52 protein-coding genes and 1 riboswitch (1 of these 53 only partly in view) are annotated in these 52,064 nt (G+C 71.0%); of the genes, 34 read left to right on the top strand and 18 right to left on the bottom strand.

The window, feature by feature from the left end; genetic code table 11:
* The first annotated feature begins 121 nt into the window (after positions 1 to 121).
* The 4 genes from ACGF2Y_RS28100 (at position 122) to ACGF2Y_RS28085 (ending at position 2,713) form a co-directional block, all read left to right on the top strand.
* The gene (locus ACGF2Y_RS28100; protein ID WP_392952962.1) at positions 122 to 829 is read left to right on the top strand and encodes an alpha/beta fold hydrolase; all 708 of its coding nucleotides are present in this window, start codon (positions 122 to 124) and stop codon (positions 827 to 829) included.
* A gap of 210 nt (positions 830 to 1,039) precedes the next feature.
* Positions 1,040 to 1,435, top strand: a complete 396-nt coding sequence (locus ACGF2Y_RS28095) for a nuclear transport factor 2 family protein (RefSeq protein WP_392952960.1) — start codon at positions 1,040 to 1,042, stop codon at positions 1,433 to 1,435.
* Positions 1,436 to 1,455: 20 nt separating this feature from the next.
* Complete coding sequence (locus ACGF2Y_RS28090; protein WP_392952957.1) at positions 1,456 to 1,911, top strand: MarR family winged helix-turn-helix transcriptional regulator; 456 nt, start codon at positions 1,456 to 1,458, stop codon at positions 1,909 to 1,911.
* Positions 1,912 to 2,356: 445 nt separating this feature from the next.
* Entirely contained in the window at positions 2,357 to 2,713 is a 357-nt protein-coding gene (locus ACGF2Y_RS28085; protein ID WP_003969624.1) for an iron-sulfur cluster assembly accessory protein, read from the top strand.
* A 117-nt stretch (positions 2,714 to 2,830) separates the two neighbouring features.
* Here ACGF2Y_RS28085 and ACGF2Y_RS28080 read toward each other — a convergent pair whose 3' ends face one another.
* The gene (locus ACGF2Y_RS28080; RefSeq protein ID WP_392952954.1) at positions 2,831 to 4,279 is read right to left on the bottom strand and encodes a hypothetical protein; all 1,449 of its coding nucleotides are present in this window, start codon (positions 4,277 to 4,279) and stop codon (positions 2,831 to 2,833) included.
* A gap of 197 nt (positions 4,280 to 4,476) precedes the next feature.
* Positions 4,477 to 4,674 (bottom strand): hypothetical protein, encoded by a 198-nt coding sequence (locus tag ACGF2Y_RS28075; RefSeq protein ID WP_392952952.1) that lies wholly within the window; start codon positions 4,672 to 4,674, stop codon positions 4,477 to 4,479.
* Between the two features lie 156 nt (positions 4,675 to 4,830).
* On the opposite strand from ACGF2Y_RS28075, the gene ACGF2Y_RS28070 reads away from it, so the two are divergent.
* Positions 4,831 to 5,805 (top strand): carbohydrate kinase family protein, encoded by a 975-nt coding sequence (locus ACGF2Y_RS28070; protein WP_392952950.1) that lies wholly within the window; start codon positions 4,831 to 4,833, stop codon positions 5,803 to 5,805.
* Here the strand turns inward: ACGF2Y_RS28070 and ACGF2Y_RS28065 are convergent, their stop codons facing one another.
* Positions 5,806 to 7,188: a cysteine desulfurase/sulfurtransferase TusA family protein gene (locus tag ACGF2Y_RS28065; protein ID WP_392952948.1), complete on the bottom strand. Its 1,383-nt coding sequence runs from the start codon at positions 7,186 to 7,188 to the stop codon at positions 5,806 to 5,808.
* 273 nt (positions 7,189 to 7,461) lie between these two features.
* Between ACGF2Y_RS28065 and coxB the strand changes: the two genes are divergently transcribed.
* From coxB to ACGF2Y_RS28045, 4 genes are all read left to right on the top strand, one after another.
* Complete coding sequence (gene coxB, locus ACGF2Y_RS28060) at positions 7,462 to 8,430, top strand: cytochrome c oxidase subunit II (protein ID WP_007451221.1); 969 nt, start codon at positions 7,462 to 7,464, stop codon at positions 8,428 to 8,430.
* A complete protein-coding gene (ctaD, locus tag ACGF2Y_RS28055; protein ID WP_392952945.1) occupies positions 8,427 to 10,163 on the top strand; it encodes a cytochrome c oxidase subunit I in 1,737 nt (578 codons plus the stop codon). Before coxB ends, ctaD begins: the two co-directional genes overlap by 4 nt.
* On the top strand, positions 10,160 to 10,558 hold the full coding sequence (locus ACGF2Y_RS28050) for a cytochrome c oxidase subunit 4 (protein WP_392952943.1): 399 nt from the start codon (positions 10,160 to 10,162) through the stop codon (positions 10,556 to 10,558). The genes ctaD and ACGF2Y_RS28050 overlap by 4 nt, the downstream gene beginning before the upstream one ends.
* 141 nt (positions 10,559 to 10,699) lie before the next feature.
* Positions 10,700 to 11,953, top strand: coding sequence for an Ig-like domain-containing protein (locus ACGF2Y_RS28045; RefSeq protein ID WP_392952940.1), 1,254 nt, complete (start codon positions 10,700 to 10,702; stop codon positions 11,951 to 11,953).
* Positions 11,954 to 12,010: 57 nt separating this feature from the next.
* Here the strand turns inward: ACGF2Y_RS28045 and ACGF2Y_RS28040 are convergent, their stop codons facing one another.
* The gene (locus ACGF2Y_RS28040; protein WP_392952938.1) at positions 12,011 to 12,412 is read right to left on the bottom strand and encodes a hypothetical protein; all 402 of its coding nucleotides are present in this window, start codon (positions 12,410 to 12,412) and stop codon (positions 12,011 to 12,013) included.
* 199 nt (positions 12,413 to 12,611) lie between these two features.
* Between ACGF2Y_RS28040 and ACGF2Y_RS28035 the strand changes: the two genes are divergently transcribed.
* From ACGF2Y_RS28035 to ACGF2Y_RS28010, 6 genes are all read left to right on the top strand, one after another.
* Complete coding sequence (locus ACGF2Y_RS28035) at positions 12,612 to 13,232, top strand: heme-copper oxidase subunit III (RefSeq protein ID WP_392952935.1); 621 nt, start codon at positions 12,612 to 12,614, stop codon at positions 13,230 to 13,232.
* A gap of 56 nt (positions 13,233 to 13,288) precedes the next feature.
* Positions 13,289 to 14,098, top strand: coding sequence for a c-type cytochrome (locus ACGF2Y_RS28030; protein ID WP_392952932.1), 810 nt, complete (start codon positions 13,289 to 13,291; stop codon positions 14,096 to 14,098).
* Positions 14,095 to 15,147, top strand: coding sequence for a Rieske 2Fe-2S domain-containing protein (locus ACGF2Y_RS28025; protein WP_392952929.1), 1,053 nt, complete (start codon positions 14,095 to 14,097; stop codon positions 15,145 to 15,147). Before ACGF2Y_RS28030 ends, ACGF2Y_RS28025 begins: the two co-directional genes overlap by 4 nt.
* Positions 15,144 to 16,793, top strand: coding sequence for a cytochrome bc complex cytochrome b subunit (locus ACGF2Y_RS28020; RefSeq protein WP_392952927.1), 1,650 nt, complete (start codon positions 15,144 to 15,146; stop codon positions 16,791 to 16,793). The genes ACGF2Y_RS28025 and ACGF2Y_RS28020 overlap by 4 nt, the downstream gene beginning before the upstream one ends.
* 122 nt (positions 16,794 to 16,915) lie before the next feature.
* Positions 16,916 to 17,980 (top strand): anthranilate phosphoribosyltransferase, encoded by a 1,065-nt coding sequence (gene trpD, locus ACGF2Y_RS28015; protein ID WP_392952924.1) that lies wholly within the window; start codon positions 16,916 to 16,918, stop codon positions 17,978 to 17,980.
* Positions 17,981 to 18,086: 106 nt separating this feature from the next.
* A riboswitch (SAM riboswitch) is annotated at positions 18,087 to 18,204 on the top strand.
* Positions 18,205 to 18,411: 207 nt separating this feature from the next.
* Positions 18,412 to 19,803, top strand: a complete 1,392-nt coding sequence (locus tag ACGF2Y_RS28010) for an aminotransferase class V-fold PLP-dependent enzyme (protein WP_392952922.1) — start codon at positions 18,412 to 18,414, stop codon at positions 19,801 to 19,803.
* Positions 19,804 to 19,867: 64 nt separating this feature from the next.
* On the opposite strand, the gene ACGF2Y_RS28005 is transcribed toward ACGF2Y_RS28010, so the two are convergent.
* Positions 19,868 to 20,149, bottom strand: coding sequence for an Lrp/AsnC family transcriptional regulator (locus ACGF2Y_RS28005; RefSeq protein WP_003969641.1), 282 nt, complete (start codon positions 20,147 to 20,149; stop codon positions 19,868 to 19,870).
* A complete protein-coding gene (locus ACGF2Y_RS28000) occupies positions 20,146 to 20,895 on the bottom strand; it encodes a rhomboid family intramembrane serine protease (RefSeq protein ID WP_392952919.1) in 750 nt (249 codons plus the stop codon). Before ACGF2Y_RS28000 ends, ACGF2Y_RS28005 begins: the two co-directional genes overlap by 4 nt.
* A 193-nt stretch (positions 20,896 to 21,088) precedes the next feature.
* Here ACGF2Y_RS28000 and ACGF2Y_RS27995 point away from each other — a divergent pair, with 193 nt between their 5' ends.
* The 5 genes from ACGF2Y_RS27995 to ACGF2Y_RS27975 all read left to right on the top strand — a co-directional run bounded on the left by ACGF2Y_RS27995 (position 21,089) and on the right by ACGF2Y_RS27975 (position 26,620).
* Positions 21,089 to 21,331, top strand: a complete 243-nt coding sequence (locus ACGF2Y_RS27995; RefSeq protein ID WP_015608051.1) for a hypothetical protein — start codon at positions 21,089 to 21,091, stop codon at positions 21,329 to 21,331.
* A 38-nt stretch (positions 21,332 to 21,369) separates the two neighbouring features.
* Complete coding sequence (locus ACGF2Y_RS27990; RefSeq protein ID WP_392952916.1) at positions 21,370 to 22,731, top strand: NYN domain-containing protein; 1,362 nt, start codon at positions 21,370 to 21,372, stop codon at positions 22,729 to 22,731.
* 291 nt (positions 22,732 to 23,022) lie between these two features.
* Positions 23,023 to 24,048 carry an NlpC/P60 family protein gene (locus ACGF2Y_RS27985; protein ID WP_392952913.1) on the top strand — a complete coding sequence of 342 codons (1,026 nt, stop codon included), beginning with the start codon at positions 23,023 to 23,025 and terminating at the stop codon, positions 24,046 to 24,048.
* Between the two features lie 270 nt (positions 24,049 to 24,318).
* Entirely contained in the window at positions 24,319 to 25,347 is a 1,029-nt protein-coding gene (locus ACGF2Y_RS27980; protein WP_392952910.1) for an NlpC/P60 family protein, read from the top strand.
* A 16-nt stretch (positions 25,348 to 25,363) separates the two neighbouring features.
* Positions 25,364 to 26,620 (top strand): hypothetical protein, encoded by a 1,257-nt coding sequence (locus ACGF2Y_RS27975; RefSeq protein ID WP_392952907.1) that lies wholly within the window; start codon positions 25,364 to 25,366, stop codon positions 26,618 to 26,620.
* Here ACGF2Y_RS27975 and ACGF2Y_RS27970 read toward each other — a convergent pair.
* Positions 26,596 to 27,846 (bottom strand): glycosyltransferase 87 family protein, encoded by a 1,251-nt coding sequence (locus tag ACGF2Y_RS27970; RefSeq protein WP_392952904.1) that lies wholly within the window; start codon positions 27,844 to 27,846, stop codon positions 26,596 to 26,598. The two genes, ACGF2Y_RS27975 and ACGF2Y_RS27970, sit on opposite strands and share 25 nt — an antisense overlap.
* Before the next feature lie 124 nt (positions 27,847 to 27,970).
* On the opposite strand from ACGF2Y_RS27970, the gene ACGF2Y_RS27965 reads away from it, so the two are divergent.
* Positions 27,971 to 29,113 carry a glycosyltransferase family 4 protein gene (locus tag ACGF2Y_RS27965; protein WP_392952902.1) on the top strand — a complete coding sequence of 381 codons (1,143 nt, stop codon included), beginning with the start codon at positions 27,971 to 27,973 and terminating at the stop codon, positions 29,111 to 29,113.
* Between the two features lie 69 nt (positions 29,114 to 29,182).
* Here ACGF2Y_RS27965 and ACGF2Y_RS27960 read toward each other — a convergent pair whose 3' ends face one another.
* A complete protein-coding gene (locus tag ACGF2Y_RS27960; RefSeq protein WP_392952899.1) occupies positions 29,183 to 30,979 on the bottom strand; it encodes an AMP-dependent synthetase/ligase in 1,797 nt (598 codons plus the stop codon).
* Positions 30,980 to 31,418: 439 nt separating this feature from the next.
* Here ACGF2Y_RS27960 and ACGF2Y_RS27955 point away from each other — a divergent pair, with 439 nt between their 5' ends.
* From ACGF2Y_RS27955 to ACGF2Y_RS27930, 6 genes are all read left to right on the top strand, one after another.
* Positions 31,419 to 32,225 (top strand): metallophosphoesterase, encoded by an 807-nt coding sequence (locus tag ACGF2Y_RS27955; RefSeq protein WP_392952896.1) that lies wholly within the window; start codon positions 31,419 to 31,421, stop codon positions 32,223 to 32,225.
* A gap of 109 nt (positions 32,226 to 32,334) precedes the next feature.
* Positions 32,335 to 32,784, top strand: a complete 450-nt coding sequence (locus tag ACGF2Y_RS27950; protein WP_392952893.1) for an SRPBCC family protein — start codon at positions 32,335 to 32,337, stop codon at positions 32,782 to 32,784.
* A 5-nt stretch (positions 32,785 to 32,789) separates the two neighbouring features.
* Positions 32,790 to 34,001 (top strand): ArsA family ATPase, encoded by a 1,212-nt coding sequence (locus ACGF2Y_RS27945; protein WP_392952892.1) that lies wholly within the window; start codon positions 32,790 to 32,792, stop codon positions 33,999 to 34,001.
* Between the two features lie 81 nt (positions 34,002 to 34,082).
* Positions 34,083 to 34,565 carry a DUF5304 domain-containing protein gene (locus tag ACGF2Y_RS27940; protein WP_392952889.1) on the top strand — a complete coding sequence of 161 codons (483 nt, stop codon included), beginning with the start codon at positions 34,083 to 34,085 and terminating at the stop codon, positions 34,563 to 34,565.
* Positions 34,566 to 34,685: 120 nt separating this feature from the next.
* On the top strand, positions 34,686 to 35,627 hold the full coding sequence (locus tag ACGF2Y_RS27935) for an ROK family glucokinase (RefSeq protein WP_392952887.1): 942 nt from the start codon (positions 34,686 to 34,688) through the stop codon (positions 35,625 to 35,627).
* Positions 35,628 to 35,904: 277 nt separating this feature from the next.
* On the top strand, positions 35,905 to 36,708 hold the full coding sequence (locus ACGF2Y_RS27930) for an endonuclease/exonuclease/phosphatase family protein (RefSeq protein ID WP_392952885.1): 804 nt from the start codon (positions 35,905 to 35,907) through the stop codon (positions 36,706 to 36,708).
* On the opposite strand, the gene ACGF2Y_RS27925 is transcribed toward ACGF2Y_RS27930, so the two are convergent.
* Positions 36,675 to 37,370, bottom strand: a complete 696-nt coding sequence (locus ACGF2Y_RS27925) for a hypothetical protein (RefSeq protein WP_392952882.1) — start codon at positions 37,368 to 37,370, stop codon at positions 36,675 to 36,677. The two genes, ACGF2Y_RS27930 and ACGF2Y_RS27925, sit on opposite strands and share 34 nt — an antisense overlap.
* A complete protein-coding gene (locus ACGF2Y_RS27920) occupies positions 37,363 to 38,142 on the bottom strand; it encodes an alpha/beta hydrolase (RefSeq protein ID WP_392952881.1) in 780 nt (259 codons plus the stop codon). Before ACGF2Y_RS27920 ends, ACGF2Y_RS27925 begins: the two co-directional genes overlap by 8 nt.
* A gap of 227 nt (positions 38,143 to 38,369) precedes the next feature.
* Here ACGF2Y_RS27920 and ACGF2Y_RS27915 point away from each other — a divergent pair, with 227 nt between their 5' ends.
* The 4 genes from ACGF2Y_RS27915 to ACGF2Y_RS27900 all read left to right on the top strand — a co-directional run bounded on the left by ACGF2Y_RS27915 (position 38,370) and on the right by ACGF2Y_RS27900 (position 42,201).
* A complete protein-coding gene (locus ACGF2Y_RS27915; protein WP_392952879.1) occupies positions 38,370 to 39,140 on the top strand; it encodes a lysophospholipid acyltransferase family protein in 771 nt (256 codons plus the stop codon).
* Positions 39,141 to 39,170: 30 nt separating this feature from the next.
* Positions 39,171 to 40,421: a MacS family sensor histidine kinase gene (macS, locus tag ACGF2Y_RS27910; protein WP_392952876.1), complete on the top strand. Its 1,251-nt coding sequence runs from the start codon at positions 39,171 to 39,173 to the stop codon at positions 40,419 to 40,421.
* On the top strand, positions 40,418 to 41,122 hold the full coding sequence (locus ACGF2Y_RS27905) for a response regulator (RefSeq protein ID WP_392952873.1): 705 nt from the start codon (positions 40,418 to 40,420) through the stop codon (positions 41,120 to 41,122). Before macS ends, ACGF2Y_RS27905 begins: the two co-directional genes overlap by 4 nt.
* A gap of 83 nt (positions 41,123 to 41,205) precedes the next feature.
* A complete protein-coding gene (locus ACGF2Y_RS27900) occupies positions 41,206 to 42,201 on the top strand; it encodes a 2-hydroxyacid dehydrogenase (RefSeq protein ID WP_392952871.1) in 996 nt (331 codons plus the stop codon).
* Positions 42,202 to 42,232: 31 nt separating this feature from the next.
* On the opposite strand, the gene ACGF2Y_RS27895 is transcribed toward ACGF2Y_RS27900, so the two are convergent.
* A complete protein-coding gene (locus ACGF2Y_RS27895; protein ID WP_392952869.1) occupies positions 42,233 to 44,185 on the bottom strand; it encodes an anthranilate synthase family protein in 1,953 nt (650 codons plus the stop codon).
* 126 nt (positions 44,186 to 44,311) lie between these two features.
* Entirely contained in the window at positions 44,312 to 44,380 is a 69-nt protein-coding gene (locus ACGF2Y_RS27890) for a trp operon leader peptide (RefSeq protein ID WP_106972956.1), read from the bottom strand.
* Positions 44,381 to 44,482: 102 nt separating this feature from the next.
* Between ACGF2Y_RS27890 and ACGF2Y_RS27885 the strand changes: the two genes are divergently transcribed.
* Positions 44,483 to 45,829, top strand: a complete 1,347-nt coding sequence (locus ACGF2Y_RS27885) for a class II 3-deoxy-7-phosphoheptulonate synthase (RefSeq protein WP_392952968.1) — start codon at positions 44,483 to 44,485, stop codon at positions 45,827 to 45,829.
* A gap of 174 nt (positions 45,830 to 46,003) precedes the next feature.
* Positions 46,004 to 46,285 (top strand): bacterioferritin-associated ferredoxin, encoded by a 282-nt coding sequence (locus ACGF2Y_RS27880; protein ID WP_392952867.1) that lies wholly within the window; start codon positions 46,004 to 46,006, stop codon positions 46,283 to 46,285.
* 50 nt (positions 46,286 to 46,335) lie between these two features.
* Here ACGF2Y_RS27880 and bfr read toward each other — a convergent pair whose 3' ends face one another.
* Positions 46,336 to 46,815: a bacterioferritin gene (gene bfr / locus ACGF2Y_RS27875; RefSeq protein WP_007451289.1), complete on the bottom strand. Its 480-nt coding sequence runs from the start codon at positions 46,813 to 46,815 to the stop codon at positions 46,336 to 46,338.
* Positions 46,816 to 46,973: 158 nt separating this feature from the next.
* Here bfr and ACGF2Y_RS27870 point away from each other — a divergent pair, with 158 nt between their 5' ends.
* Positions 46,974 to 47,606 carry a sulfite oxidase-like oxidoreductase gene (locus ACGF2Y_RS27870; RefSeq protein WP_392952865.1) on the top strand — a complete coding sequence of 211 codons (633 nt, stop codon included), beginning with the start codon at positions 46,974 to 46,976 and terminating at the stop codon, positions 47,604 to 47,606.
* 48 nt (positions 47,607 to 47,654) lie between these two features.
* Here ACGF2Y_RS27870 and ACGF2Y_RS27865 read toward each other — a convergent pair whose 3' ends face one another.
* The 5 genes from ACGF2Y_RS27865 to thiO form a co-directional block, all read right to left on the bottom strand.
* The gene (locus ACGF2Y_RS27865; RefSeq protein WP_392952863.1) at positions 47,655 to 48,521 is read right to left on the bottom strand and encodes a deoxyribonuclease IV; all 867 of its coding nucleotides are present in this window, start codon (positions 48,519 to 48,521) and stop codon (positions 47,655 to 47,657) included.
* Between the two features lie 6 nt (positions 48,522 to 48,527).
* A complete protein-coding gene (pknB, locus tag ACGF2Y_RS27860) occupies positions 48,528 to 50,465 on the bottom strand; it encodes a Stk1 family PASTA domain-containing Ser/Thr kinase (RefSeq protein ID WP_392952860.1) in 1,938 nt (645 codons plus the stop codon).
* Between the two features lie 219 nt (positions 50,466 to 50,684).
* The gene (locus ACGF2Y_RS27855; RefSeq protein ID WP_392952858.1) at positions 50,685 to 51,479 is read right to left on the bottom strand and encodes a thiazole synthase; all 795 of its coding nucleotides are present in this window, start codon (positions 51,477 to 51,479) and stop codon (positions 50,685 to 50,687) included.
* 2 nt (positions 51,480 to 51,481) lie between these two features.
* Positions 51,482 to 51,754, bottom strand: a complete 273-nt coding sequence (gene thiS / locus ACGF2Y_RS27850) for a sulfur carrier protein ThiS (protein WP_392952855.1) — start codon at positions 51,752 to 51,754, stop codon at positions 51,482 to 51,484.
* Positions 51,751 to 52,064, bottom strand: the end of a protein-coding gene (gene thiO, locus ACGF2Y_RS27845; RefSeq protein ID WP_392952853.1) for a glycine oxidase ThiO. It continues 877 nt past the right edge of the window; 314 of the gene's 1,191 nt are visible here — the last part of the coding sequence; its start codon lies beyond the right edge, outside the window; it ends in the stop codon at positions 51,751 to 51,753. Before thiO ends, thiS begins: the two co-directional genes overlap by 4 nt.

The raw sequence follows: 52,064 nt of genomic DNA, 5'->3' as shown, positions 1-52,064 counted from the left end.
GACGGCAGCCGCCTGATAGCCACACCCAGCACCCCTGGGCGACCCAACCCTACGAATGGCTCGATCAACCCGCTCAAGAAGGTAGAGCCGCCTGATCGGTTCCGGCGACCACAGAGTTCTGGTGCTCCACGACTGGTTCGGCACCAGCGCCGGCTGGGGGCCCTTCCTGGACTACCTGGACGGTGGCACCTTCACCTACGCCTTCCTCGACTACCGCGGCTACGGCGATCGCAAAGCCGTGCGCGGTGCGTACACGCTCGCCGAGATCGCCGAGGACGCCCTCGCCCTGGCCGACGAGCTCGGCTGGGAGAGCTTCTCTCTCATCGGCCACTCGATGGGTGGCAAGGCGGCCCAGCAGGTGCTGGCCCAGGCCCCGCACCGAGTACGCAAGCTGGTCGGCCTGGCGCCCGTTCCCGCCGGTGCCTATCCGCTGGACGCCGGGGGAGAAGCGCTGTTCTACGGTGCCGCGCAGGACCGCGACAAGAGACGGTCCATCGTGGACCTGGTCACCGGCCGACGCGCCCCCCGGGTGTGGGTCGACCTGATGGTGGACCGCTCGCTGGAGTCGTCGACCCGAGAGGCGTTCGGCGGCTACGTGAAGGACTGGGTCACCGCCGACCTCACGGAACGGATCACCGGCAACCCCATCCCGGTCAAGGTCATCGTCGGCGAGCACGATCTCGCCCTGACGGCCGACGCGATGCGCGCCACGTGGCTCAGCCACTATCCGAACGCCGAACTGGAGGAGATCGCCAACAGCGGCCACTACCCCATGTACGAGACACCTGTGGCCCTGACCGCCAGCCTTGAGGCATTCCTGAACGCCTGAGCCGGCAGCGGCGACTCCCGAACCGTCTTGATCCGTCCGGGGCGGGAGCGCCGACGGGTCCAGCCTCCTTCCGGCTGCGTGTCCCTGCCGAAAGTGCACGTACACGGAAGTTGCTTCCATGGAATGTATATGGTTCTCTGAGGGTGCGCCAGTCAAGGTCCGCCCGTTATGACCGTTCGGGTGGCACGCGCCCTACAGAGGAGCATCACCATGACCGAGACGAACCTCGACATCGCCCGCTCGTACTTCCGGGCCATCCGGAGCGGCGACCTGGAGACGGTGGGCAAGCTCCTCCACGACGACGTCGTCTGGCACCAGCCGGGTGCCAACCAGTTCTCCGGCGTCCGTGAGGGGCGTGACGCCGTGTTCCAGATGCTCGGCGGGATGATGGAGGCCAGCCAGGGTTCGTTCGCCATCGACGAGGTCCGTACGCTGATGGGCAACGGCGACCTGGTCGCCGCCACCATCCACTTCGCCGGCCGCCACGACCAGGGGTCGATGGCGATGGACGGTGTCGACCTGCTGCGCATCAAGGACGGCAGCATCGTCGAGGTGTGGCTGTTCTCCGGCGACCCGGCCGCCGAGGACGCCTTCTGGGGCAACTGACATGCGGCGGGGGACAGATCGTGGCTGACCTGAAGATGGTGTTCGACGGCGTGATCCGTCTGGAGACCGAGCTGTGGAACGGGGTCGATGCGGCCCTGCGCGCCGCTTGCGATCTCCCGATGACCTGGTTCGACATCCTCCGGCTGCTCGACCGCAGCGGAGGGTGCAGGGTGCAGGACATGGCCGGGGAGTTCGCCATCACCGTCGGCGGCGCCAGCAAGGTCGTCGACCGCGTCGAGAAGTCGGGATACTGCACCCGCCGTGCCAACCCGGACGACCGGCGCTCCTCGATCGTTGAGCTGACTCCGGCCGGGCGGCAGATCCTGGAGACGGCGCTGGCGGTCTTCGACGAGGAACTGCGGCTGCGCCTCGGCCCGGCACTCGACGAACGTGAGGCAGAGGAACTTGTCGCGGCCCTCGCCAGGCTGCGCAGAGCCAACCGTGCTGTAGGCGCGAGCTGCGAGGAGGGGCGGTAGCGGTGTGGGCAACTGCACCGCAGCACCGAAAGCCGTCCGGGGACGCGGGAACTTCCGCAGGAACGCCTCATTCGCCGAGGTGAGCGTCGGTCACGCGGAGAACGCCCGCGTCGTCATCCTCCCGCCCTCTCGCCGCCGGATTCACGAGCAGTGGGTGGAGGCCGGCAGCGACTGTACGCTGACCACACTGTCCGCGCCCGGTTGCAGAGAGTCGTGATGTCCGGTCGGGTGCGTCGGGACTGCTCACCGGGCCGCGCGAGCAGCGCTGCTCGCGAAGCCCGGACTACCGCGCTTCCGTAGTACCTGCTGTTCACGGGCAGGCGGATCCCGGAAGCCCGGTGTGCGAGCATGAAAAGGAACAGACAAGCGCTTGGCCCGGAATGAATCCGCGGCTGAGACGGTTGAACCGTCGGCAAGCAGTCCGTACAACCCGGGAGAGAAGCAGATGTCCGTATCGGACGAGACCACCACCGTGAGCGACGGCATCCTCCTGTCCGACGCCGCCGCCGCCAAGGTCAAGGGCCTGCTGGAGCAGGAGGGCCGCGAGGATCTGGCGCTGCGCGTCGCCGTTCAGCCCGGCGGTTGCTCGGGCCTGCGCTACCAGCTCTTCTTCGACGAGCGTTCGCTCGACGGTGACGTCGTGAAGGACTTCGACGGTGTGAAGGTCGTCACCGACCGGATGAGCGCCCCGTACCTGGGCGGCGCCTCCATCGACTTCGTCGACACCATCGAGAAGCAGGGCTTCACGATCGACAACCCGAACGCCACCGGCTCCTGCGCCTGCGGCGACTCCTTCAGCTGAGCGCTGGAGCGGGAACACACGGCATACGGCGGCGGCCCCGGGATCCACTCCCGGGGCCGCCGCCGTATGTCCGTCCCCGTGCACGTCGTCGGTGCAGGTCCGTCCCCGCGCACGCCGTCAGCCGCGCGGCACCGCCCCGCCCGACGCCGCGTCGATCACCGTGCGGTCGCCCAGCGGCTTCTCCAGCGTCACCGTCCGGGTCAGCTCCTTGGCGATCATGATGCAGACCTTCTTGCTCTCCTGCGGCTTCTCCGTGATGGAGATCCGCACCTGGCCCGCGCTCTCCTCCGCGCTCGCCGTGTACGTACTGCACACGCCGCCCCAGAACGTCACCTCAAGAGTCTGCCCGTCCGCGCTGTACGAGGTCACCTTCCGGTCCCCGGAGGGCGTCGTCGGCGCATCCGGCTTCTCGATGTACTCCGGGGCCACGGCGACCTGCGTGACGATGTGCTCCGGGCCGCCCGGGGCCTGGCGGACCGTGAACAGCCAGGACGGCACCAGCGTCTGCCGGCCGTCCACGTAGTTCAGCGCGAGACCGAACACCGCGTCCTGGACCGTCTTCGTCACCGGGGCCCGCTTGCCGTTCGACGGCACGCACTGGAGATCCGACGGCTTCGGCTCACCCTCCAGCGGTACGGGAGTGGCGCAGCCGCCGATGTCCCGGCCCCCGTCCCCCTTGCCCCTGCTCGCCGCGTTCAGCTGCTTCAGCGCCTCGTCCGCGCCGACCGCCGGGTAGGTGGCGCCCTTCTCCAGCGCCTTCAGGTGCCCGCTGCCGCCGGTCACCTCGCCGTCCGGGCCCACCTGGACACCGGTCGACCAGCCGTACGTCGGGAGCCCGTCGATCTTCGGATCGGCGTTCACCACGCGGACGTCGCCCATCAGCTGGCCCGCGTCGAGCGCCGCGTCGTCCTGGCCGGCCGCCTTCAGCACCGGGACCGCGGCCGCCTTCGCCGCCTTCTCGCTCACCGGGGAGCCGCCCGGCTCCGAGGACCTGTTCGCGCACATCTGCCCCGGCTCGCACGGCTCGGACGGGGTGGTGCGGGCGAACGTCCAGGTGCCGGGGGCCTGCTTCGTCACCTTCAGGAGCGCGCCGGGACCGTCGTCGTCGCCGACCACCCAGGAGGTGCCCTCGGTGCGCGGCGTGCCCGGGATGCCCAGCGCACCCGCCAGCCGGGCGACGTCGGCCGACGCCACCGTGCCCCTCGCGTGGTGGACCGCCGCCTCGTCCGGGCCGTCCGGGAGTTCGCCCGCCGCCCGGTAGATCACGGGCGGGCCGCCCGGATCCGGCTCGCCGGGTGCGATGCCCGGGGGAGGGGCGTCCGGGGACGTGGAGTCCCGGGACGTGCCGGCCGGGCCGTCCGCCGCGCTGTCCAGGGCCAGCAGGGGGGCCGACTCCTTCGCCGCCGTACCGCTGTCCGCCGCGCCGTCGCCGCCCGAAGCGGTCGAGGCCCAGTACGCCCCGCCACCCCCGGCCAGCAGCACGGCCGCGGCCACCGAGGCCACCGCGAGCGGCGGACGCCGCCGCCGGGGGCCGGTCACGTCGTTGTCGGGTCGCTCGGTGCTCACCGGATCGCTCCTTCGACTGTGTCGCCGTCGCGGCGCCTACCGCGTGTCCCCGGACGGGGACACCGGTGGGACGGAACGCAGGAGCGTACGGTTCCCGCATCCGGCGGCGGTCCGGACGCGGGAACCGTACGGTTCCCGCCGGAACCTGCAAGGAAAGGGCCGAAACACGGTGTCGTCCGGCCCGGCCGGGCCGGTCCTCAGTCGCCGTACTCGGACATCGCGTCGATCAGCCGCGCCGACGAGGGCGGGACCGTCACCCCGTTGATCAGGGACGGCTCCACCGGGACCGGTGCGCTCTTCGCGGGCGCCGACCAGTGCGGCGCCATCCGCGCGCAGTCACCGCGCAGTGCGGCCAGGCTCAATTCCGACTCGGGCAATGCGGTGTGCTTCGACATATCCGCACCGTAACCACGGTCCAGCTCAGGTAGAAAGACCTACTATCGGGTAGTTTTCCCCTTTCCTGCCCGTCGGCTCACCCGGTAGCGTGAACTGTCACGTCGTCCCGGAGGGCGCACTCACTGCCCTTCGCCTTCCGCAGGAGTAGCCTCCCCGTGCGTATTGCAGTCACCGGCTCGATCGCCACCGACCACCTCATGACCTTCCCCGGCCGCTTCGCCGACCAGCTGGTCGCGGATCAGCTGCACACGGTCTCCCTCTCCTTCCTGGTCGACAACCTCGATGTGCGCCGGGGCGGTGTCGCCGCCAACATCTGCTTCGGGATGGGCCTGCTCGGCACCCGCCCGATCCTGGTCGGCGCCGCCGGGTCGGACTTCGACGCGTACCGCGCCTGGCTCGACCGGCACGGCGTGGAGACCGGTTCGGTCCGTATCTCCGAGGTACTGCACACCGCCCGTTTCGTCTGCACCACCGACGCCGACCACAACCAGATCGGCTCCTTCTACACGGGCGCGATGAGCGAGGCCCGCCTCATCGAGCTGAAGAGCGTCGCCGACCGCGTGGGCGGCCTCGACCTCGTCTCCATCGGCGCCGACGACCCCGAGGCGATGCTCCGCCACACCGAGGAGTGCCGCTCCCGGAACATCCCCTTCGCCGCGGACTTCTCGCAGCAGATCGCGCGGATGGACGGCGAAGAGATCCGCATCCTCCTCGACGGCGCCACCTACCTCTTCTCCAACGAGTACGAGAAGGGGCTCATCGAGTCCAAGACCGGCTGGAGCGACGAGGAGATCCTCGCCAAGGTCGGCCACCGTGTCACCACCCTCGGCGCCCGCGGTGTCCGGATCGAGCGGGTCGGCGAGCCGGTCATCGAGGTCGGCTGCCCCGAGGAGGAGACCAAGGCCGACCCCACCGGCGTCGGCGACGCCTTCCGGGCCGGTTTCCTCTCCGGCCTCGCCTGGGGCGTCGGCCTGGAGCGCGCCGCCCAGGTCGGCTGCATGCTGGCCACCCTGGTCATCGAGACGGTCGGCACCCAGGAGTACACCCTGCGCCGCACCCACTTCATGGACCGCTTCACCAAGGCGTACGGCCACGAGGCCGCCGCCGACGTCCAACAGCATCTGGCCTGATCAGCTCAGCCGGCGGACCACATAGGCCGAACCGCGGTCCGCCGGCTCCTCGCCCACGTACTCCTGGCCCCGCATCTCGCACCAGGCCGGGATGTCCAGGCGCGCCGCCTCGTCGTCGGCGAGCACCGTCACCGTGGCGCCCACCGCTACCTCCCCGATCACCTTTGCGAGTTCGATCACCGGGATCGGGCAGCGACGGCCCAGCGCGTCGACCACCAGGGACGCGGTGGGGGCGGGGGAGGGGGCTGCGGACACCGGGGCGCCGAGCCGCCTCCGTACGTCGGCGACCAGGCCCGGGAGGATCTCCAGGAAGCGGTCCACGTCCGCCCCGGCCGTGCCCGGCGGCAGCGACACCCGGACGTTCCCCTCCGAGAGCACCCCCATCGCCTTGAGCACATGGCTCGGAATCAGGGTGCTGCTCGTGCAGGACGAACCGGACGATACGGAGAATTCCCTCCGGTCCAGCTCATGCAACAGGGTCTCTCCGTCGACATAGAGACAGGAGAAGGTGACCAGATGCGGCAGCCGCCGCTCCGGATCGCCCACCACCTCGACATCGGGCACCCGCTCGGCCACGACCGCCCGGATCCGGTCCACCAGGGCCCGCAGCCGCACCGACTCCGCCGCAGCCCCGTCCCGTACCGCGCGCAGCGAGGCAGCCGCCGCCACGATCGCCGGCAGGTTCTCGAACCCCGCCGCCCGCCCCGACTCCCGCTCCCCGGCCGGGCCTTGGGGTGCGAACCGCACCCCCTTGCGGACCGCGAGCAGCCCGACTCCGGCCGGACCGCCCCACTTGTGCGCGCTCGCCGTCAGCAGCGACCAGCCGGCCGGGACCGGGCCCCAGCCGAGCGACTGGGCCGCGTCCACCAGCAGCGGCACCCCGGCGTCCGCGCAGAGCGCGGCGACCTCGGCCACCGGCTGCTCGGTGCCCACCTCGTGGTTGGCCGACTGGAGGCAGGCCAGCGCGGTGTCCGCCCGCAGCGCTCCGGCGTACGCCGTCGGATCCACCGCCCCGAAGCGGTCCACCGGGACCTCGGTGATCGAGCCGCCCGCCGCCTCGTGGGCCGCCGCCGAATGGAGCACCGACGAATGTTCGACCGCCGAGAGGGCCAGATGGCGGCCGACACGCCGACGCCCCGAAAGAGCCCCGGCAATTCCCGTGTGCACCGCCGTCGTCCCGGACGAGGTGAAGACCAGCTCGTCGGGGCGGCATCCGACAGCCTCCGCGGCGGCCTCCCGGGCCGCGTCCAGGAGCAGCCGGGCCCGCCGTCCCTCCCGGTACAGGCGGGCGGGATCGGCCCAGCCCTCGTCGAGCGCGGCAAGCAGCGCCTGGCGTGCGACGGGGTGCAGGGGGGCGGCGGAGGCGGCATCGAAGTAGGGCACCGGGCCACGCTAGCCCGCACCCGGCCCCGCCTCGCCGGGGGCCGCGCCTCCCGGACGGGCGAGTGGCCGTCAGTTGGGGGCCGGAGGCCCGGATTCCACCCCATGGGGGTGTCGGGCGGCGCGTTGGGCACCCTCCCCGCGCGACCCCAAATAGCGTCCAGTAGGGTTTGGTCCGCATAAACATCCAAACCCCTGCCCGCGTCAGGGCCGGCGACCGACCAGAGACATACGGGCGCGCCGACCGTGCGGGCGAGACTCTCGGGAAGGCGCTACGTGAGTCCCAACGGCTCCGACCGCTCGTCGCGGCGCCCGATGCGGCGGAAGCTGCCGCAGGTGCTGACTGCGGGCCTGGTCCTGGCGACGGCCTCCGGTTGTTCATACAACTGGGAGGATTTCCCCCGCCTCGGTATGCCCACCCCGGTAACGGAAGAGGCCCCTCGGATCCTCTCCCTCTGGCAAGGCTCGTGGGCGGCAGCGCTCGTCACGGGTGTCCTTGTCTGGGGGCTGATCCTCTGGAGCGTCTTCTTCCACCGGCGTAGCCGGACCAAGGTGGAGGTACCTCCGCAGACCAGGTACAACATGCCCATCGAGGCGTTGTACACAGTGGTTCCCCTCATCATCGTCTCGGTGCTCTTCTACTTCACCGCGCGAGATGAGTCGAAGCTCCTCGAGCTCTCCGAAAAGCCCGCCCACACCATCAACGTGGTCGGCTTCCAGTGGAGCTGGGGCTTCAACTACATCGAGAAGGTGGATGGCCAGCCCGCGGCGGGCCCCGAGATCCCCAAGGAACTCGACGCCATCCCCGACCGGTTCCGCGAGGACTTCCCCGAGGGCGCCGGCGGCGTCTACGACGTGGGCATCCCCGGGACCCGCAATCCGCAGAACGGCAACCCGGGTCCGACCCTGTGGCTGCCGAAGGGTGAGAAGGTCCGCTTCGTCCTCACTTCGCGTGACGTCATCCACTCCTTCTGGGTGGTGCCGTTCCTCATGAAGCAGGACGTCATCCCGGGCCACACCAACGCGTTCGAGGTCACTCCCAACCGGGAGGGCACCTTCATGGGCAAGTGCGCCGAGCTCTGTGGCGCCGACCACTCCCGGATGCTCTTCAACGTCAAGGTCGTCTCCCCGGAGCGTTACCAGCAGCACCTCAAGGAGCTGGCTGAGAAGGGTCAGACGGGCTACGTGCCGGCAGGCATCGCGCAGACCGACCCGGCCAGGAATGCGGAGAAGAACCAACTGTGAGCATCCTCAACGAACCCCAGGGTGCCGCTCCGGCAGACGACTCGTACGAGGACGAGCTGCCCGTGCGGCGCAAGCAGCCGGGAAACATCGTCGTGAAGTGGCTGACCACCACCGACCACAAGACGATCGGTACGCTCTACCTGGTCACGTCGTTCGCGTTCTTCTGCATCGGCGGACTCATGGCGCTCTTCATGCGCGCCGAGCTGGCCCGTCCCGGCACGCAGATCATGTCGAACGAGCAGTTCAACCAGGCGTTCACCATGCATGGCACGATCATGCTGCTGATGTTCGCGACGCCGCTGTTCGCCGGATTCGCGAACTGGATCATGCCGCTCCAGATCGGCGCGCCCGACGTGGCGTTCCCGCGGCTGAACATGTTCGCGTACTGGCTGTACCTCTTCGGCTCGCTCATCGCGGTGGCCGGCTTCCTCACCCCGCAGGGTGCGGCCGACTTCGGCTGGTTCGCCTACTCCCCGCTCTCGGACGCGGTCCGTTCGCCGGGCGTCGGCGCCGACATGTGGATCATGGGTCTGGCCTTCTCCGGCTTCGGCACGATCCTCGGCTCGGTCAACTTCATCACCACGATCATCTGCATGCGCGCCCCCGGCATGACGATGTTCCGCATGCCGATCTTCACCTGGAACGTCCTGCTGACCGGTGTCCTGGTCCTGCTGGCCTTCCCGGTGCTGGCCGCCGCGCTCTTCGCGCTGGAGGCGGACCGTAAATTCGGTGCGCATATCTTCGACTCCGCCAACGGCGGCGCATTGCTCTGGCAACACCTCTTCTGGTTCTTCGGCCATCCAGAGGTGTACATCATCGCGTTGCCATTCTTCGGAATCATTTCCGAGGTCATCCCGGTGTTCAGCCGCAAGCCGATGTTCGGCTACATCGGTCTGATCTCCGCGACGATCGCCATCGCCGGCCTTTCCGTGACGGTGTGGGCGCACCACATGTACGTCACGGGCGGTGTGCTGTTGCCGTTCTTCTCGTTCATGACGTTCCTCATCGCCGTGCCAACGGGTGTGAAGTTCTTCAACTGGATCGGCACGATGTGGAAGGGGTCGTTGTCCTTCGAGACACCGATGCTCTGGGCCGTCGGCTTCCTGATCACCTTCACCTTCGGTGGTCTGACCGGCGTCATCCTCGCCTCGCCCCCGATGGACTTCCACGTCTCGGACTCGTACTTCGTCGTCGCGCACTTCCACTACGTCATCTTCGGCACCGTGGTCTTCGCGATGTTCTCCGGATTCCACTTCTGGTGGCCGAAGTTCACCGGCAAGATGCTGGACGAGCGGCTCGGCAAGATCACGTTCTGGACGCTGTTCGTGGGCTTCCACGGCACGTTCCTGGTGCAGCACTGGCTCGGTGCCGAGGGCATGCCGCGTCGCTACGCGGACTATCTCGACGCCGACGGCTTCACCGCGCTGAACACGATCTCGACGATCTCCTCGTTCCTGCTCGGACTGTCGATGCTGCCGTTCTTCTACAACGTCTGGAAGACCGCCAAGTACGGCAAGAAGATCGAGGTCGACGACCCGTGGGGTTACGGCCGTTCGCTGGAGTGGGCGACCTCCTGCCCGCCGCCGCGGCACAACTTCCTCACGCTGCCGCGGATCCGTTCCGAATCCCCGGCGTTCGATCTGCACCACCCGGAGATCACGGCGCTCGAACAGCTCGATCACCTCTCCGAGTCGGACAAGGCCCTCGCCGGCGGCAAGGAGGCAGGCAAGTGAAGATCCAGGGACAGATGTTCATCTGGCTGAGCGTCTTCATCCTCGGCATGGCCGCCGTCTACGGCCTGTGGTCGAAGGAGCCGGTCGGCACCACGGCACTCTTCCTGGCCTTCGGGCTCTCCATCATGATCGGCTTCTACCTGGCCTTCACGGCCAACCGGGTCGACGCGATGGCCCAGGACAACAAGGAAGCCGACGTCGCCGACGAGGCGGGCGAGCTGGGGTTCTTCTCCCCGCACAGCTGGCAGCCGCTCTCGCTGGCGGTCGGCGGAGCCTTCGCCTTCATGGGCGTCGTCTTCGGCTGGTGGCTCCTGTACTTCTCCGCACCCCTGCTCCTGATCGGCCTCTTCGGCTGGGTCTTCGAGTACTACCGGGGCGAGAACCGCACCCAGTGACACCGCACCCCGTGACACCGCACCACAGGTGACACGCGCTACACCACGAAAGGCCCGCATCGCCGAAAGCGACGCGGGCCTTTCGCTCGTTTGCAGTCACTGAACGCGCTGGAACGGACGAACCTTCCTAGCGTGGAACGCATGAACCACACGCCGCGCATCCGCACCGTAGTGAGCTGCACCCTGCTGGTCGTGACCCTCGCAGCGGGTGCGACCGCATGTGGCTCGCCCGACGGCCACCCGCTCTCGACGAAGCCCTACGACGCGGGTGACCAGGTCTCCTTCAACGGCCCCTCCAAGAAGGAGAAGGCCGATCCCGACAAGCCCCTGGAAGTCACCGTCAAGGGTGACGACGGGCGGATCACCGACGTCAGCGCCGTGGACACCGACGGCCGGCACCTCGCGGGAGAGCTCTCCGCCGACGGGAGGCGCTGGCGCTCCACCGCCCCGCTCGCGGCCGGAACCGGATACACCGTCAGGGTCGCCACGGAGAACAGCGACGGCGCCCCAGGCGTCCGTACGCTCTCCTTCGACACCTCCTCGGCCAAGAAGCTGCTGAAGGTCGCCTTCGGCCCGCAGGCGGGCACCTACGGCGTCGGACAGCCCATCACGGCGGAACTCAGCGCTCCGGTCACCGACAAGGCGGCCCGAGCCACCGTCGAGCGTGCCCTGAAGGTCCGCTCCACCCCGGCGGTCACCGGCTCCTGGTACTGGGTCGACGACAAGAAGCTGCACTACCGCCCGAAGGAGTACTGGCCCGCGAACGCCACCATCGAGGTGCGCTCCAGCCTGACCGGCATCAAGGTGACCGACGCCCTCTACGGAGCCGAGGCCAAGCCCCTCGAGCTCACCACGGGCGACCGGATCGAGGCCGTCACCGACGCCTCGGACCACTCCCTGACGGTGTTCCGCAACGGAGAGGCGATCAATACCATTCCGGTCACCACCGGGAAGCCCGGCTTCTCCACCCGCAACGGCGTCAAGGTGGTGCTGGCCAAGGAGTACTACGTACGGATGCGCGGGGAGAGCATCGGCATCGCGGCCGGCTCCTCCGAGTCGTACGACCTGCCGGTCTACTACGCCACCCGGGTGACCTGGAGCGGCGAGTACGTCCACGCCGCCCCCTGGTCGACCGGCTCCCACGGCTATGCCAACGTCAGCCACGGCTGCACCGGCATGAGCACCGGCAACGCCGCATGGTTCTTCGAGACCGTGCGCCAGGGCGACATCGTCAAGGTCGTCGGCAGCGCCGGCGAGGACATGACCCCGTTCGGCAACGGGTTCGGCGACTGGAACCTGTCCTGGGAGAAGTGGCAGAAGGGCAGCGCCCTGAACGAAGGGGCGCCGGACAGCCCGCAGACACTGCAGGCCGCCCGGCTGCGCCCCCAGGTCTGACCCGGGCCTGGAGTGCCCCGCGGCGCGGAACGTCCCTCAGAGGGCCTCAGCGGCCCCTCAGGCCTCCACGGAGAGCCGGCGGCGCAGCAGCGCCGCCAGGGTGTCGGGGAACTCCACCGGGTCCACCGGGAGCGTCACAGCGGCCTCCGCGCGGCTCCAGGTGGCCAGCCAGGCGTCCTGCGGGCGGCCGATCAGCAGGAGCACCGGCGGGCAGTGGAAGATCTCGTCCTTGATCTGGCGGCAGACGCCCATGCCGCCGACGGGAGCCGTCTCCCCGTCCAGGACACAGACGTCGATGCCGCCGTTGTCCAGCGCCGCGAGGACGGCCGGAAGCGTCGCGCACTCCAGGAACTCCACCGGTGGAACGTCCGCGGCAGGCCTGCGACCGGCTGCCAGCCTCACCTGCTCGCGGATGTTGGCGTCGTCGCTGTAGACCAGGACCGTGGCGGTCGCCTGCATTGTTCCTCCGTGACATCGACGTCGTCGGGGCTCTCGGGGCATGAACCGATGCGCGGATCGTACTCCGCCCGACCGGCCGTCAGCACCGGTAATGACCACGATTCGATGGGCCGTTCGGCGCAGGGCGCGACCCCTGCGGACGGTACGGACACACCGAACGGCACCCCCCGGGGTGAGGGCGGGATAAGCGACCGACATAATGTCGGTCGTGGCGACAGCAACGACAGTAGAAACCGGGCACGCGCACCCGTCGGTCAATCGACCGAACCTCACCAGCGTCGGAACCATCATCTGGTTGGCATCCGAGCTGATGTTCTTCGCGGCCCTCTTCGCGATGTACTTCACCCTGCGATCGGTGATGGGACCCGATTACTGGAAGGAGATGGCCAGTCATCTGAACTTCCCGTTCGCGGCCACGAACACCACGATCCTGGTGCTTTCCTCACTCACCTGCCAGCTCGGCGTCTTCGCCGCCGAGCGGGGCGATGTGAAGAAGCTCCGCACCTGGTTCATCGTGACGTTCGTGATGGGCGCGATCTTCATCGGCGGCCAGGTCCTGGAGTATGTGGAACTGGTCAAGGAGGCGGGGCTCTCCCTCTCGTCCGACCCGTACGGCTCGGTGTTCTACCTGACCACCGGCTTCCATGGTCTGCACGTGACAGGCGGTCTCATCGCCTTCCTGCTGGTCCTCGGCAGAACGTACGCGGCCAAGAGGTTCACCCATGATCAGGCCACCGCCGCCATCGTCGTGTCCTACTACTGGCACTTCGTCGATGTCGTATGGATCGGCCTGTTCGCAACGATCTACATGATCAAGTAACCGGGACTCGCACCCGCCCACCATCGACGCAGAAGATCCTGACACCGGGGTAATCCGTGAAAAAGCTCTCCGCACGACGACGCCATCCGCTGGCGGCGGTCGTCGTACTACTCCTCGCGCTGGCGGCCACCGGGGGGCTGTACGCCGCGTTTGCGCCTGCGGGCAAGGCGCAGGCCGATGAAACCGCCCAGTCCCTCGCCATCGAAGAGGGCAAGAAGCTCTACTCCGTAGGCTGCGCCAGCTGCCACGGAACCGGCGGTCAGGGCACCACCGACGGGCCGTCCCTCGTGGGCGTGGGCTCCGCCGCCGTCGACTTCCAGGTCGGTACGGGCCGTATGCCCGCGCAGCAGCGGGGCGCCCAGGTACCGAAGAAGAAGGTCATCTACAACCAGGCGGAGATCGACCAGCTCGCGGCGTACATCGCGTCGCTCGGCGCCGGTCCGATCACGCCGACCGACAAGCAGGTCGACCCGGCGGGCGCGAACGTCGCCAACGGCGGCGAACTGTTCCGCACCAACTGCGCCCAGTGCCACAACTTCACCGGTAAGGGCGGAGCCCTGACGGAGGGCAAGTACGCCCCCGACCTCGAAGGCGTGAGCCCGAAGCACATCTACGAGGCCATGCAGACCGGCCCGCAGAGCATGCCCTCCTTCCCCGACACGACGATGCCGGAGCAGGAGAAGAAGGACATCATCGCGTACATCGAGTCCGTGAACAGTGACGAGACGGAGAGCCCCGGCGGCCTGGCCCTGGGCGGTCTCGGTCCGGTCAGCGAAGGTCTGTTCGCCTGGATCTTCGGACTCGGCGCGCTCGTCGCAGTCGCCGTTTGGGTCGCGGCCCACACCGCTAAGGCCAAGAAGTCATGAGTAGCCAACAGATTCCAGAAGACAACCTGCCCGTGGTGCAGGAGACCGCGCACGGCGCGGTGGAGCGAAACGACGACCCGTTCGCCGATCCGGGGCTGCCGGCCCACCAGCCGCGCATCCAGGACCTCGACGAACGCGCCGCGAACCGCTCGGAGCGCGCCGTCGCGTTCATGTTCACCCTCTCGATGCTGGCGACGGTGGGCTTCATCGCCTCCTACGTCATCTTCCCGGTGGACAAGATCGTCTACATCTGGCCCTTCGGCCATGTGAGCGCGCTCAACTTCTCCCTGGGTCTCACCCTGGGTGCGGCGCTCTTCTTCATCGGCGCGGGAGCCGTCCACTGGGCGCGCACGCTGATGTCCGACGTCGAGGTCGCCGCCGACCGGCACCCGATCGAGGCCCCGCCCGAGGTCAAGGCCCAGGTCCTGGCCGACTTCGCGGCCGGCGCCGAGGAGTCCGCGATCGGCCGTCGCAAGCTGATCCGTAACACCATGTTCGGCGCGCTGGCCCTGGTGCCGCTCTCCGGTGTGGTCCTGCTGCGCGACCTCGGTCCGCTGCCGGAGAAGAAGCTCCGGACCACCCTGTGGGCCGAGGGCAAGCAGCTCATCAACATGAACACGATGAAGCCCCTGCGCCCCGAGCACATCACCGTCGGGTCGCTGGCCTTCGCCATGCCCGAGGGTCTGGACCCGGAGTCGCACGACTTCCAGACGCAGATGGGCAAGGCGGCCCTGATGATCGTCCGCATCGAGCCGGACGACATCAAGGACAAGCGCCAGCGGGACTGGGCCCACGAGGGCATCGTCGCGTTCTCCAAGATCTGCACCCACGTCGGCTGCCCGATCAGCCTGTACGAGCAGCAGACGCACCACGTGCTCTGCCCGTGCCACCAGTCCACCTTCGACCTCTCCGACGGCGCTCGCGTCATCTTCGGTCCGGCCGGCCACCCCCTTCCGCAGCTGCGGATCGGTGTCAACAGCGAGGGCAACCTCGAGGCGCTCGGCGACTTCGACGAGCCCGTCGGTGCTGCCTTCTGGGAGCGCGGATGAGTACTGCACCAAGGAACCCCTCGGCCGGCGAACCGGCGGGCGGACGCAAGGCTCCGGCCGGCGAGCGGGTGGCCGACTGGGCGGACGGCCGACTGGGCATCTACGGCCTGGCCAAGGCCAACATGCGCAAGATCTTCCCGGACCACTGGTCCTTCATGCTCGGTGAGGTCGCGCTCTACAGCTTCATCATCATCATCCTCACGGGTGTGTATCTGACGCTGTTCTTCCAGCCGAGCATGGGCGAGATCGTCTACCACGGTCCGTACGAGCCCATGCAGGGCATCCGGATGTCCGAGGCCTACGCCTCGACCCTGAAGATCAGCTTCGAGGTCCGCGGTGGTCTGCTCGTGCGGCAGATCCACCACTGGGCCGCGCTGATCTTCCTGGCCGCCATGTTCGTGCACATGATGCGCGTCTTCTTCACGGGCGCCTTCCGCAAGCCGCGCGAGATCAACTGGCTCTTCGGCTTCCTGCTGTTCGTGCTCGGCATGTTCACCGGGTTCACCGGCTACTCCCTCCCGGACGACCTGCTCTCCGGTACGGGTGTCCGCTTCACCCAGGGCGCGATCCTGTCCGTGCCGATCGTCGGCACGTACATCTCGATGTTCCTGTTCGGCGGCGAGTTCCCCGGCCACGACTTCGTGGCCCGGTTCTACTCGATCCACATCCTGCTGCTGCCGGGCATCATGCTCGGCCTGCTGGTGGCGCACCTGATCCTGGTCTTCTACCACAAGCACACGCAGTTCGCGGGTCCCGGCCGGACCAACAAGAACGTCGTCGGCATGCCGCTGCTGCCCGTGTACATGGCGAAGGCCGGAGGGTTCTTCTTCCTCGTCTTCGGCATCATCGCGGCCATCTCGGCCATCGCCACGATCAACCCGATCTGGGCGCTCGGTCCGTACCGCGTCGACCAGGTGTCCACCGGCGCCCAGCCCGACTGGTACATGGGCTTCGCCGAGGGGCTGGTCCGTGTGATGCCGGGCTGGGAGATCAACCTGTGGGGCCACACGCTCGCCCTGGGCGTGTTCATCCCGCTGGTCGGCTTCGGTGTGGTCCTCACCGCGATCGCGGTGTACCCGTTCATCGAGTCCTGGATCACCGGCGACAAGCGCGAGCACCACATCCTGGACCGCCCGCGCAACGCCCCGACCCGTACGGGCTTCGGCGTCGCCTGGATCACGGCGTACTTCATCGGTCTCGTCGGCGGTGGAAACGACCTGTGGGCCACGCACTTCCACCTGTCGATCAACTCGATCACCTGGTTCGTCCGGATCTTCTTCTTCGCCGGACCGGTCATCGCGTTCATCGTCACCAAGCGGATCTGCCTCGGCCTCCAGCGCCGTGACCGGGAGAAGGTGCTGCACGGTCGCGAGACCGGCATCATCAAGCGCCTGCCGCACGGTGAGTTCGTCGAGATCCACGAGCCGCTCAGCCCCGAGCAGCTGCACACGCTCACCGCGCACGAGCAGTACCAGCCGCTCGAACTCGGCCCGGCGGTCGACGAGAACGGCGTCAAGCGCAAGATCTCCCCGGTGCAGAAGCTGCGCGCCAAGCTCAGCAAGGGGTACTTCGCCGAGGGGAACCAGATCCCCAAGGCCACCCCCGAGGAGTACAAGGAGATCAGCGAGAGCCACAGTCACCACTGATCGCCTGACCTGATCGCCACCGTGAGAGCCCCGTCCATTCGATGGACGGGGCTCTTCGCGGTCCTCCCGGCTGGATAGGGTGGAGCCATCTTCCTGACCGGCTGTGGACCCTGGAGCGGACCATGAACGTTGTGACCCCGAACGGCGGCGACAGCGTGGCGGACCGTTCCTGGCCCGGCATCCTGAACCCCCTGCTGCGCGGCGAGAACCTCAGCTCCGAGGAGACCGCCTGGGCCATGGACCGCATCATGAGCGGCGAGGCCACCGACGCGCAGATCGCCGGGTTCGCCGTCGCGCTGCGGGCCAAGGGCGAGACCGTCGACGAGGTCACCGGACTGGTCCGCGCGATGTACGCCCACGCCAACACCATCGAGGTGCCCGGCCGCACCGTCGACATCGTCGGCACCGGTGGCGACCTCGCCAAGACGGTCAACATCTCCACCATGTCCGCGATCGTCATCGCGGGCACCGGCGCGAAGGTCGTCAAGCACGGCAACCGGGCCGCCTCCTCCGCGAGCGGCTCATCCGACGTACTGGAGAAGCTGGGCGTCAACCTGGAGCTGACCCCGCAGCGGGTCGTCGAGGTCGCCGAACAGGCGGGCATCACCTTCTGCTTCGCCGTGAAGTTCCACCCCGCCCTGCGGTACGCCGCCAAGGCCCGCAAGGAACTCGGCGCACAGACCACGTTCAACATCCTGGGCCCCCTCACCAACCCGGCCCAGGTCCGCGCGCAGGCGGTCGGCGTCGCCGACGCCCGGATGGCTCCCATCGTCGCGGGCGTGCTCGCCGACCGGGGCAACTCCGCGCTGGTCTTCCGCGGCGACGACGGCCTCGACGAGCTGACCACCACCGCCACCTCCCGGGTCTGGGTGGTCCGCGACGGCGCGGTCCGCGAGGAGCCCTTCGACCCGCGCGACGTCGGGCTGGCCATCGTCCCCGTCGAGGCGCTGCGCGGCGCCGACGCCTCGTACAACGCCGATGTGGCCCGCCGCCTGCTGGACGGCGAGGGCGGCGCGGTGCGCGAGGCGGTGCTGCTCAACTCGGCGGCGGCCCTGGTCGCCCTGGACCCGGGGCCCGGCACGCTGACCGAGCAGCTCGCGGCGAAGATCGTGGTCGCGGCCGAGGCCGTCGACTCCGGTGCGGCCAAGCGCGCGCTGGAGCGCTGGATCGCGGCCAGCAACGCCTGAGCACGGCCCAGCGGCACCTTCGGGGCGCACGGTGTGCGGCAGGGCGCGGTCCGGATGCCGGACCGCGCCCTTGCGCGTGTGCGTACGTATGGCAGGATGCTGCGCAGGTCATGAGTGACAGCGACTACGGCCCCGGCCCGCTGTCCGGCAACCCTCCGTCCGTGGCGGGGTGCCCCGGGTGAGGACCAGGCCGTAGGCAGCGAGGTCTGCGGCAAGCGCGGACCCCTCGGCATCCGGCGGATGCCGGCCCCCGGGGTCCTGGTCTCCAGGGAGCCTCTTGTGAGCAAGCGAATGCGTTAGGGCGAAACGCCCCCCTTCAGCACACTCTTTTCCTTCCTCGTCCGCGCTGCCGCGTACCCGCCGGCGCCGACTGTGCTTATCCGGGGGTGCCCCCCGGGCCCCCCTTCGCCTGGCTGTTACGGGAGTTCGCCATGTCTGTCCCCACCGCTGTCCTCGACCCGTCGGTTTGTACCCCGCTGCCCGTTCTGGGGCAGAACGTCACCGTCCCGCTCGTCACCGGCGGTGAGGTCGCCTACGCCGCGCTCGACTACGCCGCCAGCGCACCGGCCCTCCAGCGGGTCTGGGACGACGTCGCCGCGTACGCCCCGTACTACGGCAGCGTCCACCGCGGCGCCGGCTACCTCTCGCAGCTCTCCACCGACCTCTTCGAGAACAGCCGTCGTACGGTCGCGGAGTTCCTCGGCTGCCGCGCCGAGGACCAGGTGGTCTTCACCCGCTCCACGACCGACTCCCTCAACCTGCTGGCCGCCGCGATCCCCGCCGGCTGTCAGGTCTTCGTGTACGAGACCGAGCACCACGCCTCCCTGCTGCCCTGGCGCGACGCCCAGGTCACCTACCTCGACGCGCCCCGCACCCCGGGCCAGGCCGTCGAGACCCTGGAACGGGCGCTGGCCGACCGCGACCCCTACGGCCCCGCCCTCGTCTGTGTCACCGGCGCCTCCAACGTGACCGGAGAGCTGTGGCCGGTGAAGGAACTGGCCGCCGCCGCCCACGCGCACGGCGCCCGCATCGTCCTGGACGCCGCCCAGCTCGCCCCGCACCACCCCGTGGACATCGCCGGACTGGACGTCGACTGGGTCGCGTTCTCCGGCCACAAGCTGTACGCGCCCTTCGGCTCCGGGGTCCTGGCCGGCCGCGCCGACTGGCTCCGGGCGGCCGAGCCGTACCTCGCCGGCGGCGGCGCTTCCCGCAAGGTCGCCCGGCGTCCCGACGGCGGCGTGGACGTCGACTGGCACACCACGGCCGCCCGGCACGAGGCCGGTTCGCCCAACGTCATCGGCGTCTACTCCATCGCCTCCGCCTGCAAGGCCCTGACCGAGGCGGGCTTCGAGGGCCTGGTCGCCCGGGAGCAGGAGCTCGTGGGCCGGGTCCGCGAAGGGCTCGCCCAGGTGCCCGAGGTGCGGGTGCTCTCGCTGTTCGGCGACGACGCGCCCCGGGTCGGGGTCATCTCCTTCGTGGTGCGCGGCTGGAACAGCTCGCACTTCGCCGCCGCCCTCTCCGCCGAATACGGCATCGGCGTGCGCGACGGCCTCTTCTGCGCTCACCCGCTGGTGCGCACCCTGCTCGGCAGCGACCCGCAGGACCCGGGCGAGTGCGGCGCGCCGGAGGCCGGGCCGGGCGAGGAGTCCCTCAACGCGATCCGCGTCAGCTTCGGCGCCGGTACGCCCGACGAGCACATCGAACGGTTCCTGCGCGCGGTCACCGAGCTGGTCCGGGAGGGCGCCCGGTGGAACTACCGCACCGAGGACGGCCGCTGCGTCCCGGACCGCGGCGAAGCGGCCCGGGTCCGAGACACGTTCTGATGAAACACCCCGGCCGGGGACAGGCGCGCTGCCTGTCCCCGGCCGGGGTGCGTCGCCGGTGCGCCTACGCGTCGAGGCCGATGGCGAAGGCCGCTTCCAGGTCGTGCTGGGAGTATGTACGGAACGCCACGTGGGTGTCGGTGCCCTCGACGCCCGGGATCTTGCTGATCCGGCCGGGGATGACATCGGCGAGGTCGTCGTGCCTGGCGACCCGGACCATGGCGATCAGGTCGTAGGTGCCGGTGACGGAGAAGACCTCGCTGACGCTGTCCAGCGCGGCGATGGCCTCGGCGATCTCCGGAATCCGGTCCACGCTGGTCTTGATGAGCACGATCGCGGTGATCACGGCTGGCTGTCTCCCTCGGTGGCTGGAACCTTCACTCTAGTCCCACCCCGGTAACGCCCCCAGGCGTAGAGGAATCCGACGGCGAACCCGGCCACATGCGCCAGATACGCCACCCCGGGCCCGCTGCCCGCCCCCTGCGCCGCCGCCCACTGGAGGGCGAACCAGAAGACCAGCACGATCCAGGCGGGGAAGCGCAGCGGCAGGAAGAAGAGGAACGGGAACAGGCTGGTCACCCGGGCCCTGGGGAAGAGGTGGAGGAACGCGCCGAGCACCGCGGAGATCGCCCCCGACGCCCCGACCAGCGTCTGCCCGGAGTCCGCGTGCGCCGCCGCGTAGCAGGCCAGCGCCACATAGCCGCAGCCCACATAGAACAGGGCGAACCGCACCCGGCCCATGCGTTCCTCGGCCATCGCGCCGAACACGTACAGGAACAGCAGGTTCCCCAGCAGGTGCAGCCAGCTGCCGTGCACGAACAGCGCGGTGAACGGGGTGATCAGCGCAGGTGCGGAGCCCTCCCACAGCTCGGCGGGGATCACCCCCCACCGCTCGAAGTAAGCGGCCTGCGCGGCGAGCAGCGCGTCCTCGCTCCGGTGGGCGGCGCCACCGAACCCGGAGAGCGGGCTGATCAGGAAGATCACCCCGCAGACGCCGATCAGTCCGTACGTGACCGGGGCACCGCCCGGCGCCGCCGCGTCCCGGATTCTCCCGGCCGTGGTCCGCCGGTCGGCCTGCCGCCACTCGATCATGTACAGAGCATGACGTACCGGTGGAGAACGGGATGGAGCGCCTCGCCGTGCCGGGGCCCATACGCGAGGCCGTAGGGTTACGCCAGGACTTCCGCAGTTCGACGGTGCACCGCGAGATCCTTGACGTAGACAGGTGGAGTCGCGGCGGCGCGCCCGGCGCGGGCTCCCGGAGACGACGAAAGAGGACGCAACGATGACGACGGTTCCCCTGCCGACCGACGGGACCCGCTGGCGCTGCACGCTGTGCGGCAATCTCACGCGCTTCGACGTGACCCGCTCCTCCAAGGTCGTGGAGTACGTGCACCTAGACCTGGCCGGTGAGTCGAGTGTCGAGGAGCGGGAGGTCGTCAGTGAGACCATCGAGTCGGTCCGCTGTCGTTGGTGCAACGCGGTGGACCAGATCGAACTGGTGGACAGGCCGGGTGCCGCCTCCTGAGGGAGCGCATCCATCACACATCTATGAGGTGACGGACGGTGGATCAGCCGACCAGCGGCGCCGGACCGGCCGACGCGGCCGACGGCGGTGCAGAGGCGCTCGGCCGTCCGCTGCCCGAGGGTGTGCGACGGCGGGTCGTCGCGCTGGTCTCGGACGCCTTCGGCGGACTGACCGTCGCCGAACTGCCCGCCCAGCTACGGCAGTACGCCCGGTTCACCCCGACCAGGCGGGCCAAGTTCGCGGGGAACGCGATGGCCGCCGCGCTGGAGAGCGACGCCCTCTTCCGGCGGCGGATCGGTGAGCGGCTGGCCCAGTCCCAGCCCGAGCTGACCGGCGCCCTGGAGGCGGGTTCGCCGCCCGCCGCCGCCGATCCCCTCGACGTCGCCGCGGCCGCCTACGTGCTGCGCCCGACCGGCTGGGTCAAGCTGGTCGAGTCGGCCGGCGAGGAGGTCCAGCGCGCCGACGCGGAACGGGCGGACGAGCAGACCCGGCGCGAACTGGAGCACCTGCGCGAGGAGCTGGCGCGGGCCCGCGCCCACACCCGTACCGAGACCGAGCGGCTGCGCACCGAGCTGGAGGCGGCCCGCAAGGAGGCCGAGTCGCTGCACCGCAAGCTGCGCAGCGCGCTCAGCGAGGTGAAGCGCGGCGAGGCCGCCCTGCGCCGCAGCGCCGCCGAGGCCGACACCGTACGCGCCGAGTCGGCCGCCCAGCTCTCCGCGGTGGAGGGCGAGTCGCGCCGGCTCAAGGGGCGGCTGGGGGAGGCCGAGGCGGCCCTGGAGGCGAGCCGCCGGGCCGCCCGCGAGGGCCGCTCGGTGGAGGACATGCGGCTGCGGCTGCTCCTGGACACCGTGCTGGAAGCGGCCTCGGGGCTGCGGCGGGAGCTGGCTCTTCCCCCGGCGACGACGCATCCCGCCGACACCGTGGACGCGGTGGAGCCGGGCCGGATGTCACCCAAGGACATTGCCGCCAGGGCCCTTTCGGAGACCGATCCGGCGCTTCTCGACCAGCTGCTGGCGCTGCCGCAGGCCCATCTCATCGTGGACGGCTACAACGTCACCAAGACCGGCTATCCGCAGATGCCGCTGGAGAAGCAGCGGTTGCGGCTGCTGGGCGGTCTCTCCGTGCTCGCGGCGCAGACCGGCGCGGAGATGACCTGTGTGTTCGACGGGGCCGAACTGGCCGCCCCGGTGCTACTGGCCCCGCCGCGGGGCGTGCGGGTGCTGTTCAGCAAGGCCGGGGTCACGGCGGACGAGCTGATCCGTCAACTGGCCCGCGCGGAACCGCCGGGGCGGCCCGTGGTGGTCGTCTCCACCGACCGTGAGGTGGCGGACGGCGTGGCGAAGGCCGGGGCGAGACCGGTCGCGTCCGTCTTGCTCCTCAAGCGCCTTTCGCGCGTCTAGAGGGATATGCGCGGCATGTGTGGCATGCCGGATTTCTGGGAACGTACCGTCAAGTCGCCACTACACGCGGTGGGGTGAGAGTAAAGAAGTGCCTGGTGTGACGAGAAAATTCCTGTGAGGATTTGAACTGATCACAAGATGGTCACTAGGGTCAGGCCTCGAACCTTCGCACGGTTGATCACCCATTGGGGGTGACGGCGAAGGAACCGCCGAGTCCGTCATGTGCGCGGAGCCGGGGAATCTTTCCCCACAGCCCGGTAGGCGGCTCTGAGGAAGAAGGAGCTCGTCTCCGTGGCGTCCCACCGTCGTCCCAAGCAGCCGAGCCGCGCCCGCGTGACCGTGATCACCGCGACCGCCGCCGCAGCAGTGGCCCTGACCTCCCAGGCCGCCCAGGCCGACCCCCAGCCGAAGAAGAGCGAAGTCAAGGCGAAGGTCGACAAGCTCTACCACGAGGCCGAGGCGGCCACCGAGAAGTACAACGGGGCCAAGGAGCAGCAGGACCAGCTCAAGAAGCAGGTCGACGCGATCCAGGACAAGGTCGCCCGCGGTCAGGACGACCTCAACACCCTGCGCGGCGAACTCGGTTCGATCGCCACCGCCCAGTACCGCTCCGGCGGCATCGACCCCTCGGTGGCCCTCTTCCTCGCCTCGGACCCGGACAGCTTCCTCGACCAGGCCTCCGCGCTCGACCAGCTGACGGCCAAGCAGGCGGAGTCGCTGCAGAAGATCCAGGCCAAGCAGCGCACCCTCGCCCAGCAGCGCAAGGAAGCCCAGGACAAGCTCGGCGACCTCGCCGAGGTCCGCAAGGCGCTCGCCGAGAACAAGAAGAAGTACCAGGGCAAGCTGGCCGACGCCCAGCGGCTGCTCAACACGCTGACCCAGGCCGAGCGCGCCAAGATGCAGAAGGACGAGCAGCGCGCCAGCCGCGCCGCCGGAGACCGGGTCTCACTCGGCAACGAGGCCCCCGCGTCCGGCCGCGGAGCCGCCGCGCTGAGCGCCGCCGCCACGCAGATCGGCAAGCCGTACGTCTCCGGCGGCTCGGGCCCCAACTCCTACGACTGCTCCGGGCTGACCCAGTGGGCCTTCGCCCAGGCCGGCGTCTCCATCACCCGGACCACGTACACCCAGCAGAACGACGGCCAGCGGATCGGCCGCAGCCAGCTCAAGCCGGGCGACCTGGTCTTCTTCAACGGCCTGTCGCACGTCGGCTTCTACGCCGGCAACAACCAGATCCTGCACGCCCCGAAGCCGGGCGCCTTCGTCCGCTACGAGTCGATGGACTACATGGGCACCTTCCAGTTCGGCGTCCGCATCTGACGCCACGGCGCGCCCACAGCACGCCACGGCGCGGCACGCCCGAACGAGGGAATCGCCGCGCATCACGCTGACGCCCCGCCCCGCCGGAGACCGAGGTCACCGGCGGGGCGGCGGCGTTGGGACCCCCATCCGCGACCGGCGCGGTCCTTGGTCGGTGCGTAGTCGTCCGATTACTGTCTGGCTGCTGTGCAGCTCCCCGGTCTCCGTCCGCCCGCCCGGGGCGGCAGGGGCTGCGCACTACCGCGTCAGCGGAAGGGAGTGCGGCTACCTGTGGTGTCCCATCGCCGTTCCACACAGTCCGGCTTCAACAGAGGCGTCCGGGTCACGGTCATCTCGGCGGCTGCCGCCACCGCGGCGGCCACGCTGACCGGGGCCCCGGCGAGCGCCGACCCGAAGGACACCCGGGAGACCGCCAAGGCCGCCGTCGACCGCCTCTACGGGGAGGCCGAGCAGGCCACCGAGCGGTTCAACGAGGCCGGGGAGCGCGTGGACCGGCTGCGCGGCGAGGCGCACCGCGCCCAGGACGCCACGGCCAGGGGCCAGGAGCGCGTCAACCGGATGCGCGACGCGCTCGGCGCGATGGCGGGCGCCCAGTACCGCACCGGCTCCATCGACCCGGCGCTCGCGCTGCTGCTCTCCGCCGACCCGGACACCTACCTGGAGCGGGCCGCCGCCCTCGACCGGGCCGGCGCCCGCCAGGCGATGACCCTGGACAAGCTGCGGCACGCCCAGCGCAAGATCGCCCAGACCCGTGCCGAGGCCACCCGCGCCCTGACCGAACTGGAGCGCAACCGGGCCGCCGTCACCCGCCACAAGCGCGCCGTCGAGGGCAAGCTCCGCGAGGCCCGCCGGCTGCTCGACTCGCTGCCGCCCGAGGAACGCGCCTCCTTCGACCGGGTCTCCCGCAGCGGCCGCGAAGGGCTGCCCGACCTCTCCGGCGTCGCCCCGGGCTCCGGCCGCGCGATGTCCGCCGTGGCCGCCGCCCACCAGGCGCTCGGCAGACCCTACGTCTGGGGCGCCAACGGGCCCTCCGGATTCGACTGCTCCGGCCTGATGCAGTGGGCCTACGCCAAGGCCGGGGTGAGCCTGCCCCGCACCTCCCAGGCCCAGCGCCACGCGGGCCGCATGGTGCCGCTCTCCCAGGCGCTCCCCGGTGACCTGGTCGCCTACCGCGCGGACGCCAGCCACATCGGCATGTACGTCGGCAACGGCCAGGTCATCCACGCCCCCTACCCGGGCGCCCCGGTCCGCTACGATCCGGTCGGCATGATGCCCGTCTCCTCGGTCACCCGGATCTGACCGTACGATCGGCAGGGTGGCCGTACCAGGACGTGACGCGCGCGGGGGAGGCCCCAGGTGGCGGCGGTGTGCGGCGGGCCCGCTGCTCGCCGCGCTCCTGACCGCGTCCGCCTGCACGGCCCCCGCCGCCCCGGACACCTTCCTCACCGCCGGCGCCCTCGACGCCACCCTGGAGAGCCGCGCGGCGGCCGTCCTCGCCCGCGACCCGGCGGGCTACCTCGACGCCCTCGCCCCGGACGCCGCGAAGCTGCGGGCCGCCCAGCGCACCGAGCTGGACCGGCTCGCCGACGTGCCCCTGAAGTCCTGGACCTACGACGTCAAGGGCATCACCGAGCAGGACGGGCAGTGGGCCACCGCCGAGGTGGAGCTGCGCTACCGGATCGCCCGGTACGACACCGCCCCGGTCGCCACCCGCCGCGTCCTGGAGCTGATGCGGGACGGCGAGCGCTGGTACATCACCGCCGACCGGCCCGCCAAGGGCGCCGCACGGCAGCTGTGGCAGCAGGGGGACGTGGTGGTCGTCGAGGGCGCGCACAGCATCGTCCTGGGCGTCGGGCGGCCCGAGAGCGAGCTGCGCCAGGTCGCCGACACCGTGGACCTCGCCGTACCGGCCGTCTCGGACGCCTGGCCGAGGCCCTGGAGCCGCCGGGTGGTGGTCCTCGTCCCGGACTCCGTCGAGGACATGGCGGGGCTGCTGGGCTCGAAGGAGGCCGACTACCGGGGCATCGCCGCCGTCACCACCGGCGAGGTCGGCGGCACCGGCAAGCGCCCGGCCATCGCCGACCGGGTGATCGTCAACCCGCAGGCGTACGCCACTCTGGGCAGTTTCGGGCAGCGGATCGTCCTGACCCACGAGACGACCCATGTCGCCACCCGGACCAGCACCTCCACGGCCACCCCGGTCTGGCTCTCCGAGGGCTTCGCCGACTGGGCCGCCTACCGGGGCGAGGACCGCGCCGCCGACACGATCGCCCCCGAACTGGCCGACGCCGTCCGCGGCGGCGAGACCCCCGCCGGCCTCCCCACCGACCCGGACTTCGGCTTCGACGGCGACCCCGTGAAGCTCGCCAGGGCCTACGAAGGCGGCTGGCTGGCCTGCGAGCTGATCGCGGAGCGGTGGGGCAAGGAGAAGCTGATCGCCTTCTACGAGACCGTCGGAGCGCACGACGGGCGGGACGGGGCGGTGGAGCAGGCGCTGACCGCGGTACTCGACACCACCCCCGACCAGTTCACCGCCGACTGGCGCGACTACCTCGCCACCCGGCTCGGCTGACCCCCGTCCGCCTCCAGGACCCTCGCCACCCCGCCCCGCGCCCCCGGCACCGTCGACCGCCACAGCCGCCGCGCCGCGATCAGCGAGGCCGCCACCAGCAGCCCGTTCCGTACGAGCAGGAGCGTCACCCCCCACGCGTCGCTCGCCACCACATGGCCGAAGCCGATCGGGAACTCCAGCAGCGTCACCCCCGCCGCCACCAGCACCAGGACCGCCGGGAGCGTCATCCTGGCCCCCCGGAACGTCAGGCATACCGCCGCGAGCCCGACCAGCCACACCACGTACTGCGGGCTGATCACCCGGCTGGTGACCGTGAACAGCAGCACCGCCGTGAACGCCGCCTCGGCCGGGGTCTGCGCCGCGAACGACCGCGCCCGCAGCCGCCACAGCACCAGCCAGCCCAGCGCCAGGGCCCCGAGCCCCAGCGCCAGCGTCGACACCAGCTCGACCTGCGGACCGAGGAACTCCAGCGAGCCGTAGCGCAGCTCCACCCGGCCCTCCCAGCCGAACCGCCGCGCCACATGGAAGACCAGCGCCCCCAGCGACTCGACCTCGGTGCCCCGGTCCCGCTGGAAGGCCAGGAACGCGAACGCCCCCGGCATCCACAGCGCGAACGCCGCCGCGAGACCCACCGACGTCAGCGCCGCCGACGCCCAGGCCGCCCGCGTCGGACGCCCCTTCCGCACCCCCACCAGCAGCAGCACCGGCCACCCCTTCAGCAGCGCCCCGAACGCGGCCAGCGCCCCCAGCGCACGGGGGCGGCGCACCCCCGCCAGCAGCGCCGCCACCGCGACGGCCGTCACCATCAGGTCGTACCGGGCGTAGACCGTCGGCCCCAGCGACGGCACCCCCACGATCCATACCCACGCACCCGCCGCACGTATCCCCGGCCGTCGGCCCGCGTACAGCAGCAGCCCCAGCACCAGCGCGTCACAGAGCAGTACGAGGACGAAGAACGCCGCCGCGTACTCCAGGAACGGCAGCAGGGCCGGGGAGAGGATCGCCAGGGCCGCCCCGGGCGGGTACTGCCAGGTGACGTCGTCCAGCGGATACGTGCCGGTCAGCAGGACCTCGTACCAGCTCCGGTAGATCACCGACACGTCCACCGTGACGTCCGGGCCGGGCACCGTGAACACCTTGAACACGCAGGCCAGCAGCCAGGCCCGGGTCAGCGCCCACACCGCGTACGGCCACGGGCCGGTGCCGGTGGGTCCTCGTCCCGTCATCGCCGTCCCGTCGTCGCCCGCCGCCCCAGGGGGCGTCCTGTCCTGCCGGATTCCCGGCGGCCCATGATGCCGCCGGCAGACGGCGTCAGCGGTGAAGCGCGGCCGTTCGGTACTGTCGGCGGCGATGGACAAGACCTTGATCGTGACCAACGACTTCCCGCCCCGCCCCGGTGGCATCCAGGCGTTCCTGCACAACATGGCGCTGCGCCTGGATCCCGACCGGGTCGTCGTCTACGCCTCCACCTGGAAGCGCGGCGAGGAGGGCGCGGCGGCCACCGCCGCCTTCGACGCCGAGCAGCCGTTCACCGTGGTCCGCGACCGGACGACGATGCTGCTGCCGACCCCGCGCGTCACCCGCCGGGCCACCGCCCTGCTGCGCGAACACGGCTGCACCTCCGTCTGGTTCGGCGCGGCCGCCCCGCTCGGCCTGATGGCCCCGGCGCTGCGCCGGGCCGGCGCCCGACGGCTCGTCGCCACCACCCACGGGCACGAGGCCGGCTGGGCTCAACTGCCCGCCTCCCGGCAGCTGTTGCGCCGGATCGGGGAGGGCACGGACACGATCACCTATCTCGGTGAGTACACCCGCTCCCGGATCGCCGGGGCCCTCACCCCCGAGGCCGCCGGGCGGATGGTCCAACTGCCGCCCGGCGTGGACGAGAAGACCTTCGCCCCGTTCTCCGGCGGGGACCGGGTCCGGGCCCGCCTCGGGCTCTCCGACCGCCCGGTGGTCGTCTGCGTATCGCGCCTGGTGCCGCGCAAGGGCCAGGACACGCTGATCCTGGCCATGCCCGCGATCCTCGCCCGGATCCCGGACGCGGTACTCCTGATCGTCGGCGGCGGCCCGTACGCCGAGGACCTGAAGCGCCTCGCGGCTCAGACCGGGGTCCAGGACTCGGTGCGCTTCACCGGACCCGTGCCCTGGGCCGAGCTGCCCGCGCACTACGGCGCCGGGGACGTCTTCGCGATGCCGTGCCGCACCCGGCGCGGCGGCCTCGACGTGGAGGGCCTCGGGATCGTCTACCTGGAGGCGTCGGCGACCGGGCTGCCCGTGGTGGCCGGCGACTCGGGCGGCGCCCCGGACGCGGTGCTCGACGGCGAGACCGGGTGGGTGGTGCGCGGCGGCAGCGCCGAGGAGTCGGCGGACCGGATCGTGACGCTGCTCGGCGACCCGGAGCTGCGGCAGCGGATGGGGGAGCGGGGCCGGGCCTGGGTCGAGGAGAAGTGGCGCTGGGACCTGCTGGCGGAGAAGCTCAAGACCCTGCTGTGAGACGGCCGTGCGACGAAGGGGCCCGCGCCTGATCACCAGGCGCGGGCCCCTCCGTACACGTGACACCGCTCAGGTGCGGTAGATCGACTCCACCTCGTCCGCGAAGTCCTTCGCCACCACGTTCCGCTTCAGCTTCAGCGACGGCGTGATGTGGCCCGCCTCCTCGGTGAACTGGGCGGGCAGGATACGGAACTTGCGGACCGACTCGGCCTTGGACACCGCCGCGTTGCCGTCGTCCACCGCCCGCTGCACCTCGGCCAGCAGCTCCGCGTCCTCGCGCAGCGACAGGACCGTCGAGCCGGCCGGTTTGCCGTGCTCCTCGGCCCAGCGGCCCAGGAACTCCTCGTCCAGGGTGACCAGCGCGCCGACGAACGGGCGGCCGTCGCCGACCACCATGCACTCGGCGACCAGGGCGTGCGCGCGGATGCGGTCCTCGATGACGGCCGGCGCGACGTTCTTGCCGCCCGCCGTCACGATGATCTCCTTCTTGCGGCCGGTGATCGAGAGGTAGCCGTCCTCGTCGAGCGTGCCGATGTCCCCGGTGTGGAACCAGCCGTCGGCGAGCGCATCGGCCGAGGCCGACTCGTTCTGCCAGTAACCGGTGAACAGGTGATCGCCGTGCACCAGCACCTCGCCGTCGTCGGCGATCCGCACCACGGATCCGGGCAGCGGCTGGCCGACCGTGCCGATCTTCTGCCGGTCCCACGGGTTGAAGGCGGTCGCCGCGCACGACTCGGTCAGGCCGTAGCCCTCCAGGACCGTGAAGCCGATGCCCCGGAAGAAGTGGCCGAGCCGCTCACCGAGCGGAGCGCCGCCGGAGATCGCGAACTCGCCCCGGCCGCCGAGCACCGCGCGCAGCTTCCCGAAGACCAGCTTGTCGAAGAGCTTGTGCTTGAGCTTCAGCCCCAGCGAGGGGCCACCCGGGGTGCTCAGCGCCCGGCTGTAGGCGATCGCCGTGTCGGCGGCCCGGTCGAAGATCTTGCCCTTGCCGTCCGCCTGCGCCTTCGCGCGGGCCGCGTTGTAGACCTTCTCGAAGACCCGGGGCACGCCCAGGATCAGCGTCGGCCGGAACGAGGCCAGCTCGTCGGTGAGGTTCTTGATGTCGGGGACGCAGCCGAGCTTGATCGGGGCCATCACCGAGGCCACCTCGACCAGCCGGCCGAAGACGTGCGCGGCGGGCAGGAACAGCAGCACCGAGCACTCGCCCGTACGGAAGAGGGGCTTCAGCCGCTCCACCACGTTGCCGCACTCCGCGAAGAAGCTGCGGTGGGTGAGCACACAGCCCTTGGGGCGGCCCGTGGTGCCCGAGGTGTAGACGATCGTCGCCGGGTCGTCCGCCTTGGCACTGCGCGTCCGCAGGTCCATGGTCTCCTCCGAGACCTCGGCCCCCGCCTCGCCCAGCGCCTCCACGGCGCCCGCGTCGATCTGCCAGACGTGCGCGAGATCCGGCAGCGCGTCCCGTACGGAGGCCACGGAAGCGGCGTGCGCGTCGCTCTCCACGAGCACCGCCACCGCCCCGGAGTCACCGAGGATCCACTGCACCTGCTCGGCGGAGCTGGTCTCGTACACCGGCACGGTCACCGCGCCCGCGCTCCAGATCGCGAAGTCCAGCAGCACCCACTCGAAACGGGTGCGCGACATCAGGGCGACCCGGTCACCGGGCTGCACGCCCGAGGCGATCAGCCCTTTGGCGGCGGCTCTCACCTCGGCCAGGAACCGGGTGGCACTGACGTCCGTCCAGACGCCGGCCACCTTGCGGCTCATCACCGCGACATCGGGATGCTGAGCGGCATTGCGGCGGATGAGATCCGTCAGGTTACCGTCCGTCGGGACCTCGTACAGGGCCGGAAGGCTGAACTCGCGCAAGACTGCTGCTCCTCATCGGGCTCCGGTGCCACGGCTCTGTGTGACGCACCGGCTGCGGTCCAAGAATGGCGGGTGCTCAGTGGGGTGAGCACGACTGGACTGCCCGGACGTTACCCACCGGTACTCGGTTCCGGATAGGGGGTTCCGGCCAGATGTCTTATGCATCACACATATAGGACCCACCGGCGATTGGGGGGCGGCGTCGCGGGGCTGGGCACGCGCATCTGCGGCGTTGTCGTCAATCACCATGGCTCCGCCATGCCTCAATCCTCCGCCTTGCAGCTGCACGCACCCAGCCCCGCTCCTTCTCCCACCCCCCAATCGCCGGTGGGTCCAAATGGCCCTTCACGCACAGTAGTCCACTGCCGTCACGACGTGGAGGTATCCGCAGGTCCGGACGGTCTACCCAGCGACGGAACGGGCACTCTAGGGTGATCCCATGCGAGGCAGCGAACCGGACGGCCGGGATCCGGCCGCAAGGCCGACCCGGATTCACGTGGTCAGCGACGTGCACGGCAACACCGAGGCCCTGGCCCGCGCCGGAGACGGCGCCGACGCGCTGATCTGCCTCGGCGACCTGGTGCTCTTCCTCGACTACGCCGACCACTCGCGCGGCATCTTCCCCGACCTGTTCGGCAAGAAGAACGCCGACCGCATCGTCGCCCTGCGCACCGACCGCCGCTACGACGAGGCCCGCGCCTTCGGCCGCGAGCTGTGGGCGGGCCGCGACCGCAACACCGAGATCCTCGGCGCGGTGCGCAAGCAGTACGCCGAACTCTTCGCGGCCTTCCCCACCCCGACGTACGCCACCTACGGCAATGTCGACGTCCCCGACCTCTGGCCCGAGTACGCCCGCCCCGGCACCACCGTGCTGGACGGCGAACGCGTCGAGATCGGCGGCCGGGTCTTCGGCTTCGTCGGCGGCGGCCTCAAGACCCCGATGAACACCCCGTACGAGATCAGCGACGAGGAGTACGCCGCCAAGGTCGAGGCGCTCGGCCCGGTCGACGTCCTGTGCTCGCACATCCCGCCCGAGGTCCCCGAGCTGACGTACGACACCGTCGCCCGCCGCTTCGAACGCGGCAGCCGCGCCCTGCTGGAGGCGATCCGCACCACCCGCCCCCGGTACGCGCTTTTCGGCCATGTTCACCAGCCGTTGGTCCGCCGGATGCGGATCGGGACCACCGAGTGCGTCAACGTCGGCCACTTCGCCTCGACCGGAACACCCTGGGCGCTGAGCTGGTGACCGGGGACAGCCGGGCCGTGGACCGGAGCGCTCCGGGCACGCGATAGCCTGCACAGCGGCAGGCTCCTGCCGAACGCGACCGGTAACACCGCACTGGAGGGCCACGGCGATGGCTGAACACACCAGCTCGAGCATCACGATCGAGGCGACGCCGGCCGACGTCATGGGCGTGATCGCCGACTTCACCCGCTACCCGGAGTGGACCGGCGAGGTCAAGGAGGCCGAGGTCCTCTCCACCGACGACCAGGGCCGCGCCGAGCAGGTCCGCCTCGTCCTGGACGCCGGAGCGATCAAGGACGACCACGTCCTCACCTACACCTGGACCGGCGAGAACGAAGTCAGCTGGAGCCTCGTCAAGTCGCAGATGCTGCGCTCCCTGGACGGCACCTACGCCCTCACCCCGCTCGGCGGCGGCGAGCGCACCGAGGTCACCTACCGGCTCGCCGTCGACGTCAAGATCCCGCTGCTCGGCATGATCAAGCGCAAGGCCGAGAAGGTCATCATCGACCGCGCCCTCGCCGGTCTGAAGAAGCGCGTCGAGTCCGCACCGGGGACCTGACAGCCGTGCGTACGGTCCTGGTCACCGGCCCCGGCGGCGCGGGCCGCAGCACCGTCGCCGCGGCCACCGCCCTGGCCGCCGCGGCGAACGGCGGCCGCACCCTCCTGATCTCCGCCGAGGCCATACCCGGCTTCCCGGCCGCCACGGAACCCACCCGGGTCACCGGCCTTCTCGACCACGCACGCATCGACTCCGGCGAGCACTTCCGCGCCGAACTCACCGAGCTCCAGAAGCGCGCCTCCGGCGTCCTGGACCTGCTCGGCGCCGGCCGGCTCGACGGCGAGGAGCTCACCGAACTCCCCGGCTCCCCGCAGCTCGCCCTGCTGCACACGCTGCGCCGGGCCGCCGAGGGCGACTGGTCCGGCTACGACACCCTCGTCGTCGACCTCCCGCCGCTCACCGAAGCCCTCGCCCTCCTCGCCCTGCCGGAACAGCTGCGCCGCTACCTGCGCCGGCTGCTCCCCGCCGAACGCCAGGCCGCCCGCGCCCTGCGCCCGGTCCTCGCCCAGCTCGCCGGGGTTCCGATGCCCGCGCAGTGGCTGTACGAGGCCGCCGCCCGCAAGGACGCCGAGCTGGCCGCCGTCCAGGCCCTGATCGAGGACGGATCCACCACGCTCCGGCTGGTCGCGGAGCCGGGCCCCGCCGCCGAGGACGCCCTGCGCACCGCCCGTACCGGCCTCGCCCTGCACGGACTGCGCGCCGACCTGCTCATCGCCTCCCGCGTGCTGCCCCGGCACTCGTCCGACCCCTGGTTCGCCGCACTCGCCGCCCAGCAGGAGAAGTGCCTGGACCACTGGCATCAGGACGTGGCCCCGGACGTCCCCGTGCACGAGGCCGCCCACCTGGGCCGCGACCCGCAGGGGCCGGACGACCTGGCCGCGCTGGAGGTCCCCGCCCCCGACGACCGGACGCCCGGCCGGGCACCGGACCCCTGGTGGACCGAGGAGGAGCAGGACGCCGAGGGCGGGGGCACCACCCTCACCTGGTGTCTGCCGCTGCCCGGGGCCGCCAAGGAGGACCTGCGCCTGGTCCGCCGGGGCGACGAACTGCTCCTGACCGTCGGCCCCTTCCACCGGATCGTGCGGATCGCCTCCGCGCTGCGCCGCTGCACCGTCTCCGGCGCTGCGCTGGCCGACGGGGTACTGCGGGTGAGGTTCACACCGGATCCGGCTCTGTGGCCGCGCACCTCCGGCAGCGATGCGGGGCCGTTCGGGTAACGTCGGTAGTACGTCCATCGCAGGACGAAGTACGTGCATCGCAGGCCGACCGTCGGCCGCCCCGCTTCGCAGGAGTCCGCCATGAGTGAAGCCACCGATCGTCCCGTCGACGGCGACGCGTGGGCCGACGCCTGCGCCGAGGACCTCGCGGCCGAGAAGGCCCGCCGCCGGGCCGCGTACGGCGACCGGCCCGGATCCGCCGCCGAGGAACTGCGCAAGCTGGTCGACGCGGTCGCCGACAAGGTGTCCTCGCTCCAGACCCCGCTGCTGGGCGCCGCCGCCCAGGGCGCGGTCCAGCAGGCCGTCCGGCAGGCGAAGTCCGCCGTCGAACCGGTCATCGAACGCAACCCGGAATTCTTCGACCACCTCGCCGCCGCGGGCAACGAGCTGCTGGCCGCCTACCGCTCCGCGGTCGAGGGCCAGGAGAGCCGCTGGACCCGCACCACCGAGGGCGCGTCGGGCGCGAGCAGCGCCGCCGGCGCCTCCTCGAAGAAGGCCGCCGACGACCCGTCCGACCCCCGGGACGAGGGCCCCTCCGGCACCGAACGCATCGACCTGGACTGACCGGACGCATCGGCCGGGACCGGGAGGACACGACGGCCGGGACCGACCGGCCCCGGCCGGGCCGGGCCACGCCTCGGGTACGGTTGCCCCTAGCGGGGCTCGACCGAAACTGAGGGATTCATGGGACTCACCATCGGCGTCGATATCGGCGGCACGAAGATCGCGGCTGGAGTGGTCGACGAAGAGGGCCGGATCCTCTCGACGTTCAAGGTGGCGACCCCGCCGACGGCCGAAGGCATCGTCGACGCGATCTGCGCGGCGGTGGCCGGGGCGAGCGAGGGACACGAGGTGGAGGCCGTCGGCATCGGCGCCGCCGGTTACGTCGACGACAAGCGCGCCACCGTGCTGTTCGCACCGAACATCGACTGGCGTCACGAACCGCTCAAGGACAAGGTCGAGAAGCGTATCGGCCTGCCCGTCGTCGTCGAGAACGACGCCAACGCGGCGGCCTGGGGCGAGTATCGCTTCGGGGCCGGCCAGGGGCACGACGACGTCATCTGCATCACGCTCGGCACCGGGCTCGGCGGCGGCATCATCATCGGCAACAAGCTGCGCCGCGGACGCTTCGGCGTGGCCGCCGAGTTCGGCCACATCCGGGTCGTCCCGGACGGTCTGCTGTGCGGCTGCGGCAGCCAGGGCTGCTGGGAGCAGTACGCCTCCGGCCGCGCCCTCGTCCGGTACGCGAAGCAGCGCGCCAACGCCACCCCCGAGAACGCCGCCGTGCTGCTCGGCCTCGGCGACGGCACGGTGGAGGGCATCGAGGGCAAGCACATCAGCGAGGCCGCCCGCCAGGGCGACGCGGTGGCCATCGACTCGTTCCGCGAGCTGGCCCGCTGGGCCGGCGCCGGACTGGCCGACCTCGCCTCGCTGTTCGACCCGTCCGCGTTCATCGTCGGCGGCGGCGTCTCGGACGAGGGCGAGCTCGTCCTCGACCCGATCCGCAAGTCGTTCCGGCGCTGGCTGATCGGCGGCCAGTGGCGCCCGCACGCCCAGGTGCTGGCCGCCCAACTCGGCGGCAAGGCAGGGCTCGTGGGCGCGGCGGACCTGGCCCGCCAGGGCTAGGGTGTGCCCGGCGGATCTTGACCGGGTCCACGACGCCTGGCACGGCACCTCGCGGCGTTGCCGAAACGTCCGAATCGCTCCGCGATGAGGACGCTCCAGCGCCTTGCGATGCACCGCACCAGACGCCGCGGCCTATCCGGCCCTGATCCGCCGGACACACCCTGGGGGGGTGCCCGGCCCTGATCCGCCGGACACCCCCAGCACCTTCGTACGGCGTACCGCACGCCCGTCGCCGCCCTCCGGGGCAGCGGCGGGCGTCCGTCGTATCGTGACCCGCATGGTCCTGACGCCACTGCCCGACTCCCGTACTGAGCCGGACGGTTCAGCCGTGATCCGGGTGCTGAGCTACAACGTCCGGTCGATGCACGACGACACCGCCGCGCTGGCCCGGGTCATCCGCGCCTGCGCGCCCGATCTGGTCCTCGTCCAGGAGGCCCCGCGCTTCTTCCGCTGGCGCAAGGCCGCGGCCAGGCTCGCGAGGACCAGCGGTCTGGTGGTGCTGAGCGGCGGGGCCACCGCCGCCGGGCCGCTGCTGCTGTGCTCGCTGCGGGTGGCCGTCGAGCGTACCGAGGACGTCCTGCTGCCGCTCACCCCCGGTCTGCACCGCAGGGGCTTCGCCACCGCCGTGGTGCGGATCGCCGGGACCCGGCTCGGGGTGCTGAGCTGTCATCTGAGCCTCCAGCGCGACGAGCGCCTCGCCCAGGCGGATCTGCTGCTGGAACGGCTGGCGGCGATGGGCGTGGAGCACGCGGTGGCGGGCGGCGACCTCAACGACGTACCGACCGGGAAGGCGTTCCGGCACCTGTCCGGGAAGCTCCAGGACTGCCGGGCCGTCGCCCCGTGGGGCGGCGAGCTGACGTTCCCCCCGGAGGAGCCGCGCAAGCGCATCGACGCGCTGTTCGCGACCCCGGGCATCGAGGTGCTCGGCTGCGGCGTGCCGACCGGGCTGGACGGCGTGAGCGGGGAAGACCTGAGGGCGGCCACGGACCATCTGCCGGTCCTGGCCGCCCTCGGAGTCCCCGCCGGACGCACGGCCGGGGACTCCCCCTACACGACCGCGCCGCGCCCCGGGTCGCCGTAGGTGTCGTCATCGTCGTCGTGCGGCATCCGGGCCACCAGGGTGGCGAAGCCGCCGAGGAAGCCGCCGATGCAGAGCGTGGTGAGCCACCACGTCATCTCCCACCGGAGCAGCACCGCGACGAGCATCAGGACCGGCCCGCCGATCACCGCGAGCCAGGCGAACTTCGCCGTGACGTCGGCCTCCGGCAGCGGCGGCGGCTCCGGAGGCACGAAGTGGCCCTCCTCGCCGTCGTCCGGCACATCGATGCCGTCGTCCTTGGACGCGGGCAGCTTGTAGTCCCGCGGACCGGCGACGCCGGGCGCGAAGACCACCGAACTGCCCAGCGGCTTCGTCTCCGGGGGCTTCGGGGGCGTCTTGCCGGACCCCTTGTCCGCCGGGTCCCCTGTGGTGCCGTCCTTCGGCCCCACCACATTGCGCTGGTCGTCCTCCAGCAGGGCCAGGTCCTCGACGGACTTGAACGGCTTGGCGCCCGGCGGATCCGGCGGCTCCTCCCCGTACCCCGCGACGATCGCGGCCCACGCCGCGTCCTCGTCGACCGCCCGCTCCTGCTCCGCTTTCCCGTCCCCGGCCGGCCTCGTCCCCTCGGGGACGGCCGCGGGCTCCGTGGGGCGCGGTTCACGCCCCTCGTCGCCGCCTGTGCGTTCCGCGTCGTGCTCAGCCACCGGACGTGCTCCCCTTCTTCCCGACGCTCGGTGCGAGACGGCCGATGAACCGGTAGCTCTCATCGAAGATCCGCTCCGCATCGTGGTCCAACGTCGCCACGTGGTAGCTCTGTTCCAACAGGATCTCCGAGACGTCCGTGGAGGAGATCCGGCTCAGGATCCGCGCGCTGTCCGCGGGCGGCACGACATGGTCCTGCGGGCTGTGCAGCAGCACCACCGGCTGGGTCACCTGGGGCAGCTCCCCGTCGACCAGCCGGAAGAACTTCCGCACCGAGTGCGCGGCGTGCAGCGGCACCTTGTCGTAGCCCACCTCGTGCGCGTCCGGGAGCGCGATGTCGTCGGCCAGGCCCTTGGTCGTCCGCACCAGATGACGGGCGAGCGGCAGCGCGTACGCGGAGAGGCCGTGCACCTTGTTGGCCGGGTTGACCAGAACCAGACCGCTGATCGCGTCCCCGTGCTTGGCCGCGAGACGCAGGCTCAGGGCACCGCCCATGGACAGGCCGAAGACGAAGACCTGCTCGCACTTCTCCCGCAGGACCCGCAGCTCCCGGTCGACCTCGGCGTACCAGTCCTGCCAGCCGGTGATCGCCATGTCCTCCCAGCGGGTGCCGTGGCCCGGCAGCAACGGCAGCGAGACCGTCAGCCCGCGCTCGGCGAGATACTCCGCCCAGGGGCGCAGCGACTGCGGTGATCCGGTGAAGCCATGACAGAGGAGGACGCCGACCTCTCCGCCCTCGTGGCGGAACGGCTCGGCTCCAGGGAGGACCGGCACCAGGGTCTCCTGTTCGTGGGACGGGTCGGGGGCGGGCGGGCACCTGGGGGAGTGCTTGACGGATGACTTCACCGTACGCGACCGGACCGACACCGACCAGGGCCGTCACGTCCCCCGGGGCCCTCCCGGCACGGCCCGTCCGGGGAGGTCGTCGTCCCAGGCCGGGCAGAGGCCGCGACGACCTCACAGGTTAAGGTCTGACCGACAGCACACAGGAGGCACCAGAGTTGATCTACGGCGCAATGAAGTTCTCCATCGGCGGGTCCCTGAAGCTCGCCTTCCGGCCGTGGGTGGAGGGCCTGGAGAACATCCCCGAGCGCGGTCCGGCGATCCTCGCGAGCAACCACCTGTCGTTCTCCGACTCGTTCTTCCTCCCGACCGTGCTGGACCGCAAGGTCACCTTCATCGCCAAGGCCGAGTACTTCACCGCCCCCGGGGTCAAGGGCAGGCTCACCGCCGCCTTCTTCAAGGGCGTCGGCCAGCTCCCCGTCGACCGCTCCGGAGCCCGCGGCGCGGGCGAGGCGGCGATCAGGGCGGGCATCCAGGTCATCGAGAGCGGCGGCCTCTTCGGTATCTACCCCGAAGGCACCCGCTCGCCCGACGGCCGCCTCTACCGGGGCAAGCCCGGCGGACTGGCCCGGGTCGCGCTGGCCACCGGGGCGCCGGTCATTCCGGTCGCCATGATCGACACCGAGAAGATCCAGCCGCCCGGCCAGGTGATGCCCAAGCTGATGCGCCCCGGCATCCGGATCGGCAAGCCGCTGGACTTCAGCCGCTACCAGGGCATGGACGGCGACCGCTTCATCCTGCGTTCGGTGACCGACGAGGTCATGTACGAGATCATGAAGCTCTCCGGCCAGGAGTACGTGGACATCTACGCCACCGCCGCGAAGCGCCGGATCGCCGACGAGGCGAAGGCCAGGGCGGAGGAGGCCAAGCGCGCTCAGAAGCAGGCCGCCGCGGGCAACGAGGACGGAACGGAACGGTCCGGCGCGTAACCGCGTCGTTCACCGTCCGGGGGGTGGGCCATGGCCAAGCGTGAGCGGGTCGTACGGATGTCGGTCGAGCTGCCGCTGTGGCGTGCGCTGACGGGCTACCGCGTCCTGACCATGATCTACGCGGTACTGCTCGCGATCTTCGGGAGGGACGACTTCGGCCGGCAGAGGTTCGAGCGGCCCTGGGTGGCCGTCGCGTACCTGGCCTTCCTCTTCGTCTGGACGCTCGCCACCCTGCCCAAGGTCCGCTCGGCGGCGAGCTGCACCAAACGCTTCCTCGGCGCGGACCTGGTCGTCGCGCTGACCGGCATCCTGCTCACCCCGCTCGCCGACGTCGACTCGCGGGCACTCGGCGGCCCGACGCTCCCGTCGATCTGGACGGCCGGCGCGGTCCTCGCCTTCGCGATCAAGGGCGGCTGGCGGTGGGCGGCCTTCGCCTCCACCTTCGTCGCGGCCGCCAACATCATCCAGCGCGGCGAGCCCGGCCGGGACACCTACCACAACGTCCTGCTGGTCTGGGTCGCCTCCATCGCCATCGGGTACGTCGTCGAGGTCGCCCGCGCCAGTGAGCGCACCCTCGCCCGCGCCCTGGAGATCGAGGCCGCCACCCGCGAACGCGAACGGCTCGCCCGCGACATCCACGACAGCGTGCTCCAGGTCCTCGCCATGGTGCAGCGCCGGGGCACCGAGATCGGCGGCGAGGCGGCAGAGCTGGGCCGGATGGCCGGCGAGCAGGAGATCGCCCTGCGCACCCTGGTCTCCAGCGGCCTGGTCCCACCGACCCGGGTCTCCGAGGACGCCGCCGAAGGGGCCGTGGTCCGCACGGTCGAGGTCGACGAGGAGAGCCCCGGCGGCGGGGCCGCCTGCGACCTGCGGGCCCTGCTCGCCCCGCACGCCGGATCCCGTACGAGCTTCGCGGAGCCGGGCGCCCCGGTGCTGCTCCCCGCCGAGTCGGCCCGGGAGCTGGCCGCCGCCGTCAGCGCCGCCCTGGACAACGTACGGGTGCACGCGGGCCCGGACGCCCGGGCGTGGATCCTGGTCGAGGACGAGCCGGACGAGGTGATCGTCACCGTCCGGGACGACGGCCCCGGCATCCCCGAGGGGCGGCTCGCCCAGGCGGAGGGGGAGGGGCGGCTCGGGGTCGCCCTGTCCATCCGCGGCCGGCTGCGCGACCTGGGCGGCACGGCAGAGCTGATCTCGGTGCCCGGACAGGGCTGCGAGGTCGAGTTGAAGGTTCCCAGAGCACCGAAGGTTTCCCGGGGGAAGGCAGGATCGGCCCGATGAATACGCAGAACGCAGCACAGGACGAGCAGGGGGCCGCCGACCGGCCCATCAGGGTCATGGTCGTCGACGACCACCCCATGTGGCGCGACGCGGTCGCCCGCGACCTGGCCGAGTCCGGCTTCGACGTCGTCGCGACCGCCGGGGACGGCCCGCAGGCGGTCCGCCGGGCCAAGGCCGTGGGCCCGGACGTCCTGGTCCTCGACCTGAACCTCCCCGGCATGCCCGGCGTCCAGGTCTGCAAGGAGCTGGTCGGGACCCTCCCGGGCCTGCGGGTCCTGGTCCTTTCCGCGAGCGGCGAGCACGCCGACGTCCTGGAGGCGGTGAAGTCCGGGGCCACCGGCTATCTGCTGAAGTCCGCCTCCACCCAGGAGCTGACCGACGCCGTCCGCTCCACCGCGGGCGGCGACCCCGTCTTCACACCGGGCCTCGCCGGCCTCGTCCTCGGCGAGTACCGCAGGCTCGCCTCCGACCCCGCACCCGCGGCGTCCAACGAGCCCAAGGCCCCGCAGCTCACCGACCGGGAGACCGAGGTACTGCGGCTGGTCGCCAAGGGGCTCTCGTACAAGCAGATCGCCGAACGCCTGGTCATCTCGCACCGCACGGTCCAGAACCATGTGCAGAACACCCTCGGCAAGCTCCAGCTGCACAACCGGGTGGAGCTCGTCCGGTACGCCATCGAGCGCGGCCTCGACGACGTCTGACCCGGCGGGGACGGGACCGGGGCCGTATATTCGCGCTCACCGGCCCTGCCCGGTCCCGCCCCAGACACAGCTCGGGAGTACCCGTGGAAATCCTGGCCTTCGGTGTGCAGTCCGACGAGAAGCCCCTGATCGAGAAGGCCTTCGAGGCCCTGCACGAGGTCCGCTGCCTGGACGTCTTCCTGAACCGGGACACCGCCCCCATCGCGGCCGGCTACGAGATCGTCTCCACCAGCGTCAACGCCGACCTCGGCGCCCAGGTGCTCCAGACGCTCGCCGCGGGCGGCACACAGATGATCGCCCAGCGCTCCACCGGCTTCAACAACATCGACCTGGAGGTCGCCGAGCGGCTCGCCCTGCGCGTCGCCCGGGTCTCGCACTACTCCCCGTACGCGGTCGCCGAATTCGCCTGGACGCTCGCCATGGCCGTGAACCGGCGCATCATCCGCGCCGCGAGCCGCACCCGGGACTTCGACTTCCGCCTGGACGGGCTGCTCGGCCGGGACATGCACGGCCGGACCGTCGGGGTGCTCGGCACCGGGAAGATCGGCGAGGCGTTCACCCGGATCGCCCACGGCTTCGGCATGAAACTGCTCGGCTGGGACGTGGCCCGGAACCCGGCCTGCGTCGAGCTGGGCATGGAGTACGTCGACAAGGAGCGGCTGTTCGCCGAGGCCGACCTGATCAGCCTGCACGTGCCCCTGCTGCCCAGCACCCGGCACCTCATCGACGAGGCCGCCCTCACGGCGATGAAGGACGACGCGATCCTCGTCAACTCCAGCCGCGGCGGCCTCATCGACAGCGCCGCCCTGGTCACCGAGTTGCGCGCGGGCCGCTTCCTCGGCGTCGGACTCGACGTGTACGAGGCGGAGGCCGGGCTGTTCTTCCTCGACAAGTCCCTGGAGGGCATCGACGACGACACCCTCGCCCGTCTGGTGACCTTCCCCAACGTCGTCGTCACCTCCCACCAGGCGTACTACACCGAGGACGCGGTGGGCCAGATCATCGACGCGACCGTCACGAACGTCACCGACTACCTGGCCCGCCGCCACAGCGAGAACGTCCTCGTGCCGAGGAAGTGAAGCCGTACCTCAGCCGGGCGCCACCGTTTCCTCAGCCGGGCACCACCTGCAGCCCCGCCAGCAGCTCCGTCACGATCACCGAGCCCCGCACGGTCAGCACCGACTCCGGGTGGAACTGCACCGAGGCGAAGCCGGGCCCCCGCAGCGCGTGCAGCTCACCGCTGTCCTCGTCCCGGCTCACCTCGATCCCGTGCGCGGCCAGCTCGGCGGCGGCCGGACCGTCGCACCGCCCGGTGAAGCTGTTGTAGAAGCCCACCGTCTCCGGCCGCCCGAACAGCTCGATCCGGGTCTGCGCCCCCTGGTACGGCACGGCCTTGCGCACGATCTCCAGACCCAGCTCCGCCGCGATCAGCTCGTGCCCGAGGCAGACCCCCAGCAGCCCGTGCCGGTGGTCCCGCACCAGCTCGGCGGTGATCTCACGCAGCAGCCGCATCTTCGGGTCGGTGAGATCGCCCGGATCACCCGGACCCGGACCCAGCACCACGGGCCCCTCGTGCGCCCGGACCACCTCGCGCAGCCCCGGCTCGTCGTAGCGGCGCACCGAGACGTCCAGCCCGGACGCCCGCAGCAGATGGGCCAGCATCGCGGTGAACGTGTCCTCGCCGTCCACCACCAGCGCATGACCCGCCAGGTCCCGGGTGCGCTCCTGCATCCGCAGCCAGAACGGCGCGAGGCCGCCGCGCCGGTCGTCCAGCGCCGCCTGCACCCGGGGGTCGGAGGCCAGCCGCGGGCGGTCCGCCTCCGCCCCGGGCCGCCCCGGCCGCACCCCCAGCGCGGCCAGCACCCCGGCCGCCTTGGCGTGGGTCTCGGCGACCTCGCTGTCCGGGTCCGAATGGCGTACGAGGGTGGCCCCGACAGGCACCTCCAGCGAGCCGTCCGGGGCGATGTCGGCCGTACGGATCAGGATCGGCGAGTCCAGCGTCTGCGCCCCGTTCGCGTCCTGGCCCAGCAGGGCCAGCGCGCCCGCGTAGTAGCCGCGGCCCCCGGACTCGTACCGCTCGATGACCCGGCAGGCGTTCTGCACCGGTGAACCCGTCACGGTCGCCGCGAACATCGTCTCGCGCAGCACGTCGCGCACATCCAGCGAGGACCGGCCGCGCAGCTCGTACTCGGTGTGCGCGAGGTGCGCCATCTCCTTGAGCCGGGGCCCGACCACCACCCCGCCCATGTCGCCGACCGTGCACATCATCTTCAGCTCCTCGTCGACCACCATGGACAGCTCCTCGCTCTCCTTGCGGTCCCCGAGGAACGCCAGCAGGCTCTCGGCGGTCGGCCCCCCGGCCGGGTAGCGGTACGTCCCGCTGATCGGGTTCATCACGACCGTCCCGCCGGACATCCGTACGTGCACCTCCGGGCTCGCCCCCACCAGCGTCCGCCCGCCCGTCGCCCGCCGCCGCCCCGAATCGGATGTCCCTTCGGTACCGATGCCTCCCGTGTGGACGACGAACGTCCAGTAGGCGCCCCGCTCGCCCGCCAGCAGCCGCCGGAACAGCGCTAGCGCGTCCGCCCGCCCGAACCCGGGGATCTCGCCCCGGAACGTCCGCCGGATCACGAAGTTCGCGCCCTCGCCCTGCCCGATCTCGTCCCGGATCACCCGCCGCACGATGTCGGCGTACGCGTCGTCCGGCACGTCGAACCCGCGGTCCTGAACCGTCACGTCATGGTCGGGCAGCGCCGCCAGCAGCTCCGTGAGCTCCAGCTCGTGCGTCTCGTCGGCGACCAGCACGCTCAGCGGGGTGCCGTCGTCGCGCACGTCGAAGCCGCGCTCGGCGATCTGCCGGAACGGCACCAGGGCGAGCGCCGGCGACGCGCCCACCGGCAGATCGGCCAGCCGGTCCGCCTCCAGCACCTCGCCGATCAGCAGTTCGACGTGATCGTGGTCACGGCCGGGCGGGCGCCGGCGCAGCAGAGCGAACGGCGGGGCGTCGTCGGCCAGCAGCCGGCGGACGAGACCGGAGGCGGAGCGGGGCGGGGTCTGGGACATGGGAGCAGGTTCCTTCCGGACGGGCCCGTACGGGGTTCCGTACGGGATTCACAGGGGGAGGAACGGCTCCGCAACGCAGAAAAGGCCGCCCCTCGGGCGGCCTTCGCGAAGTGTCAGCGCGATGAATCAGCGGGCCGCCGGATGAGCGGTCCACCACCAGTTCTGGATCGAGATCCGGATCAGTCGCGTCGACATGCTGCGACCCTAGCGGACCTTCTGGCCACCGGAGCGGGTGTCTCAACTATTGAGCGCTCGAATGGATGCTCCCCGCGACCCCGTAATGTTGGGTACGTGACCGTGAACGCCAATACCTCCGTCGCCGGTGGCAACACCTGGCGAGACCTTCCCGCGGCGCAGCAGCCCGAGTACCCCGACTCCGAGGCCCTGCGCGATGTACTCGCGGACCTCACGTCGTATCCGCCGCTCGTCTTCGCCGGCGAGTGCGACCAGCTGCGCGCCCGCATGGGAGCCGTCGCCAAGGGCGAGGCGTTCCTGCTGCAGGGCGGCGACTGTGCCGAGGCCTTCGACGCCGTGTCCGCCGAGCACATCAGGGCCAAGCTGAAGACGCTGCTCCAGATGAGCGCCGTCCTGACCTACGCGGCCTCCGTGCCCGTGGTGAAGGTCGGCCGGATCGCGGGCCAGTACTCCAAGCCGCGCTCCAAGTCGACCGAGACCCGGGACGGCGTGACCCTGCCGACCTACCGCGGCGACTCGGTGAACGGCTTCGCCTTCACCGAGGAGGCCCGGATCCCGGACCCCGCGCGGCTGAAGCAGATGTACCACGCGTCCTCCTCCACGCTGAACCTGGTGCGCGCCTTCACCACCGGCGGTTACGCGGACCTGCGCCAGGTCCACGCCTGGAACCAGGACTTCGTGAAGTCGTCCCCCTCCGGCCAGCGCTACGAGGCCCTGGCCCGCGAGATCGACAACGCGCTGAACTTCATGAAGGCGTGCGGCACCGACCCGGCCGAGTTCAAGGCAGTCGAGTTCTACGCCTCGCACGAGGCCCTGCTGCTGGACTACGAGTCGGCGCTGACCCGTACGGACTCGCGCACCGGCGAGCTGTACGACACCTCCGCCCACATGGTCTGGATCGGGGAGCGCACCCGCCAGATGGACGGCGCGCACATCGAGTTCGCCGCCAGGATCCGCAACCCGATCGGCATCAAGCTCGGCCCGACGACCACCGTCGACGAGGCGCTCGGCTACATCGACCGCCTCGACCCCGAGCGCGAGCCGGGCCGGCTGACCTTCGTCGTCCGGATGGGCGCCGACAAGGTCCGCGACAAGCTCCCCGAGCTGGTCGAGAAGGTCACCGCCTCGGGCGCGACCGTCGCCTGGGTGACCGACCCGATGCACGGCAACACCTTCGAGGCCGCCTCCGGCCACAAGACGCGCCGCTTCGACGACGTCCTGGACGAGGTCAAGGGCTTCTTCGAGGTCCACAAGGGCCTCGGCACCCACCCGGGCGGCATCCACGTGGAGCTGACCGGCGACGACGTCACCGAGTGCGTGGGCGGCGGCCACGAGATCTTCGTGGACGACCTGCACCAGCGCTACGAGACGGCCTGCGACCCCCGGCTCAACCGCAGCCAGTCCCTCGACCTGGCCTTCCTCGTCGCCGAGATGTACCGCGACCAGTAGTCCTGTGGGCCGGGAAATTCCCGGCCGTCGCACCTGTGGGGCACGGATCCATGTGATCCGTGCCCCACAGCCGCATCCGGACTTTTACGCCGGTTGAGCGACGGGTAAGGTTAGGTTAGCCTCACCGTGAAAACCGGACGGCACTCGTGACCGACCCGCAGGGAGGTGAACCGCATGTACGTCTGCTCCTGCTTCGGCATCACAGAAGCGCAGGTCAAGAAGCATGCGGACGCCGGAGCCTGCACACCCCGGCAGATCGCGTCGGCCTGCAAGGCCGGGACGGACTGCGGTGGCTGTGTACGCCGCATCCAGGCCCTGCTGGGACGGGGTGACTGCCCCCGCCGCGAGCTCCTCGACCAGCGGCAGGAGCCGGCGGCCGACTCTCTCGCGCACCAGGGCGCCGCAGCGGCCCTCGTGGACACGATCAGGGACGTACGGCTCTCCGACGCGGCCTGACCCGCCCGCCCGGGAACGGCACCGGCCCGTCCGCCCGGGAACAGCCCAGGTCAGCTCTCCGGCTGCTCGATCAGCTGGGCGATGTAGAGCGGCTCACCGAGCTTCTCGACCAGCTCCAGCTGGGTGTCGAGATAGTCGATGTGGTGCTCCTCGTCCTCCAGGATCGACTCGAAGATGTTCGCGGACGTGATGTCGCCCTTGCCGCGCATCACCTCGATGCCGCGCTTGAGGCGGTCGATCGCCTCCACCTCGACCTGGCGGTCCGCCTGGAACATCTCGGTGACCGTCTGTCCCACCCGGACATGGAAGAGCCGCTGGTAGTTCGGCAGCCCGTCGAGGAACAGGATCCGGTCGGTGAGGATCTCGGCGTGCTTCATCTCGTCGAAGGACTCGGCCCGGGTGTACTTGGCGAGCTTGGTCCACCCGAAGTTGTCCTGCATCTTGGCGTGCAGGAAGTACTGGTTGATGGCAGTCAATTCGGCGGTCAGCTGCTCATTGAGAAACTCAAGGACCTCGGGGTCGCCCTGCATGGCAAAGGCTCCTTCCAACCGGTGATCGATCTGGCAAGTTGGCCAGATCTTCGCACCGTGCCCAGCGGCCGTCCAGTAAGTGCACGCTTACTACGAGTTGCCCGAATGTGGTCCGCCCCTGGTCATGACCACCCCTGCCTGTCTGTCACCATGGAGGCATGGGTCAGCCGGAAAGCCGGGAAAACCGCGAAACAGAGCAGACCGAGCTTCCGCCGGGACAGCGACTGCAGCGCGGATGGCCGGTCACCCACTACGGGCCCGTTCCCAAGTTCAAGCCCGACCGCTGGGAGTTCCGGGTCTTCGGGGCCACCGCCGACGGCGACAAGCACTGCTGGAACCACCAGGACTTCTCGGCGCTGCCGTTCTCCTCCGTGGTCGCCGATCTGCACTGCGTGACGAAGTTCAGCATGGTCGGCGCCGAATGGGGCGGAGTCCTCGCCCGTACGGTCCTCGAACTGGCACCGCCCGCCCCCGACGCCACCCATGTGATGGTCTGGGCCGAGTACGGCTTCTCCTCGAACCTGCGCCTCGACGACTTCGCCTCCGAGCGCACCCTCTTCGCCACCCACAAGGACGGCGAACTCCTCACCGCCGAGCACGGCTTCCCGCTCCGCCTCGTCGTCCCGCACCTGTACGCCTGGAAGGGCCCGAAGTGGGTCCGGGGCATCGAGTACATGACGGCGGACCGGCGCGGATTCTGGGAGGAGCGGGGCTACCACAACATCGGCGACCCCTGGAGCGAGCAGCGCTACTCCTACCAGGAAGAGCCCGGGGACGGCCCCGAACTCTGACTCCGGCAGATCTCCCGGAGCTCATTCAACAGGTCTCCCGGAGTCCTTTCAGCAGGTCTCCCGGAGTTCCTTCAGACGGGCCACGTCCGCCGCGTGACCCTCCTTGCCGCCGGGCGTCTCGATGATCAGCGGTACGCCCTCGGTCGCCGGATGCGTGAACAGCTCCCGGAAGGGCTCCGCCCCGATGTGACCGGCGCCGATGTTCTCGTGCCGGTCCTTGTGGGCGCCCACGACGTCCTTGGAGTCGTTGGCGTGGATCAGTTTCAGCCGCCCCTCGCCGACCGTGTCCACCAGCAGGTCGAGCGTATGCCGCATCCCCGAAGGGCCGGTCAGATCGTGCCCGGCGGCGTAGATGTGGCACGTGTCCAGGCAGACGCCCAGCTTCGGGTGGGAGTCCAGCGCCTCGAAGTACGGCCCGAAGTCCCAGGTCCGCGAGCAGAGCGAGAAGCCCTGGCCGGCCGTCGACTCCAGCAGCAGGTCCGGATCGTCGTCGTGGGTCAGCTCGTCCAGCAGCGGGCGCAGGTGCGTCCGCACCTGGGCCAGCGCCTCGGCACGCGGCCGTCCGCCGGTCGCCGAACCGGTGTGCACCACCACGCCCAGCGCGCCGATCTCCCGGGCCCGCCGCAGCGAGTGGCGCAGGGACTCCACGGACTTCTCGACGGTCGCCGCGGTGTGCGAACCGAAGTTGATCAGATACGGGGCGTGGACGTACGCCGGGACCGAGGCCGCCGCGCACTCGGCGCGGAACAGCTCGTCCTGCGCCGGGTTCCCGGCGGGCGTCGCCCAGCCGCGCGGGTTGGCCACGAAGACCTGCACGGTCTCCGCCGCCAGCTCACGGGCGTACTCCAGGCCGACCTTGGCGAGACCGCCGGCCACCGGGACGTGACCGCCCACCGGGTTGCGCGGAGTGTGCATCTGGTTCTAGAACCCCTTGGTCTTGATGGTGATCGTGGACCCCTCGGGGGCCTGCTCGCCGCCGTCCACGGACTGGCTCGCGATCGTGTCGCTGAAGGAGAGGAACGGCCGGTCGACCTTCACCACGAAGCCCGCCTCCTCCAGGGTGTTCCGCGCCTCCTCGACGTCCCGGCCGGTGACGTCCGGGACGTCCAGCATCCGGGGGCCCTTGGAGACCGTCAGCTGGACCGTGTCGCCCTCGGCGGCCTCGGCGCCCTCGCCGGGGGACTGCCCGGCGACATCCCCCTCGGCCTGGGTGGAGTGGACCCGGCCGGGCAGCACCTCCGCCTTCAGCCCCTCGGCCTCCAGCTCGGCGGTGGCGTCCTTCGCCGGGAGCCCGGTGACGTCCGGGACATCGACAGGGGCGCCCTTGCTGACGACGAGCGCCACGGCCGTGTCCGGGCTGCGGTCGGTGCCCGCGCGGGGATCCGTGCGGATCACCTCGCCGCGGGCCACCTCCTGGCTGAACTCCCTGGTCACCATCCCGGGGGCCAGGCCCACCTTCTTCAGGGAACGCCGGGCGTCCGCGAGGGAACCGCCCACGACATCGGGCACCCGCACGATCTCCGGGCCCCGGGAGACGACGAGCCTCACCGAGCCGTTGCCCCGGATCCGCTCGCCCGACGCGGGATCGCTGCTCACGACCGAGCCCCGCTCGACGGTGTCGCTGAAGACCCGGTCCACGCCCTTGAGCCCGAGCCCGCTGTCCGCGAGCCGCTGCTCGGCGGCCTTCTGGGTCTGGCCCAGCAGTGAGGGGACCTGGGTGAACTGCCCGGAGTTGATGTACCAGACACCCGCCCCGATGCCCAGGGTCAGCAGGACGGCGGTGAGGACGGTGATGAGCTTGCGGTGCGGCCCGCCGAACGGGCGGCGCCGGCCGGTCCCGCGCCGGGCCCCGGCGGGCCCCGGCGGAGGCATCTCCAGGCGGCTGGTGCGGTGCACGACCCCGCCGTCGCCGCCACCGTCCGCCGGGAGAGCCCGCGGGATCACGCTCGTACGGTCGTCCGCGCCGTCGTGTGCCTGTGCCAGCGCCTGCGGCGGTACGGCGTCCAGCTCGGCGTCGCTCAGCGCGGCGCGGGCCTCCCGCGTCTCGGCCAGCAGCAGCACCGCGTCGTGCGGGCGCACCTCGGGATTGCGGGCCGTCGCGCTCGCCACCAGGCTGTCCAGCGCGACCGGGAGCCCCGGCACCACGGCGGACGGGGCCGGGACGTCGGCGTTGAGGTGATGGTAGATGACCTGGGCGGCGTTCTCGCCGGTGTGCGGCTTGGCGCCGGTCAGCATCTCGTACAGCACGACCCCGCAGGCGTACACATCACTGCGGGTGTCGGCCGTGCCGTGCTCGATCTGCTCGGGGGCCAGATACGACACCGTGCCCAGCAGCGAGCCGGTGCTGTCGGTGGCCGTCCCGACCGCCCTGACCAGGCCGAAGTCGGCGACCTTCACCCGGCCGTCGTCCCCTATCAGGACGTTCTCCGGCTTCATGTCGCGGTGCACGAACCCCGCCCGGTGCGCGGCGCCGAGCGCGGCGAGGACCGGCTCCAGGATGTCCAGGGCCGCCCGGGGCTGCAGGGCGCCCCGCTCGCGCAGCACATCGCGCAGGGTGCAGCCCGCCACGTACTCCATCGCGAGATAGACGTACGCGCCCTGGGCGCCCTGGTCGAAGACCGCGACGACATTGGGGTGCGCGAGGCGGGCCACCGACTTGGCCTCACGGATGAAGCGCTCGACGAACGAGACGTCGGTGGCGAGCGCCGGATGCATCACCTTGAGGGCGAGCACCCGGTCCAGGCGGGTGTCCACGGCCCGGTAGACCGTGGCCATCCCGCCGACGGCGATGCGTGCCTCTATGCGATACCGGCCGTCGAGCAGCTGCCCGACGAGAGGGTCCTGGAGGGTCGTGTCCACCCGGAGAGTCTACGAGCCGCCACCGACACCCCGGACGGACCGGGGCGGTGCCGGGGCCGTTCTGCAGCCGATCCGTGACAGGGACACGTCCCACGTGGCGGGACCATGGCGAGGGCGCGTCCGGGGTGGCGGGCCCGTGGCGGGCCCGTGGCGGGGTCACGTCCTATGTGGCGAGTGCGTGGCAGGGGCACGCCCCACGTGGCGAGTCCGCGCAGGTGCTCAGAACGCCGGGCGCTCCGGATCGAGCACCGCCCGCCCGTCCATCGGCGACGAGGCCTCGGCGAAGTGGCGGCGCGGAATCCGGCCCGCCCGGTACGCGAGCCGCCCGCCCTCCACCGCGTGACGCATCGCGGCGGCCATCAGCTCCGGCTCCTGGGCCCGGGTCACCGCCGAGGCCAGCATCACGGCCGCGCACCCCAGCTCCATCGCCTGCGCCGCGTCCGAGGCCGTCCCGGCGCCGGCGTCGAGGATCACCGGCACCCCGGCCCGCTCGACGATCAGCTCGAAGTTGTGCGGGTTGCGGATGCCGAGCCCGGAGCCGATGGGAGAGCCGAGCGGCATGATCGCCGCGCACCCCACGTCCTCCAGCTTCCGGGCCAGGACCGGATCGTCGTTGGTGTACGGCAGCACGACGAACCCGTCGTCGACCAGGATCTCCGCCGCGTCCAGCAGCTCGACGGTGTCGGGCAGCAGGGTCCGTTCGTCGGCCATCACCTCCAGCTTCACCCAGTCGGTGCCGAGCGCCTCCCGGGCCAGCCGGGCGGTCAGCACCGCCTCGCCCGCGGTGAAGCAGCCCGCGGTGTTCGGCAGGACCTGGATGGAGAGCCGCTCCAGCACCGAGAGCACCGAACCCCGCACGGTCGGGTCCAGCCGGCGCATCGCGACGGTGGTCAGCTCGGTGCCGGAGGCGATCAGCGAACGCTCCAGCACCTCCAGGCTCGGGGCACCGCCGGTGCCCATGATCAGCCGGGAGCCGAACGTGGCAGGACCCAGCGTGAAGACGTCGTCCGACATGGTCAGCCTCCCTGCACGGCGGTCAGTACCTCGACGCGGTCGCCCTCGCCGAGCGGCGTGGCGGCCCACCGGCCGCGCGGGACGACGCTCTCGTTGACGGCGACGGCGACTCCGGAGCGGGCCGGGGTCAGGGTGGCCACGAGGGCGTCCAGGGCCGTCCCGGCGGGGACGGCACGGGCTTCCCCGTTCACCGAGACGGAAACCGAAGCCCCGGACGGTACGGGAGCGGAGGCCGGGGCGGAGGCGGGCTCCGGCGCGGTGGGCTGCTGGGTCATGCGGGCTGCTCCTGGAGTGCGGGGGCGGCGGGGAGTGCCGGTGCGAACCGGCCGGGGGCGAAGGGGCGGGCCGTCTCGGGCAGCTCGCCGGTGGTGAGGGCGTCGGCCATCGCGTCCCCGGTGACGGGGGTCAGCAGGACGCCGTTGCGGTGGTGGCCGGTGGCGAGCAGCAGGCCGGGCAGGGCGGTCGGGCCGAGCAGCGGGGCGTTGTCGGGCGACGCGGGGCGCAGACCGGCCAGGGTCTCGGTGAGCGGCAGCTCGGTGATGCCGGGCACCAGCTCGTGGGCGTCGCGCAGCAGCTCGTACACCC

Origin of the sequence: Streptomyces sp. NPDC048142, assembly GCF_043202835.1 — a bacterium.
Taxonomy (GTDB): domain Bacteria; phylum Actinomycetota; class Actinomycetes; order Streptomycetales; family Streptomycetaceae; genus Streptomyces.
The sequence above is the reverse complement of the archived record's forward strand: the minus strand, read 5'-3'. Positions and strand labels throughout refer to the sequence as shown.

Coding starts and splice junctions, on each gene's coding strand:
- ACGF2Y_RS28095 (WP_392952960.1), top strand. CDS start 1,040: ATGACCGAGACGAACCTCGACATCGCCCGCTCGTACTTCCGGGCCATC.
- ACGF2Y_RS28085 (WP_003969624.1), top strand. CDS start 2,357: ATGTCCGTATCGGACGAGACCACCACCGTGAGCGACGGCATCCTCCTG.
- ACGF2Y_RS28075 (WP_392952952.1), bottom strand. CDS start 4,674: ATGTCGAAGCACACCGCATTGCCCGAGTCGGAATTGAGCCTGGCCGCA.
- ACGF2Y_RS28045 (WP_392952940.1), top strand. CDS start 10,700: ATGAACCACACGCCGCGCATCCGCACCGTAGTGAGCTGCACCCTGCTG.
- ACGF2Y_RS28040 (WP_392952938.1), bottom strand. CDS start 12,412: ATGCAGGCGACCGCCACGGTCCTGGTCTACAGCGACGACGCCAACATC.
- ACGF2Y_RS28035 (WP_392952935.1), top strand. CDS start 12,612: ATGTCGGTCGTGGCGACAGCAACGACAGTAGAAACCGGGCACGCGCAC.
- ACGF2Y_RS28025 (WP_392952929.1), top strand. CDS start 14,095: ATGAGTAGCCAACAGATTCCAGAAGACAACCTGCCCGTGGTGCAGGAG.
- ACGF2Y_RS28020 (WP_392952927.1), top strand. CDS start 15,144: ATGAGTACTGCACCAAGGAACCCCTCGGCCGGCGAACCGGCGGGCGGA.
- trpD (WP_392952924.1), top strand. CDS start 16,916: ATGAACGTTGTGACCCCGAACGGCGGCGACAGCGTGGCGGACCGTTCC.
- ACGF2Y_RS28010 (WP_392952922.1), top strand. CDS start 18,412: ATGTCTGTCCCCACCGCTGTCCTCGACCCGTCGGTTTGTACCCCGCTG.
- ACGF2Y_RS28000 (WP_392952919.1), bottom strand. CDS start 20,895: ATGATCGAGTGGCGGCAGGCCGACCGGCGGACCACGGCCGGGAGAATC.
- ACGF2Y_RS27995 (WP_015608051.1), top strand. CDS start 21,089: ATGACGACGGTTCCCCTGCCGACCGACGGGACCCGCTGGCGCTGCACG.
- ACGF2Y_RS27970 (WP_392952904.1), bottom strand. CDS start 27,846: ATGACGGGACGAGGACCCACCGGCACCGGCCCGTGGCCGTACGCGGTG.
- ACGF2Y_RS27965 (WP_392952902.1), top strand. CDS start 27,971: ATGGACAAGACCTTGATCGTGACCAACGACTTCCCGCCCCGCCCCGGT.
- ACGF2Y_RS27955 (WP_392952896.1), top strand. CDS start 31,419: ATGCGAGGCAGCGAACCGGACGGCCGGGATCCGGCCGCAAGGCCGACC.
- ACGF2Y_RS27950 (WP_392952893.1), top strand. CDS start 32,335: ATGGCTGAACACACCAGCTCGAGCATCACGATCGAGGCGACGCCGGCC.
- ACGF2Y_RS27940 (WP_392952889.1), top strand. CDS start 34,083: ATGAGTGAAGCCACCGATCGTCCCGTCGACGGCGACGCGTGGGCCGAC.
- ACGF2Y_RS27935 (WP_392952887.1), top strand. CDS start 34,686: ATGGGACTCACCATCGGCGTCGATATCGGCGGCACGAAGATCGCGGCT.
- ACGF2Y_RS27930 (WP_392952885.1), top strand. CDS start 35,905: ATGGTCCTGACGCCACTGCCCGACTCCCGTACTGAGCCGGACGGTTCA.
- macS (WP_392952876.1), top strand. CDS start 39,171: ATGGCCAAGCGTGAGCGGGTCGTACGGATGTCGGTCGAGCTGCCGCTG.
- ACGF2Y_RS27905 (WP_392952873.1), top strand. CDS start 40,418: ATGAATACGCAGAACGCAGCACAGGACGAGCAGGGGGCCGCCGACCGG.
- ACGF2Y_RS27895 (WP_392952869.1), bottom strand. CDS start 44,185: ATGTCCCAGACCCCGCCCCGCTCCGCCTCCGGTCTCGTCCGCCGGCTG.
- ACGF2Y_RS27880 (WP_392952867.1), top strand. CDS start 46,004: ATGTACGTCTGCTCCTGCTTCGGCATCACAGAAGCGCAGGTCAAGAAG.
- bfr (WP_007451289.1), bottom strand. CDS start 46,815: ATGCAGGGCGACCCCGAGGTCCTTGAGTTTCTCAATGAGCAGCTGACC.
- ACGF2Y_RS27870 (WP_392952865.1), top strand. CDS start 46,974: ATGGGTCAGCCGGAAAGCCGGGAAAACCGCGAAACAGAGCAGACCGAG.
- ACGF2Y_RS27865 (WP_392952863.1), bottom strand. CDS start 48,521: ATGCACACTCCGCGCAACCCGGTGGGCGGTCACGTCCCGGTGGCCGGC.
- ACGF2Y_RS27855 (WP_392952858.1), bottom strand. CDS start 51,479: ATGTCGGACGACGTCTTCACGCTGGGTCCTGCCACGTTCGGCTCCCGG.
- thiS (WP_392952855.1), bottom strand. CDS start 51,754: ATGACCCAGCAGCCCACCGCGCCGGAGCCCGCCTCCGCCCCGGCCTCC.